Genomic DNA, 55660 nt, shown 5'->3' with positions numbered 1-55660 from the left:
TTCGCGGAGCCTGCTCTGCCAGGTGGCGCGCTCGCGCAGCCGGTAGGCGAGGCCGGCGAGGGCGTCGGCGACGCGGCGGGCGCGCTGGGCGGTCTCCTGGCGCTCGTCGCGCTCCCGGGCCGCCTCGGCGGCGGCCTGGTCGGCCTCGGCGCGGGCGGTACGGGCCTCGGCCAGGGTCTCCTGGGCGGTGTCGGCGGCGGCGCGGCAGCGCCCGGCCTCGGCGGCGAGCTCGGCGAGCCGCCCGGCGGGGCAGCCGGCGCGCCAGGACGAGAGGCGGGCGGCGAGGGTGCGGTCGCCGGTGAGGCGGGCCGCGACGGCGCGGATCTCCTCGTCGCGGGCCAGGGCCCGCTCGCGCAGGGCGTGCCGCTCCTCGTCGGCGGCGCGCTCGTCGTGCATGGCCGGGTTCGGCGGGACGAGGAACACGCCGTCGCCGGCGTCGCCCTCGCCCCGGGGGGCGGGTGCGAGCAGCGCGGCGGCGGTGCCGACGGCCACGGCCGAGCGCGGCAGCAGGGAGGCCGCGCCGAGCACCTCGCGGGCCCGGGCGTGGGAGTCGGTGTCGGTGATGACGACGCCGTCGACGAGCTCGGGGCGGGCGGCCAGGACGGCCGCGTGCCGGGCCGGGTCGACGGACTGGGCGAGGTAGCGCCAGCCGGGCAGGGCGGGGATGCCGTGCTCGCCGAGGTACTCGACGGCGGCCAGCACGTCGGGGCTGGGCGGCAGCAGGCCGCCGTCGCCGAGGGCGCCGAGGATGCGGGAGTCGTCGGCGGCGGCGGTACGCAGGTCGAACAGCTGCCGTTCGGCGGCGGCGACGTTCTCGTCGAGCAGCTCGCGCAGGGCGTCGGCGCTGCGGTCGAGCTCCTCGGCGGTGAGCGCCCCACCGGGGGCGCTGCCGCGCGGGGTGCCCGACTCGCCGGCCGTCCCGCCATCGCCGGGTGCGTCGGCGGCCGGGCCGCCGGAGGCGCTCGCGCCGCGCTGGCCCGGGAGCTGGGCGGAGGCCGTCGGTTCGGGCAGGCCGAGGAGCTCGACGAGGCGGCGGTCGGCGCCGATGGACTCCGCCGCCCGGCGCTCGGCGTCGTACGCGGCCTCCGCCGCCGTGGCGGCGTCGGCGGCCCGCGCGGCGGCGAGCTCGGCGCGGCCCTCGGCCGCGGCGGCCTCCTTCGCCCGCTCGGCGGCCTGCCGGGCGCTCTCGCGGGCGGTCTCGTACGCGGCGACGGCCGGCTTCTCGGCGTCGCTGGCGGCGAGCGCGGCACGGGCCGGGTCGGCGTCGGGGCCGCTGTCGTCGATCCAGCCGGCGCGGACCGCCTCGGCGGTCTCCTGCTCGACCTCGGCGAGGCGCTGGCGCAGGTGGCCCGCTTCGCTGCGGGCCCGCTGGGCCTCGGTGGCAGCGGACGTGGCGTCCCGGTGGGCGGCCTCGCCGGCCTCCTGGAGGGCGGCGGACCGTTCCTCCTGCTCGTCGGCGAGCCGCTCGCCCTGCTCGGCGGCGGTGTTCAGGGCCCGGACGAGCTCGGCGGCGGCCAGCGTGCGGGCGGCCAGCGCCGGGGCGGCGTCCCGCTCGGCCTCGTGGATGGCGGCGGCGACGCGCGCGGAGCGGTCGGCGGCGGCGCGGTGGCGCAGCACGGTCTCGGCGGCCTGCCAGGCGGAGTGCAGCGTACGGGCGTCGTTGAGCTCGCGGCGCTGGGCGGCGGCGGACTTCTCGGCGGCGGCCAGCGCCAGGGAGGCGTGGCGGTAGGCGAGTTCGGCGGCGACCAGGGAGGCTCGGCCGCGCCCGGTCTCGGCGTCGGTGACGGCCTGCGCGGCGGCGGCGACCCGCTCGGCGAGCTCGACGGCGCGGCCGCGCTCCTCCGCGCCGCGCGCGGACAGCCGGCGGGCGAGGAGGCGGGTGCGGCGCTCGGCGCCGGTGTGGACGCCCCGGGCCCGGTCGCGCTGCTCGGCGGCCTCCGCGATCCGGGAGAGGAGGTCGAGGGAGCCGGCAGTGAAGTCCCGTTCGGCGGTCAGCTCGGCGCGGCGGCCCAGCTTGTGGGCGAAGCCGTGCACCAGGTCGGCGAGGCCGTCGGTGTCCCGGGTGTCGGTGACCGCGCGCAGCAGCAGGTCGGTGAAGTCGGAGTCGTTCTTGACGGCGAAGAGGCCGGCGGCCTCGCCCTCGTCGGCGTTCATCTCGCGCTGGTAGCGGAAGAGCTCGGGGTCCAGGCCCAGCTCGCCGAGGTGCTCGTTCCAGCGCTCGTGGATCTCCTCCCACACCACGTCCAGGTTGGGGTACGCCTTGCCCGCCTCGGTGAGGGCGTCGCGGAAGCCCTTCATGGTGCGGCGGCGTCCCCGGGCGCCGGAGGCGCCGTCCGCCTTGGGGCGCATCGCGGTGGACTCGGCGACGGGCAGCGAGTCCAGGCTGAGGCCGGGGCCGGGCCGGAAGGAGTACCAGGCCTCGGCGAACTTGCGGGGGTCGTTGGAGACCTGGCGGCCGCGCCACTCGCTGACCTTGCCGACGACGACGCTCTCGCCGGTGAGGACGTGCTGCCACTCCAGGGCGACGTGGCCGCAGTCGTCGGCGAGGAGGAACTTGCGGAGCACGCCGGAGCTGGCTCCGCCCAGGGTGTTGCGGTGGCCCGGCAGCATCACCGAGAAGATCAGCTTGAGGAGGACGGACTTGCCGCCGCCGTTCTCCAGGAAGAGCACGCCGGCGGGCGCGGGGCGGCGCGGCGGGCCGACGGGCTCGTCCTCGAAGAACTCCGCCTGCGTGGGCGCGGGGTTCGGCACCGGCGCGCCGACCCCGCGCAGGTCCAGCACGGTGTCGGCGTAGCGCGCGCCGGCGGGCCCGATGGAGTAGAGGCGGACCCGGGACAGCTCGTACATGGCGGCGGACTCTCGTTTGCTTGTCTCTGGTTGACGGTTGGGGCGGTTCGGCGGCTACGCGTGGAAGGGCAGGCCCGCGTCGGCGACCAGTTCGAGGTCGTCGGTGTCGTCCGGCGGGAGCAGGGTGGGGGTGCCGTCCCCGACGGGGACGACGCCCAGCTCCAGCAGCTCGGCCATGGCGGCGGTGCCGGCCATGTCGCGGACCTGGAGCTGGTAGCGGGCGGTGGTGCGGAAGGCGCCGCCCGCGTCGTCGCCGGTGCGCTGGAGGAAGCCGGAGTCGACGAGGAAGGCGACGGCCTTGGCGATGATGCCGGTGGTGGAGCCGGCGAGGCGGCGGGCGTCCTTGGTGGCGCCGGTGGCGCTGCGGCGCGCGTAGACCCGCCAGGCGGCCTCCAGGCCGGGGGCGTCGCTGGTGGGGTCGGTGTTCTCGCCCTGCTCGGCGGCCCGCTCCTCCAGCCGGCGGCAGGCCTGGCGGACGAACGCGTCGATGCCGTTGACGGTGACGCGGCCGATGTAGCCGTCGTCGGCGAGGTCCTCGGGGCGCGGGAAGGCCATGGCCGCGACGGCGAGGTGGGCGAGGCCGTGGAGGAAGCGGTCGCCGGAGTCGACGGCGGCCCGGCGGGCGTAGTCGCCCATGCGGACGGCGAAGACGGAGTCCTCGGCGGCGGTGACGGCCATGCCGGCGCGGGTGGAGACCTCCAGCACGACGAGCCCGAGCCCGGCGGCGACGGCGTCGGCGAGGCGCGCGAACGCGGGGTCGTCGCGGTGCCGGCGCAGCAGGTCGGCGTACTCGGCGTCGCGGGCGGGCTGGAGCTTGGGCTGGAGGCCGAAGGCGATGAGGCGGGCGGCGTCGGCGGCGTCGGCGGGCGTCACCTGCGCGGTGGCGCTCGCGACGGGGGGCTCCGGTGTTTCCGGCTGCGCCACGTCGTTGGCGTCGTACTCAGTCACGTTCGCTTGCTCCTGCTGGGGGTCCATGGGGGTGGGGTTCGCTCGCCGCCCGAGAGGCTCACGACGCCTCCGCGCGGTCCGCCGCCATGCCGGCGGCGTCCAGGAGGGCCTTGCCGACGATGAGGTCGGCGCCGCCGAACTCGGGGTCGTCGAGCGGCGTGCCGTCGTCGACGGCGAAGAGCAGGGACTGCTCGCCCTGGCGGTAGGCCGTGCCGACGGAGGGGCTGGCGGCGTGGACGGCCAGCAGGGCGACGAGGTAGGGCAGTTCGGGGTCGCGGCGGCGGGCCTCGGCGAGCAGGCCGGAGAGGCGGCGCGGCGCGTCGGCGGGCAGGTCGAGCAGTTCCAGGGCGCTCGCCAGCTGCTCCTCGCTGAAGCGGCTGTCGTCGGGCGTCTCGACCAGGTCCGGCTCGGGCATCTCCGCGCCCAGGTGCTCGCGCTCGACGGGCGGCGTCAGCAGCATCTCGACGAGGTCGCCGACGCGCACCGAGGCCGGGACGCGCAGGCCCGTGCCCCGGGCGAAGAAGGCGTCGGTGACCCGGCCCGCCCGCTCCAGGGGCAGCGGCAGCACGGGGGCCAGGAGCTGGCCGTAGAGGTCGAGGCCGGCGTGGGCGGCGGGGGTGGCGAAGGCCTGCCGGTCCTGCTCGGCGCGGAAGAGCGGGCCGGCCTCCAGGAGGCGGGACTGGAGCTGGGTGTGCCGGCGGATGCAGTCCTTGACGATGTCGACGAGCTCGGCGGCGCGCCGCTTGTGCTCGGCCGTCTTCGGGTCGACGGCGGCCTCGGCCTCGTCGCGCGCCTTGCGGATGTTGGTGAGGATCGCGTTCTCGTGGCGGTAGCGGTCGGCGACGTGGTCGAGCGCCTCGGCGATCATGTCGGGGACGGCCTGGAGCCAGTCGACGGCGCGGACGTTCCGCCGGGTGGCGTCGAGGGTCTTGCGGAGGGTCTCCGCGTACTGCACGGTGCGGTAGCGGGCCTGCTCGGCGGCGAGCTGGGCGTCGGCGAGCCGGCCCCGGCTGATGAGGACCTCCAGCTTGACCTCGGCGGCGATCTGCGCGCTGGTGACGTCCGTGTCGAGGGCGCCGACCAGGACGTTGACGGCCTCGTCGGTGGTGCGCAGGAAGACCGTGCCGCCGGGGCCGGGGACCTCCTCGATGAGCTTGAAGTCGTAGTCCCGCCTGACGTACGCGCCGTCGGCGCCGAACGTGCCGTAGACGGCGCGGAAGCCCCGGTCGACGCTGCCGACGTTGATGAGGTTCTCCAGGACCCAGCGGGCGACGCGCTCGTGCTCGGCGGCCGGCCGCTCGGGGGCCTGCGCGGCGACGCGCGGCTGGAGCCTGGCCACTATCTGCTCGTGGTCGGCCCCGGTGTCGAAGTCCATGTTGAGCGTGACGAGGTCGATGGCGGCCAGCGCCACCTCCGCCATGGCGTAGACGCCGAACTCCCCCGCGAGGTTGGCCTTGCGCACGTCGAGGTCGTGCAGCGGCGCGGTGCAGGCGAGCGCGCGCAGCCGGCGGGCCAGGCCCTCGTCGGCGGCCGGGCCCGGGGCCGGCCGGGAAGGCCCGTTGAGCTGGGGCGGAACGGCCGCCGGGGCTGCAGAAGTCACGTCGCACAGAGTAGGCGGTCGCACCGACAACGGACGAAACGGCACGGGGGTCGCCCGGCCGCGGGCCCCTAAGTCTAGGGCGGGGCCCGGCCGGGGCGGACGGCGGCCCTCCGGCTGCGTCCGTCAAACCGCTTACCGTCCGTCCGACCGCGTACCGCCCGTCAAGCCGCGTACCGCCCGTCAGACCGCGAAAACGGACATGATGCCTATATTGCAGCCGAGCAGGACGAACGCCGTGGGCAGCTGGGCCTTGATGGGCCCGTACTGGTCCGTCAGCTCCAGGAGGGCGGCCGGGATCAGGTTGTAGTTCGCCGCCATGGGCGTGACCAGCGCGCCGCAGAAGCCCGCGAGCATGCCGACGGCGAGGACGGCGGCGGGGTTCCCGTGCGCCTGCTCCACGAGGACCGGCCAGCCGACGGCGGCCGTCATCACGGGGAAGGCCGCGAAGCCGTTGCCCATGACGGCGGTGAAGAGGAACATGCCGCAGCAGTAGACGACGACCGCGAGGAACACCGAGCCCTCCGGCAGGACGGCCGCGGTGAGGCGGCCCACCTGCTTGCCGACGCCCGCGTCGGCGAAGATGGCGCCCAGCGTGGCGAGCATCTGCGGCAGCAGCATGGCCCAGCCCGCGGACTCCAGCATCGAGCGCCCCGCGTGCAGCGGTACGGACAGCCGCCGCTCCCGCAGCATCACCATGCCGAGGACGAGCGCGACGACGGCGCCGACGCCCAGCCCCAGGACGGTCTCGCTGCCCTTCTGGAGGACCGGCTGCCCGCCGAGGGACAGTCGCTTCAGCCCGACCGCGCACACCAGGGCGACGGCGGGAACGGCGAGGGCGGGCACGAAGAGCGCGTTGCCGTGCCGCCGCGCACCGGCCGCCCGCCGCTCGGGGCCGGCGGTGCGGGGCGTACCGCGGCCGGTGAGGCCGAAGCCGGCCAGGCAGGCCATGACGAGGACGGCGGCGCCCAGCGGTTCGGGCGGGGCGCCGCCGTCGGCCACCCAGGTGCCGTAGCAGAAGCCCGCGCCGAGCAGGCCCCAGAAGGCGGCGGTGCCCAGGCGCCGGGGGTTGGTGCGGTCGGCGAGCATCTGGGCGGACATCGCCAGGAGGACGCCGCCGACGAGCCAGTAGAACCACTCCGCCTTGATCACTTGGTCGCGCCCTCCGGTTCCCTGGGGGATATCGGCGGCTGCGCGAGGGTCCGGTCCAGGCGCAGCAGCCGCCAGCCGTGGACGGCGAGGGCGCACAGCGCGGTGGGCACGGCCCACAGCGCGAGGTCCAGCGGCTCCAGCCGGGTGTGGTAGGTGGTGTTGACGAATCCGGTGATCAGCAGGATCGAGCCGACGGCGAGGAAGACGTCCTCGCCGAAGAAGAGGCCGACGTTGTCCGCGCTCGCGGCGTACGAGCGCACCTTCTCCCGCGCGCCGGCGGACAGCGGCCCGTGGCGGCGCTCGGCCGCGCCCTCCGCCATGGGCGCGGCGAGCGGGCGGACGGTCTGGGCCTGCCCGAACACGCCGTTGAGCCCGAGGGCCGCCGTGAGCTGCCGCAGCAGGAGGTAGAGGGCGAGGAAACGGCCGGCGGTGAGCCCGGCGAAACGGCCCATCAGGTGCCGGGCCCGCTCCTGGAGGCCGTGGCGCTCCAGCAGGCCGATGACGGGGAGGGTGATGACGAAGACGGTCACCGCGCGGCTGGAGGCGAAACCGGTGCCGAAGTCGGCGAGGATCCGCTGCGGCGACAACCCGCCCAGCAGGCCGGTGGCGATGCCGGCCGCGCCGACCACCAGCAGGGGGTTGCGCCTCGTGGCGAAGCCCGCCACGACCACGAGGACGCCCAGGAGTACGAGCATGCGTGGGGGCCTTCCGCATTCTCGGACCTCACTCGACGAGGTGAGGCGACTGCGGAGGACGCTAAGATATTGTTCAACAATCCTCAATAGGTGACGCCGAATCAGCCGGATCGGTCGGCGAACCGGCGCCGCCGATACGGATATCCGTCGAGCCCGTGGGAGAGTCCATGGCACGGACCACCGCTTCCGGCGCCCAGCGCGCCGCCGCGGCGCTGCGCGACCGGATCGCGGACGGCCAACTGCCGCCCGGCACCCAGCTGTCGGAGGAGGCCCTGGGGCGGGAGCTCGGGGTGTCGCGCAACACGCTGCGCGAGGCGTTCCGGCTGCTCGTCCACGACAACCTCGTCGTCCACCTCCTCAATCGCGGGGTGTTCGTCCGGGTCCTGGAGCCCGTCGACGTCGCGGACATCTACCGGATGCGGGCGGCTTTGGAGACCGCCGGCGTCCGGGCCGCCGCCGGTGCGCCGAGCGCCGCGCGGAGGGCCGTCACGGCCGCCGTGGCCGAGGCCGAGCGGGCCGCCGCCGACGGTGACTGGCGGCGGGTCGGCTCGGCGGACCTGCGCTTCCACCGGGCGCTCGCCGCGCTCACCGGCAGCGCGCGCGTGGAGGAGGCGATGGACCGCCTGCTGGCCGAACTACGGCTCGCCTTCCACGAGATGCCCTCGCCCCGGCGCTTCCACGAACCGTTCGTCGCCCGCAACCGCTCGATCGCCCGGCTGCTGGCGGAGGGCGCCCACGAGCGCGCCGAGGCGGAGCTGACCACCTATCTGGACGACGCGCTGGCGATCGTCCTCGACGCGATGAGGGAGACCGACCGATGACGCCGATGGACCTCAACGCCGACCTCGGCGAGGGCTTCGGCCGCTGGCGACTGACCGACGACGACGCCCTGTTGTCGGTCGTCACCAGCGCCAACGTGGCCTGCGGCTTCCACGCGGGCGACCCCTCCACCATGCGGTGGGTGTGCGAGCGCGCCGCCGAACGCGGGGTGCGCGTGGGGGCCCAGGTCTCCTACCGCGACCTCGCGGGCTTCGGCCGCCGCGCCATGGACGTGCCCCCGGACGAACTCGCCGACGAGATCACCTATCAGATCGGCGCGCTGCGCGTCTTCGCCCGGGCCGCCGGGACGGACGTGACGTACGTGAAGCCGCACGGCGCGCTCTACAACCGCGTGGTCACCGACACCGAGCAGGCCGAGGCCGTCGTGCGCGGGGTGCTGCGCGCGGGCGGGGCGCTGCCCGTCCTGGGCCTGCCCGGGTCGCGGCTGCACGAGGCGGCCGGACGCGCCGGACTGCCCGTCGTCGCCGAGGCGTTCGCCGACCGCGCCTACACCGCGCTCGGCACGCTCGTGCCGCGCCGGGACCCGAGGGCCGTGGTCCACGACGCGGACGCGGTCGTCGCCCGGTCCGTCCGTATCGCCCGGGACGCGGACGTCACCGCGCTCACCGGTGAGGACGTCGCCGTCCCGGCGCGTTCGCTGTGCGTCCACGGCGACACCCCGGGGGCGGCACTGCTGGCCCGGCGGGTGCGCGAGGCGCTCGAGACGGCGGGCATAGCGGTGGAGGCGTTCGCGTGAGCGCCTCCGGCGGCTATGGCATACAGCGCGTCCTGCCCGTCGGGCGGCACGCCCTGCTCGTGGAGGTCGCCACCGCCGAGGAGGCCCAGGCCCTCCACGCCGAACTGCTGCGACGCCGCGACGCGGGAACCCTGCCGCCCGTGCGCGAGATCGTGCCGGCGGCCCGGACCGTGCTGCTGGACGGGCTCGCCGACCCGCGCGGCCTCGCCGCCGCGCTGCCCCGCTGGGACATACCGCCCGTGGCCGCCGCCGACGCGCCCCTCGTTGTGCTGCCCGTCCGCTACGACGGAGCCGACCTCGCGGAGGTCGCCGCGCTGTGGGGGATGAGCGAGGACGAGGTGGCGCGCGTTCATTCCGGCATCGAGTTCCGCGTCGCCTTCTGTGGCTTCGCGCCGGGATTCGGCTACCTCACCGGCCTTCCGGAGCGTCTGCACGTACCGCGCCGGGCCACGCCGCGCACCTCCGTGCCCGCCGGCGCGGTCGGGCTGGCCGGCCCGTACACCGGCGTCTACCCGCGCTCCTCCCCCGGCGGCTGGCAGATCATCGGGCGGACGGACGCGGCGCTGTGGGACCCGGACCGGGAGCCCGCGGCGCTGCTCGCGCCGGGGACGCGGGTCCGCTTCGAGGAACGGGGGCGACGGGCGTGAACGCTCTCACCGTCGTGCGGGCCGGGGCGCTCACCACCGTCCAGGACCTGGGCCGGCCCGGCCACGCCCACCTCGGCGTCCCGCGTTCCGGCGCCCTCGACGAGCCCGCCCACCGGCTCGCCAACCGCCTGGTCGGCAACCCCGTCGAGCACGCCACGCTGGAGACGACCCTCAGCGGCTGCGCCGTACGGGCCGACGCGGCCGTGACCGTCGCCGTGACGGGCGCGCCCTGCGCGGTACGCGCGGGTGGGCGGCCGGTGGCGTGGGGCGCGCCGGTGCGGGTGCCGGCGGGGGCGGTCCTGGAGGTGGGCGCCGCCACGGCGGGGCTGCGCTCGTACGTGGCCTTCGCGGGCGGGGTCGCGGTGCCGCCGGTGCTGGGCAGCCGGTCGCGGGACCTGCTGTCGGGGCTGGGCCCGGAGCCGCTCTCCGACGGCGCCCGGCTGCCGCTGGGGGCGCCGTCCGGGGCGCCGGCGGGCGTCGACGCCGTGCCGTGCGGGGCGTTGCCGCTCGGCGAGCTCGTCCTGCCGGTTGTTCCCGGGCCACGGGCGGACTGGTTCGCGCCGGAGGCGGTGGGGGTGCTGGCGGGGCGCGGTTTCCGGGTGTCGTCCGCGAGCAACCGCATCGGGCTGCGGGCGGACGGGCCGGGGCTGCCACGGGTCCGGGGCGGTGAGCTGCCGAGTGAGGGGCTGGTGCGGGGGGCTGTGCAGGTGCCGCCGGACGGGCGGCCGGTCGTCTTCCTGGCCGACCACCCCACGACGGGGGGCTACCCCGTCATCGGCGTCGTCCCCGGCCCGTCCCTCCCGGGCGCGGCCCAGTCCCCACCGGGGACGCCGATCCGGTTCGTGGTGCGGCGGGGGTGACCGGGCGGCCGTGGGGGCGCCCCCGCGCGCCCTCCCGACCGTTCCGCGAGGACCTCGCGGTAGTGGTCGAGGAGCTGGTCGCCGATCGCGGTCCAGGTGCGGGTCAGAACCGTGGCGCGCCCTGCGCGCCCGTAGGCGTCGCGGGTGCCGCGCGCGGCCTCGAGCGTGAGGACCGCGTCGACGAGGGCCTCGGGGTCGCGGGGGCGGACGAGCAGGCCCGTGCGGGCGTGGTCGATGAGGTCGAGGGGGCCGCCCACCGCCGGCGCGATGACCGGGACGCCGCTGGCCTGGGCCTCCTGGATGGTCTGGCAGAACGTCTCCTGGGGGCCGGTGTGGACGAAGACGTCCAGCGAGGCGAAGACCCGGGCGAGTTCGTCGCCGGTGCGGGTGCCGAGGAAGCGCGCCCCGGGCAGCAGGGAACGCAGCCGTGCCGCGTGCGGGCCGTCGCCCGCGATGACGACGCGGACGCCGGGCAGGGCGCAGACGGGGGCCAGTAATTCCACGCGCTTCTCGGGCGCGAGCCGCCCCACGTAGCCGACGATCAGCTCGCCGCCCGGCGCGAGCGCGCGCCGCAGTTCCAGGTCGCGGCGGGCGGGGTGGAAGCGCTCGGAGTCCACGCCGCGCCGCCACAGCCGGATCCGGGGCACCCCGTGCGCCACCAGGTCGCGGACGGCCGCGGCGGAGGGCGCGAGGGTGCGGTCGGCCGCGCCGTGGATGGCGCGCAGCCGGTGCCAGGCGTAGGTCTCGCCCGCGCCGACGTAGGTCCGGGCGTAGCCGGCGAGGTCGGTCTGGTAGACGGCGACGGCCGGGGTCCCGAGGCGCCCGGCGGCGCGCAGGGCGCGGGCGCCGAGGACGAACGGGCTCGCGAGGTGGACGACGTCGGGCCGGTGGGCGCCGATCGCGGCGGCCAGCCGCCGGCCCGGCAGCGCGACGCGGACCTCCGCGTAGCCGGGCAGCGCGACGGACCGTACGCGGACGACCGGGCAGGGGGCGGACGCGCCGGCCCCGGGCTCGGTGCCCCGGGGCGCGGCGGGGGCCACGACCAGCGGTTCGTGGCCGCGCAGCACGAGGTGCCGGGCGGTCTGCCAGGCGCAGTGCGCGACGCCGTTGACGTCGGGCGGAAACGATTCGGTGACGATGACGACACGCATACGGCTGTTGTCGGCGTTCCGCACGCCCGACGGGCCACGTGGATCTTTCCGCCCGGGAAACGTCCCGTGAGCGTCAGGTCGGTCCCTCAGTCCATGCCGCGGACGATGTGGGACTCGGCGGCCTCCGCGCCCTCCGGATCGTCCTCGGCGGGCGGGGGTGCCGCCTTGTCCGGGGCGTCGGGGATCGTGCGGGCGCGCGTGCGCTCCTCGGTTCCTGCGGACTCTTCCACGGTTGGGTCGCCTCCCCCTGCCGTTCGGTTCTGACCCGTAAGCCTTCCCCCTTCCCTCACTCGATACACCGCCCATTTAGGTGAATTAAAGGGTAATTGGGGTAAAATGGCACCAGTCCGAACCCACAGGGAAAGAAGGTGGCTGACGTGACCGCCCCTACGTCGCCCCGGATCGAAACCCACCCCGACATCCTGGCGCTGCGCGCCCACTCCGAGGAGACGACGGCGACTCCCGCCGCCCAGGCCGTCGAGGCCCTCGCGCTCCTCAGCGGCGTGTATCTGGCCGCCTCGCCATGGATCGTGGGCTTCAGCTTCGCCACCAACCTGGCCATCAACAATCTGATCGTGGGCATAGCCTTCGCATGCCTGGTCGGAGGCTTTGGCTCCGCCTATGAACGCACCCACGCCATGAGCTGGGCAGCCGTCGGTCTGGCCGTCTGGACGATCGTCTCCCCATGGGTCGTCGCAGGCCACACCCTCGTCACCGCCTTCATCACCCGCGCCGTCGTCAGCAATGTCGTCATCGGCGTCGTGTGCTGCCTGGTCGCCCTCGCCTGCGCCCGCATGGGCCTCGCCAGGGGCGCTCCCGGCAAGGACACCCTCGGCAGGGGCACCGCGGGAGGCCGCCGCTGACCCCCGCCCTTCCCCCTCGTCCTCGACGCCCCGCCGCCCGCTCGCCCGGACGGCGGGGCCGTCGTCATTCGCCCTGCCGGTCGGGCCCGGTGACGGCGGGCGCGGCGGCGGGCGCGGCCGTCTCTCCGCCGGGGCGCACGCCCTCGCCGCGCTCCCCCGCCTCGCCCATGACGCCCCCACCCGTGACGGCCTCGCCCGAGACGGCCCACCCCGACGGCCCGTCGAGGGCCCGCCTCGCCCGCTTGCGCAGCTCGGTGTTCATGTCTCTGCGAATCCGTCGGATGATCTGATCCATATCTGGCATACGGGGGACGCTAGAACCCGCCCGGCGGCAACATCCCGCAGGCCAGGGCGTATTCACCCGCTCGGATGAATACTCAGGTGATCTTCCGGGGTCGTGGCTACGGCGGGCGGGAACGGGCAATGCTCCCCTCCCCCGATCGGCCCACGGATCCCAAGAGGTGCCAGGCGATGACGACCGTACGCGCAGCCACTCGTGAGCTGTTGCGGTCCCGCGGAGCGACGACGGTGTTCGGCAACCCGGGCTCCACGGAGCTCCCCTTCCTCCAGGACTTCCCCGAGGACTTCCGGTACGTCCTCGGTCTGCAGGAGGCCGTGGTCGTGGGGATGGCCGACGGCCACGCCCAGGCCACCGGGCGCACGGCCCTGGTCAATCTCCGCTCCGCGTCCGGGGTGGGCAACGCCATGGGGGCGATCGTCACGGCGGCCGCCAACCGCACGCCGATGGTGGTGACGGCGGGGCAGCAGGTGCGGGCCATGATGACCATGGAGGCGCTGCTGACCAACGTCGACGCCACCCTCCTGCCGCGCCCCGCCGTGAAGTGGGCCTACGAGCCGCCGCGCCCCCAGGACGTGCCGGCCGCGCTCGCCCGGGCGTTCCACATCGCCGAGAGCGCGCCGCGCGGCCCGGTGTTCCTCTCCCTCCCGATGGACGACTTCGACGTGGAGCTCGACGCGGCCGAGGCCCGGGCCGCCCGGCACGCCGCCGCCCGTCGGGTCGGCGGGGCCGCCCGGGCGGACCGCGCCGAGGTCGAGGCGCTCGCCCGCAAGCTGATGACGGCGGTCGATCCCGTGCTGGTGACGGGTGGCGCGGTGGACGCGGAGGGGGCCTGGGACGCCGTCGTGGCGCTCGCCGAGCGGCGCGGGCTGCCGGTGTGGGCTTCGCCGGTCGAGGGGCGCGTGGGCTTCCCGGAGAGCCACCCGCTCTACCGGGGCGTCCTGCCCCCGGCCATCGGGCCGCTGGCGCAGACCCTCGCCGGGCACGACCTGGTCCTGGTGGCCGGCGCGCCCGTCTTCCGCTACCACCCTTACGTCCCCGGCCCGTTGCTCCCCGAGGGCACCGCGCTGACGCTGCTCACCAGCGACCCCGGCGAGGCCGCCCGGGCACCCGTCGGCGACGCGCTGGTGGCGGGGCTGCGGCCCACCCTTGAGCTGCTGTGCGAGCTGGTGGACAAGCGGGGGGACGACGAGGCCGCGCACCGCGCCGACGACACCCCCGTCGAGATCCCGGAGGCCGACGGGGAGCCGATGTCGGCGTCCATCGCGCTCGCCGCCATCGCCGGCGCGGCCCCCGCCGACACCGTGTGGGTCCATGACTCGCCCTCCACCGTCCAGGCGTTCCGCGACCACGTCCGCGTCGACCGGCCCGGCTCCTTCCTGGCGGCGACGGGCGGCGGGCCGGGCTTCGGCCTGGCGGCCGCCGTCGGGGCGCGGCTCGGCCGCCCCGAGCGGCCGGTGGGGGCGCTGGTGGGCGACGGCTCCGCGCAGTACGCCATCACCGCGCTGTGGACGGCCGCCGCCTACCGGGTGCCCGTCACGTTCGTGGTCCCCGCCAACCGCGAGTACGCGGTCCTGAAGTCGTTCGGCCGCTTCGCGAACGCCCCGGACGTCCCCGGGCTCGATCTGTGCGCGCTGGCGCGCGGCTACGGGGTGCCCGCGCACCGGGCGACGGACCCCGCCCACCTCGCGGAGCTGGTCGGCGCCGCCACGGCCCGCCCGGACGGTCCCGTCCTGATCGAGGCCCCGGTGACCACCGTGCCGCCCGTCCTCTGACACGTCCCGCTCCTGGTGCCGCGCGCGGCGGCGTCCGTCCGCGCGCGGCCGCTCCACCACGTCTTCCACCGGCCCCCCACCGCATGGAGCTGCATCATGCCCGTTTCCGTGACAAGTCCCCCGGAGAGCACCTCGCCGCCCACCGCCCTCACCGAGCCGGGGGAGGTATCGGCGTGACCCGGACGAGCGAGACCTCCGCCACCACGGCCGTCCAGGACCCGGCGGGCACCGCCCTGCCGGTCGCCTCCCGGAGCGAGAACCTGCGGCTGACGCTGGGCTACTTCCTGCCCGACTACCTCCGGGGCGTCTTCCGCCCCCGGCCGCGCGTCGCCCGGCTCGTGGCCCGGCTGGACCACGGCCGGCGCGGCGCGGAGCTGATGCGCGCCCTGCGCCGGCGGCACGGGAAGGGACCGGTCGTGGTGCGCGGCACCTCGGGCCCCACGCTGCTGGTGCTGGACGCCGAGGACGCCCGGCAGGTGCTGGCCGGGCCGGTGGAGATCTACGCGGTGGACACCTGGGAGAAGGTGAGCGGCTTCGCCGCCGTGCAGCCCGAGGCGCTGATCGCCTCGCACGGCCGGCAGCGCACGGCCCGGCGCGCCTTCAACGACGCGGTGCTGGACGCGGGCTGCCCGGCGCACCGGCTCGCGGGACACTTCCTGCGGGTGGTGGGCGAGGAGGCGCGGGCGCTGCTGGGCCCGGAGGCGGAGGCCGGGCTGCCGGCCGACCGGGTGCGCGAGCGCCTCGACCGGGTGGGGCGGCGCTGTTTCCTGGGCGACGCGGCCGCCGACGACCTGGAGTTCTCCCGGCTGCTGGACGAACTGCTGGCCGAGGCCAACTGGATGGGCGCCCGCCGCTGGCGGACGGCGCGCACCCGTCGGCTGCGGCGCCGGATGATGCAGCGGCAGGCCCGCTACCTGTGCGACGCCGATCCGCGCAGCCTCGGCGGGCTGTTCCGGACCGTGCCCCGGGGCCCGGAGACGGCTCCCGAGGGGCAGGTCGCGCACTGGTTCATGGCGCTGGCCCCGTTGCGGGCGGCGGTGGTGCAGACGCTGGCCCTGCTCGCGACCCACCCCGCGCACTACCGGCGGGCCGCCGAGGAGGTGCGGGACGCGGACCGGGCGCACGGCGCCCATACGGTGCCCGGGTATCTGGCGATGCCCTATCTGCGGGCCTGTGTGCTGGAGGCGACGCGGCTGTGGCCGCCGGTGCCGAACCTGACGCGGCGCACCACCGCCGAGACCCGCTGGCGGTCGGCGGTGGCCCCGGGCGGCGTCAACGTGCTGGTGCCCGCCGCGTTCCACGCGCGGGACGCGGAGCGCGTCGACCACGCGCACCGGTTCGCGCCCGAGAAGTGGCTGGACGGCACGGCCGAGCGGGACTGGGCGGTCAGCCCGTTCGGCCGGGGCGAGGCGCGGTGCAGCGGCATGGAGCTGGCGCTGCTGCTGGCCACGGGGTTCGTCGCCGAGTTCCTGCGCGGCGGCGAGCTGGCCGTGGCCGGGGTGCGGCTGGGGCCCAAGCGGCCACTGCCGTACGCCTTCGACGCGACGCGGCTGCGCGTCGGCTACCGCCCCTACCGGACGCCGGAGGGGTCGTGACGGCCGTGGCCGCCGGCCCGGCGCCGACACGACGGGGGGCGTGTACGCCGAACCCGGGCCGCGCGGCTCCGCGTTCGACGACGCGGCGGTGAAGAGACCCCGGGCCGGGGGAGTGCGGGATCCCCCCGGCCCGGAGCGTGTCAGCGGCCGGCGGCCACGGGCTGCCGGCCGGTGCCGTGGTCGCCGCTCTCCAGGGCCTCGGCCGTGGCGTACCAGCGCTCCTCGCGCAGCTCCGCCAGGCCGTGGCCGGCGAGACCGGTGACGTGCTTGAGGATGGTGCGCGCCTGATAGCCCACGGCGACGCACAGTTCGTCGACGGAGGCGCCCTCGGCGCCGCGGGCCAGCAGCCCGTCCCAGGTGCGTGCCTCATGGCGGCCGAGCTCGGGGACCGCCCTCGGCCGCGCCTCCGCGCGCGGCTCGGCGCGTACTTCCGTGCGTGGCTCGGGGCGTGTCTCCGCCCGGTGCTCGGCCCGGTGTTCCGGCCTCGGTCCGGGCCGGGCGGCGGGGCGGGTGAGACCCACCGGGCGCGGCGTGCGGTTGACCCTGCGGTGTCGGCGGCCCTTCTGGCGCTTGCTCATGGCTGAACCACTGCTCCGTCCTGCGTCGTCGATCCTGCGGTGCCGGTGCGTCAACCCGCCGCGACACCACCCGGTTACGTCCCTTCCACTAAGTGTGCGCGACATCACGCACCGTGACCCCGGATGGCGGTGCAGGAGTTGCGTCCCGTCGGTTATGTGAGGCTTGGGGCGTGCGCATCTTGATAGTCGAGGACGAGACGGGTCTCGCGGACACCCTGCGACGGGGGCTGGCCGCCGAGGGGCATTGGGCGGACGTCGTCCACGACGGGCACCGGGGCCTGGAGGCCGCCCTGGCCGGTCCGTACGACGTGATCATCCTGGATGTGATGCTGCCGGGCCTCGACGGCTACGAGGTCTGCGGGCGGCTGCGCCGGCTGGGCGTGTGGACGCCGGTGCTGATGCTGACGGCGAGGGACGGCGAGTACGACGAGGCGGAGGGGCTCGACGCGGGCGCCGACGACTATCTGACCAAGCCGTTCTCCTTCGTGGTGCTGCTCGCCCGGCTGCGGGCGCTGGGCCGCCGCCGGGGCGCGGCCGGCAGCCCCGTGCTGCGGGCCGGGGACCTGGAGCTGGACACGGCCGGGCGGCGCTGCCGCCGGGGCGGGCGGGAGATCGAGCTGACCGCGCGCGAGCTGGCCGTGCTGCGCTGCCTGATGGCCGCCGAGGGACAGGCGGTGGCCAAGCGGGACGTCCTCGACGAGGTGTGGGACTCCCCCGGCGGGACGGACCCCAACATCGTCGAGGTCTACGTCTCGTCGCTCCGCAGGAAGATCGACGCGCCGTTCGGCCGCCGGTCCATCCTGACCGTGCACGGCACCGGCTACCGCATGGCGCCCGACGGTGGCTGAGCCCCGCCCGCCGAGGTCCCCGCGTACCGTGCGCGGCCGCTGCGCGGCGGCGGCCGCGCTGGCGATGGCGCTGCTCCTCGCGGCGGGCGGGGCCTGGCTCTACACGGTCCTGCGCGCCAACCTGCTGGACAACGTGAGCGGCCGCACCGAGCTGGCCGCCCGCGAGGTGGCGGCCCGGGCGGACGCCGGGCCACTGCCCGCGCTGCTGCCCGCGCCCCGGGACGGCGTCGACGTCGTGCTCGTCCTCGACCCGCGCGGCACGGCGATCGCCACGACCCGCCCGTCGGCCGAGCCCCTGGCCCGCCGGTTCGCCGCGCTGCGCCCCGCGCCGGGTGCCGACACCGCCTCCACCGTGACCCGGGCCATGGGCGGCCAGCGCGGCGATCTGGTGGTCGTCCGCGCCACGTCGCCGGGCGCGGAGGAGCGCTACGTCTACGCGCTGACCGTCCTCAGCGACGTCGACGACGCCACCCACACCATCGCCATGGGGCTGCTCGCCGCCGCGCCCCTGCTGATCGCGCTGGCCGCCGGCCTCGGCTGGGCGGTCACCGGGCTGGCGCTGCGGCCGGTGACCCGGATCCGCACCGAGCTGGCGGCGGTGACCGCCAGCGAGCTGGACCGGCGGGTGCCGGAACCGCCGGCGGACGACGAGGTGGCCCGGCTGGCGCGGACCGTCAACGCCACCCTGGACCGGCTGGAGCAGGCGGTCGGCAGACAGCGGCAGTTCGTCGCCGACGCCTCCCACGAGCTGCGCAACCCCGTGGCCGCCGTGCGCTCCCAGCTGGAGGTCGCGCTGAGCGCGCCCGGCGGGCCGACACCGGAGTCGGTACGCGCGGCCCTGGCCGACACCGTGCGGCTCCAGCGCGTCGCGGCGGACCTGCTGCTGCTCGCCCGGTTCGACGCGCGCGTGCCCTCGGGCGCGACGGAACCCGTCGACCTGGCGCTGCTGGCCGCCGAGGAGGCCGCCCGCCGCCCCGCGCCCCGGGTGCCGGTGGCCGTGGACGCCCCCGCGCCGGTACCGCTGCGCGGCCGGGCGGCCCAGCTGGAGCGGCTGCTGGCCAACCTGGTGGACAACGCCCTGCGGCACGCCGCCTCGGAAGTCACCGTGCGGGCGTACGTCACCAAAGGGGAGGCGGGCCGGTGCGCGGTGCTGGAGGTGGCCGACGACGGACCGGGGATCCCGCCCGGGCAGCGGGAGCGGGTCTTCGAGCGGTTCGTGCGGCTGGACGCGGCGCGCGACCGGGAGAGCGGCGGCAGCGGGCTGGGGCTGGCCATCGCCCGGGAGATCGCGCGGGCGCACGGCGGGGACCTCCGGGCGGACTCGCGGGTGGACGGCGGCGCGCTCCTGGTGGCGCGCTTCCCGATGCCGGAGGCGGACGAACCGGCCGGGAAGCGCCGCTCGCGGGAGTTCTGAACGAGCCTTCAGGAATCTCAGGTTTCTTTCAGCACCCGCCGATCACCATGGCCGGTGTGACCGTGGAAACCGTACGAGCCACCGCGTACCGGCGTCGGCGCGCCGAGGCGCTGCTGCTGGGCCTCACCGTGCTCATCAGCTGTTTCGGCTATGTGTACACCGGGCTGGCGGCCACGGGGAGCGTGCCCGGCGGGCTGCCGGGGTTCGCGGGGAGCATGGTCTGCCTGGCGCTCGTGCCGCATCTGGCGGTGCGCCGCTGGGCCCCGTACGCCGATCCCCTGATCCTGCCGCTGGCGGTGCTGCTCTCCGCGTTCGGTCTGGTGCTGCTGTACCGGCTGGACCCGGCCTACCGCGCGCGCTACCACGCCGAGTCCACCGCCTCGGGACAGCTGATGTGGACGGTGATCGGGGTGGGGCTGTGCGTGCTGGTGGTGGCGCTGCTGCGCGACCATCGCCGGCTCCAGCGCTACATCTACCTGACGATGGCCGTGGCGCTGGTGTTGCTGATGGCGCCCGCGTTCTTCCCCGGGGACACCTACGGCGCCAAGCGGTGGATCTTCATCGGGCCGCTGTCCTTCCAGCCCGGCGAGTTCGTCAAGACCATGATCACGGTGTTCTTCGCGGGCTATCTGGTCATCCACCGCGACGCCCTGGCCCTGACCGGCCGCCGGGTGCTGGGCGTACGGCTGCCGCCGGGCCGGCAGCTGGGGCCGATCCTGACGGTGTGGGTGCTGAGCCTGCTGGTACTGGTCCTGGAGCGGGACCTGGGCACTTCGCTGATCTTCTTCGGGCTGTTCGTGGTGATGCTCTACGCGGCCACCGAGCGGACCAGCTGGGTGGTGTGCGGCGTGCTGATGGCCGTCGTGGGCGCGGGGGTGGTCGGTTCGCTGGAGCCCCACGTCAAGGGCCGGGTCGACGCCTGGCTCCACCCCTTCGGGGCGTTCGAGCCGGGCAGTACGTTCTCCCCGCAGGCCGCGCAGGCGCTGTTCGGCTTCGGCAGCGGCGGCGTCACGGGCGCGGGCCTGGGCCGGGGCCACCCGGAGCTGATCGGCTTCGCGGGGCGCAGCGACTTCATCCTCACGACGGTCGGGGAGGACCTGGGGATGGCCGGCACGATGTTCGTCCTCGTCCTCTACGCCCTGCTGGCGCAGCGGGGCCTGAGCACGGCGCTGCGCTCGGCCGACCCGTTCGGCAAGCTGCTGTCGGTGGGCCTGGCGGCGGCGCTGGCGCTACAGGTGTTCGTGGTGGCGGGCGGGGTGATGGGGCTGATCCCGCTGACCGGCAAGGCGCTGCCGTTCCTGGCGAAGAGCGGTTCGTCGCTGGTGGCGAACTGGCTGATGGTGGCGCTGCTGATCAGGATCAGCGACAACGCCGGCAAGGAAGCGAAGCCGGATTCCTGACCTGCGCCGGGGGCGGCCGCGGCGCACGATGAAGGCATGCTGCTGATCGACGTGGCGCGGGCGTCGGAGGAGATCGCGGCGACCCGTTCCCGGTCGGCGAAGACCGCCGTGCTGGCCGGGGTGTTCCGGGCCGCCGGCCCGGACGAGGCGCCGGTGGTGATCCCGTATCTGGCGGGGCGGCTGCCGCAGCGCAGGACCGGGGTCGGCTGGAGCACGCTGCGCGACCTGCCCGCCCCGGCCGCCGTGCCCTCGCTGACCGTGGGGGACGTGGACCGGGCGCTGACGGCGATCGCCGCCGTCGCGGGCAAGGGCGCGCGGACCGAGCGCAAGCGGCTGCTGGACGGGCTGCTGGGGGCGGCGACGGAACGGGAGCAGCACTTCCTGCTGCGGCTGATCGGCGGCGAACTGCGGCAGGGCGCGCTGGACGCGCTGGCCGTGGAGGGGCTCGCGGCCGCGGCGGGGGCGGCGCCCGAGGAGGTGCGGCGGGCGGTGATGCTCGGCGGCTCGCTGGGCGCGGTGGCCCGGGCGCTGCTGGCCGGGGGCCCGGCGGCGCTGGCGGAGTTCCGGCTGGAGGTGGGGCGGCCGGTGCTGCCGATGCTGGCGCGGAGCGCGAAGAACGTCGACGAGGCGCTGGACCGGCTGGGGCCGTGCGCGGTGGAGGAGAAGCTCGACGGGGTCCGGGTGCAGGTGCACCGCGACGGCGAGGACGTACGCGTCTTCACCCGCACGCTGGACGAGATCACCGGGCGGCTGCCGGAACTGGTGGGGGCCGCGCTGGAATTGCCGGTGTCGTCGGTGGTCCTGGACGGCGAGGCCGTCGCCCTGGACGCGACGGGCCGCCCCCACGCGTTCCAGGACGTCGCGAGCCGGATCGGGACGCGGACGGCCGGCGCGGGGTCGGCGCTTCCGTTGTCGGCGGTCTTCTTCGACGTGCTGGCCGTCGAGGGCAGAGAACTGCTGTCACTGCCGACGGCCGAACGTCACGCCGTGCTGGCGCAGGCGGTGCCCGAGCCCTTGCGGGTGCGGCGGCTGGTGGTGGCGGACCCCTCGGACGCGGCCACCCGGACCGCGGCCCGGGACTTCGCGGAGGAGACCCTGCGGCGCGGCCACGAGGGCGTGATGCTCAAGTCCCTGGACGCCGGGTACGTGGCGGGCCGCCGGGGCGCGGCATGGCTGAAGGTGAAGCCGGTGCACACGCTGGACCTGGTGGTCCTCGCGGCCGAGTGGGGACACGGGCGGCGCCGGGGCTTCCTGTCCAACCTCCACCTCGGCGCCCGCCGCCCGGACGGCTCGTTCGCCATGCTGGGCAAGACGTTCAAGGGGCTGACGGACGAGATGCTGGCCTGGCAGACGGACCGGCTGCGGTCCCTGGCGGTGAGCGACGACGGGTTCGCGGTGTGGGTACGGCCGGAGTTGGTGGTGGAGATCGCGTTCGACGGGTTGCAGCGGTCTCCGCGATATCCGGAGGGCGTGGCGTTGAGATTCGCGCGGGTCGTGCGGTATCGGGAGGACAAGGGGGCGGAGGAGGCGGACACGGTGGAGACGGTGCTGGGGTTCCTCCCCTGACCCGCGACCCATCGGCGACCCTCGACCCATCGGCCGCGCCGCCCAAGGGTGCTGAGGGACCGTCACCCCGCCCCCGCACCCTCGGCCGGCGCGCCCGGTCAGTTGCCCTGGAGAAGGTCCAGCATGTCCTGGCGGGCGAACATGGCCGCCGTGTCGACGGCCGAGGGCATGCCCGCGGCCGGGTCCGCGCCGTGGGCGACGAGGAGGCGGACGACCTCCGTCTCGCCCTTGAAGACCGCGCCCGCCAGCGGGGTCTGGCCCCGGTCGTTGGGGCGGTCCACGTCGGCGCCGCGCTCCAGGAGGGCGGTGACCGTGGCGGGGTGGCCGTGATACGCGGCGAGCATCACCAGCGAGTCGCCCCGGTCATTGGTGAGATTCACCGGAACTCCAGCATCCACATATGCGGCCAGGGTATCGGTGTCGCCGTGCCGCGCCAGGTCGAAGACCTTGGCCGCCAGCTGGAGCACCTCCGGGTCGTGCGCGGGCTCTTCGGATGCGGGTGTCGGCTCGGTCATATTTCGTCATCCTCCGTACGGGTGTATCCCCAGTTGCTTAAAAAATACTTTCTGTGAAGCTGGAGGAACTTGTGGTGACCGCCCCCAGTTCCCAGGAGATTCCCATGATCCTCTCCATCTCGGGCGTCGTACTGCTCGGTGTCGTCGTATTCCTGTTCTTCCGCAAGGACAACCTCAAGCCCTCGCACGGACTCGTCTGCGCGCTGTTCGGCTTCTACCTCGCGGGAACGGGCATCGCGCCGAGCATCAAGGCGGGCGGCGCGAGCCTGGCCAGCCTGCTGGGCGGCATCAAGTTCTAGGAGTCCGAGGAGAACGACGTGGGCCGGCGTGCACTCCCCCGCATCCCGACCGGGCCCGCCACGCCCTCGCCGGGCCGGGAGCTGGCGCGCGGCCTCGCCGACAACGCCCGGGACACCCTCTACCCGCTGCTCGTCGTCGCCCGCGGGCTGCGGTCGCTGGCCACCACGGGGCGCCACGGCTGGGGGCGCATGCCACGGGAGCGCCGCGGTCCCACCCTGCTGCTCGTGGCCTCGTGCCTGGCCATCGTGGCGCTCGTCCCCTACGGGCCGACCCTGGGCACGGCGGCCCTGCTGGCGGCGGGTGCCTGGGCGGGGCGCGACCGGGGCGGGGCGCGGGGGGCGGCGGCGGAGCCGGGCGAGGCGGAGAGCGGCCGGCTCCAGGCGCTCTACGAGGCGCTCGTGCCCTACTTCTCCGCCCCGCAGGACCCCAGGCCGCTCTACGCGCCCGGCGGCGACTGGCGGCAGGCGTTCGAGGAGTACGCGTTCGACGGCCTGGGCCGGCTGACCAGCCTCCGGCTGCGCTATCCCGGCTACTTCACCGACGGTGAGGAGGGCGCCCGGGCCAGGATCGAGCAGTTGCTGCACGTCAAGGCGGGCCGGGGCCCGGAATACCGCTTCGACTGGGACGAGGCCGCCAACCGCCTCGTCCTGGGCGTCCTGCCCGTGCTGCCCACCGACGTCTGGGCCCAGCGCTTCGTGACCGCACCCGGCGAGACCGTGCTGGGCTTCACCGACCCGTCCGCCGTGCTGCGGACCGTGCCCGTGACGGCCGGCGAGGAGACGTACGACGCGCCGCCCGTCGTCTGGCGCACCGGCCCGCGCTCCACCGAGCCGCACCTGCTGACCCTCGGCCAGCCGTCGGCGGGGGTCACGACGCTGCTGCGCTCGGTCGTCCTGCAGGCGCTGCTCCACGGCGACGTGGTGGTCGTGGACGGCGGGGGCGCGGGCGAGTACGCCTGCCTGGAGGGGCGGGAGGGGGTACTGGCCGTCGAGTCCTCGCTGCCGGGCGCGCTCGCCGTCCTGGAGTGGGCCTCCCACGAGACGGAGCGGCGGCTGCTCGCCGCGGGGCGCGCCCGGCGGGAGGGGCGGGCCCTGCCCGCCGATGTGCGGCGCCCGCTGTGGATCGTCGTGGACCGGCCCGGGGCGCTGAGCCATCTCGCCGCGCGCGACGGGCGGCCCGATCCGCAGGATCTGCTCGCCGTTCCGCTGCGGCACGGGCGGACGGCGCAGGTCACCGTCGCGGTGGGGGAACAGCTGGAGGGCGTGGGGCGGCTCGCCGAGGCGGTCCTCGCCCACACCCGGGCCCGGGCGGTCCTGGGCGCGGTCGCCCCCGAACAGGTGACGGCCATCCTCGGCGCGCCCTCGCACACCACACCGGCCGACCACGTGCCGCCGGGGCGCGGCTACGCGCGCGTCGGCACGGGCCCGGTGCACCGGCTCCAGGTGCCGGCGACGCCGGACCCCTACGACGAGGAGACGGCCGACGCGCAGCGGCGGGCGGTGCTCGCGCTGCTGCCGCGACCGGCCGCGCCGTCACCCACGGGGTGAGCTCTCCCGTCCGTCACGCCACGAACGTGCGCGGCATCTCCACCGCCGCCGTCGCGCCGCTCGCCACCAGGCGGGCGGCTTCGGCGAGGCGGGTGGCGGCCTCTTCGGCGACGGCGCCGTTCACGGTGAAGGGCAGCCGGACGTAGCCCTCGAACGCTCCGTCGACGCCGAAGCGGGGGCCGGAGGGCACCCGGACGCCCAGGCGCTCGCCCGCCTCGGCGATGCGGGAGCCGGAGAGGCCGCCGGTGCGGACCCACAGGGTGAGGCCGCCGCGGGGGACGGTGAACTCCCAGTCGGGGAGGTGGCGTCGGACCGCCGCGACGAGCGCGTCGCGGTTCTCCCGCGTCTGGACGCGCTTGATGTCGATGGACTCGCCCCAGCCCCCGCTGTTGAGCAGCCAGGTGACGGCGAGCTGGTCGAGGACGGGCGTGCAGAGGTCGGCGTAGGCGCGGGCGGCGACCAGGGTGCGGATCACCTCGGGCGCGGCCCGCACCCAGCCGATGCGCAGGCCGCCCCAGAAGGACTTGCTGGCCGAGCCGACGGTGATGACGGCGTTGCCCGCGGGGTCGAAGGCGCAGACGGGACGCGGCAGTTCGAGGTCCGGGTCGAGCGCGAGCTCGGACATGGTCTCGTCGGCGACCAGCAGGGTGCCGGCGGCCCGGCACGCCTCGACCAGCTCCCGGCGCTGCTCCTCGGGGGCGAGGGCGCCGGTGGGGTTCTGGAAGTCGGCGATGACGTAGGCCATGCGGGGCGCGGCGTCGCGCAGGACCTGGCGCCAGGCGGCCAGGTCCCAGCCGGCGAGGCCGCCGGCCATCGCCACGGGGACGAGCCGGACGCCGGCCTCGCGCATGAGCTGGAGGACGTTGGCGTACGAGGGGGACTCGACGGCGACCCGCTCGCCGCGCCCCGCCATCAGCCGGCAGATCGCGGCGACGGCGCCCATCGCACCGGTGGTGACCATGATCTGCTCGGGCATGGTGGGGATGCCGCGGGCCGTGTAGCGGTCGGCGAGGGCCTGGCGGAGGGCCGGCAGGCCGGCCGGGTAGTCGCCGTGGGTGTGGGCGTAGGGCGGCAGCTCCTCCAGGGCGCCCTGGACGGCGCGGGTGAGCCAGGGCTCGGGGGCGGTGAGGGCGGCGCAGCCGAGGTCGATGACGGAGCCGGCGGCCTCGGGCGGCAGCGGGTCCAGGCCCCTGGTGGGCAGCGGGTTCCCGGCGGGCACCGCGGTCCAGCTGCCGGCGCCGCGCCGGGACTCCAGGAAGCCCTCGGCGCGCAGGGCCTCGTAGGCGGCGGCGACGGTGGTTCGGCTGACGGAGAGGGCGGTGGCCAGTTCGCGCTCGGCGGGCAGCCGCGCGGCCACGGGGACGTGGCCCTCCAGGACGAGGAGCCGGACGCGGTCGGCCAGGGACCGGTAGGCGGGGGTGCGCCGGCCGCCGAGCGGTGTCACGGTGTCGCGGGCGTGGGGCGAGCCGAGGAGGCGGGCCAGCTGCGGCGCCCCCACCGAAGAGGTCCACTGGGTCATCTGGTGCAGTCCACCTTTCCGGGATTGGCTATGGATCAATGTTCGATCCAGTCCACAGACTGTCACGTCAAGGCCACTCGCACCACCACAGGGGGGTACCTCTTGTCCGCGCCCGTTTCCGCGCCGTCCCGGAGTCCGGGGCTGGCCCGCCGTCTCGTCCAGCTGTACTGCGGGCTCGTGCTGTACGGGGTGAGCTGCGCGCTGCAGCTGCGCGCCGGGCTGGGGCTGGCCCCCTGGGACGTCCTCAACCAGGGCGTGGCGCGGCACACGGGCCTGTCGATCGGCACGGTGGTGATCGCCATCGGCGCCCTGGTGCTGCTGCTGTGGATCCCGCTGCGGCAGCGCCCGGGGCTGGGCACGGTCTCCAATGTGCTGATGATCGGCCTGGTGATGGACGCCACGCTGAGCGTGACGCCCACCCCTCATTCCCTGTGGATACGGATTCCGCTGCTGCTGTTCTCGGTGGCGCTGTGCGCGGTGGCCACGGGCCTGTACATCACGCCGCGCTTCGGCGCGGGCCCTCGCGACGGGCTGATGACGGGGCTGCACCGCAGGACGGGCCGGTCGGTGCGGCTGGTGCGGACCCTGATCGAGGTGGCCGTGCTCGCGACCGGCTTCGCGCTGGGCGGTTCGGTGGGCGTCGGCACGGTGCTCTTCGCGGTGGGGATCGGGCCCATGGCCCAGTTCTTCCTGCGCTTCTTCGCCCCCGCGGAACGGCGGCCGACGGTACCCGTGGCGCGCTCCGCGGCGGTACCGGAGACCCCGAATCCGGCCAGGTCCACCCAGGACGCACCGGACCCGGTTTAGGCGCGAAACCGGCGGGCCGGTAGTGTACGCCTTCGACCCGCCGGACGGACCGTTACTGCGCGCTCAAGTAGCAACAGCACAGGGTGACATCTATTGCCAGATGTGACAAAACGGGCGCTGGTGGGTACAACAAGGGGCGGCACGACGGGCGACGCATGTCCCTCAACGGGGAATCTTCACCGCCGACCGGACGTTGACCGGATGACGACGACAGCGACACCTGTCCTGTGGGCGACAAGCCCGGGAGGCACGAATTCATGAGTGAGCGAGCTCTCCGCGGCACGCGACTTGTGGTGACCAGCTACGAGACCGACCGCGGCATCGATCTGGCCCCGCGCCAGGCGGTGGAGTACGCATGCCCGAACGGCCATCGATTTGAGATGCCGTTCTCGGTAGAGGCGGAGATTCCGCCGGAGTGGGAGTGCAAGGCGTGCGGCGCCGTGGCACTCCTGGTGGACGGCGACGGTCCCGAGGAGAAGAAGGGCAAGCCTGCGCGCACGCACTGGGACATGCTCATGGAGCGGCGCACCCGCGAGGAGCTGGAGGAGGTACTGGCCGAGAGGCTGGCCGTCCTGCGCTCCGGCGCCATGAACATCGCCGTGCATCCTCGGGACACGCGCAAGTCCGCCTGACGGCGGTCTCCGCGCGTTTCCATCGCACGACCGATTGCACGACCAAGGGCCCGGGCCACTGCGAAAGCAGTGGCCCGGGCCCTTTCATGCCCTTAGGCGGCCGAAGTCCGGTGCGGCGATACGGCTGCGGGCCGTCCGTGGCTGGTCGCGCCCACGCGGCGGAGCCGCATGATGTTGCGGTCCCGCGCCCCTTCGGGGCGCCCACTCAGCGGAGCGCTAGCGCGGCAGCTGGGGGTCGTCCGGGCGGGGGGCCGGCGGCCGGTCCTCGCGGACGACCTCGCCCTGGACGACCTTGCCGTCGGGCTGCCGCATCCTGGCCCGCTGGGCCTGCTGGAAGGCGTCCCCGAGCGTGCCGGGCGCCGCCTGCGCCGCGTAGCCGGTGAGCTTCCGCTCGGCGGTCCTGCGGATCAGCGCCCTCGTCGGCGGGAAGAGACAGAGCAGCCCGGCCACGTCGGAGATCAGCCCCGGCACCATGAGCAGCAGCCCGCCCAGCATCGTCAGGCCGTTCCCGCCGCCCTCGCCGTTCTGCGAGGACTGCGAGGACTGCTGGGCCGTCGGGGCCGCGCCCTGCTGGAACGAGCCGCTGAGCCGCTGCCAGGCCCGCCGCCCGGCCCGCTTGATCACATACGCGCCGGCGATCACTCCCCCGGCCAGCAGGGCGAACACGGTGAGCCCGCCCGCCGCGCCCGCCACCAGCACCAGCAGCCAGATCTCCAGCACCGCCCACACGGCCACCCCGAGGGGAACGAGCCTGCGGGCCCGGCCGCGCCCCGGCGGCCGGCTGTTCAACGTCTGCTGCTGCTCCTGCTGCGCTCCGAACGTCATGCCTCAAGTGTGCCCGGACGGCGGACGAACGGCCGGAGCGCGTTTATGGATCCCTTACCGGGCCCGGCGGGACGGGCCGTCAGCGCTCCTTGCCGAGGGCCTTGGAGGTCGCCTTGGCGACCCGGGAGCCCACGCCCCAGGACGTGACCCGCCACAGCGCCTCCGCGACGATGTCGCGGCTCATCTTGCTGTCGCCCAGCTCGCGCTCGACGAAGGTGATGGGGACCTCCACCACGTGGAAGCCCGCCTTGACCGCGCGCCAGGCGAGGTCGACCTGGAAGCAGTAGCCCTGGGAGGCCACCTCCTCCATGCCCAGCCCCTCCAGGGTCTCCCGGCGGAAGGCCCGGTAGCCGCCGGTGACGTCGCGGATCGGCACGTCGAGCATGAGCCGGGAGTAGGTGGAGCCGCCCCGGGAGAGGAACTCGCGGGACTTCGGCCAGTTCACGACCCGGCCGCCGGGCACCCAGCGCGAGCCCAGCACCAGGTCGGCGCCCTTGAGCGCGGTGAGCAGCCGGGGGAGCTCCTCGGGCTGGTGGGAGCCGTCGGCGTCCATCTCCACGAGCACGCCGTAGCCGTTCTCCAGACCCCAGCGGAAGCCCGCGAGGTAGGCGGCGCCAAGCCCCTCCTTGCCCTGCCGGTGGAGCACCTTGACGTGCTCGTCCTCGGCGGCCAGCTCGTCGGCGAGCTTGCCGGTCCCGTCGGGGCTGTTGTCGTCCGCGACGAGGACGTGCGCCTCCGGCACGGCCTGGCGCACCCGGGCGACGATGGGCTTGATGTTCTCCGCCTCGTTGTAGGTCGGGATGATCACCAAGGTCGTGCCGAGCGGACCGAATCTCCGCTGACCACCGTCGTTCACTTCTGGCACTACTGGCCCTTCCGGTTCGAGGTCTCGTCCGCCCGTGCCCGACGGGAGGTCAGGACCGCCGCCGCGCAGGACAGAAGACCCACCATAGCGAGCGCCCATTCCGGGCCCGCACCGACGCGGTCGGCGACGGTCGTGGCGTCACGCAGGGGGATGCTCGCGGAGATCACATCACGGGTGAACTCCTCGCTCCGCCGGAGCACCCGCCCGTCGGGGGCGACGACCGCGCTGATGCCGCTCGTGGCGGCCGTCACCACGGCCCGGCCGTGCTCGACGGCCCGCAGCCGGCTCATGGCCAGCTGCTGCTCGGGCTGGCCGGTGCGGCCGTAGGTGGCGTTGTTGGTCTGGACGACCAGGGCGCGGGCGCCGGCGGCCACCGTGTCGTGGACGATCTCGTCGTAGGCGACCTCGAAGCAGATGACATCGCCGAGCCGGGCCGGGCCGACCTGCAGCACCCCGGTGCGGTCGCCCGGGTAGAAGTCGCGGGGGACGCGCTGGAGCCGGGTGATGACCTTGCTCAGCTGGGCCCGGAAGGGCACGTACTCGCCGAAGGGCACCGGGTGCTGCTTGGAGTAGGAGGCGCCGGGGCCGGTCACCGGGTCCCAGACGATGCCCTTGTTGTCGATGTAGCCGCTCTTGCCGGGGTGGTCGACGAGGGCGCCCACCAGGACGGGCACGCCCACGGCCCGCACGGCCTCCTGGATGCGGTCGTAGGCCTCGGCGTACTGGAAGGGGTCGAGGTCGGAGGAGTTCTCCGGCCAGATCACCAGGTCGGGCTTGGGGGCCTTGCCGGCCTTGATGTCCCGGGCCAGCTGGAGCGTGGCGTCGACGTGGTTGTTGAGCACCATCAGCGGGCGGCCGAGGAAGTCCATGCCGGGCTTCTCGACGTTGCCCTGGACGATCGCGATGTTCACGGTGTCGTCCGCCTTCGTGGGCACGGGCACCGCGTACCCCGCGAGCGCGACCACCGCGGCCGTCCCCAGCGCCCCGGCGGCGGGCAGCACGGCCCGTGCGCCCGGCAGGCCGCCCCGCAGCCGCCACGCGGCGAGCAGCGCGTACGCCAGCAGCCCGCCGGCCAGGGCCACCGCGAAGCTCACCAGCGGCGCCCCGCCCAGCGCGGCGAGCGGGGTGAAGGGGGAGCCGGTGTTGGCGAAGGCCAGCCGGCCCCAGGGGAAGCCGCCGAACGGCACCCGGTCCCGCGCCCACTCCTCGGCGATCCACAGGCACGCCCCCCACAGCGGCCACCCGGGCAGCCGGGAGGTCAGCGCGAGCCCGGCGCCGAGCACGGCCAGGAAGGCCGCCTGGAGGACCGACAGGCCCAGCACGGCGTCGTAGCCGACCACGTGCAGCCAGCGCAGCAGGAAGAAGAAGAACGGCAGCCCGAACGCGAAGCCCGTCCAGGCGCCCTGGCGGGCGGTGCGCCCCCGGGTCAGCACGGCGAGCGCGGCCACCGCGACCACCGACAGCGGCCACAGGCCGTACGGGGGGAAGGCGGCGGTGAGAGCGACGCCCGCGACGGCCGCGAGGGCGGTGCGCCGCGCCTCGCGGCGGGCGAGCCGGGCCAGACGGACGGCCCGGCCGGGGCGCGGCACGGGGGCCGGGGGCGGCGGGGCCAGGGTGGCTTCCGGTGTGGTTTCGGGACCCGAGGGCACGGTCGCTTCTTCCTGGAGCTGGCAGGGGTGTCAGCTGACGACCGTACCTCGGTCGGGGGCCCTCGCGGCCCCGAGGGGCGGGGGCACCGCCCCCGCGCACGGGTCGGAATGGGGGCCCGGTGTCCTTCGGGCCGACTTTCGGAACCGCCGGCTGCGGTCGGCCGAGAGCCGTTGTCTACTGAACGTCCGGGCCCCACCCGGGTCGCACCTGCCGGCCCGGCCGAACCGTCCCTCGCCCCCGTGCGCTGAGCCTGGCTCCCAGTGGCGGGGCGCCTTCCCGGCGCACCGCCCCATGGCCCAGCGGCGTTCGACGACTGCGTGGAGGTTCCCCGGTCGGACGTCCTTGGTGGACAGCGGAGAACCTACCGGCCGCCGCCCGCACTGTGTCAACACCCTCGCGACCTGCGTGTGTCGCCCAAATCAGCAGGTCAGTACGGCAGATGGCGCCCTGCGGGGGCGGCCCCGGGGACGTCGTTCGGCGGTACGTGGATCTTGGCGCGTCACCCGTTCGGGCGCGCGTGAACCGTCCGCCCGCCCACGACCGTCCGCAGGCACACCGGCAGCGGGGCGCCCGGGGTGAGGTCGGGCAGGCCGGGGGTGCCGGAGCGGGGATCCGTGGACCAGTTCGCCACCCGGCTGTCGGGCACCTGGACCACGAGGTCGCCGGCCTCCCAGACCGCGTAGTCCGCGGGCGCGCCCGGCACCAGGACACCCGCGTCGTCCCGGCCGATCGCCCGCCAGCCGCCGCGCGTGTGCGCGGTGAAGGCGGCCCGCACCGAGACGCGGTGGGACGGCGTGCGGTGGAAGGCGGCGGCCCGGACCGTGCCCCAGGGGTCGAGGGGGGTGACGGGGCTGTCGGAGCCCAGCGCGAGCGGGATCCCGGCGCGCAGCATGGCCGCGTACGGGTTGAGCGTCCGGGCCCGCTCGGGGCCCAGGCGCTCGGCGTACATGCCCTCCTCCCCGCCCCAGGCCGCGTCGAAGGCGGGCTGGACGGAGGCGGTGAGGGCGAGCTCGGCGAAGCCCGCGATCAGCTCGGGGGTGAGCATCTCGGCGTGCTCGACCCGGTGCCGGGCGGCACGGACGCGCTCCAGGCCCACCTTCTCGGCGGCCGCGCGCACGCCCTCGACGACGGCGGTGAGCGCGGCGTCGCCGATGGCGTGGAAACCGGCCTGGATCCCGGCCTCGGTGCAGGCCGCCACGTGGGCGGCGACGGCGGCGGCGTCCAGGTTGGCGCTGCCCGTGCCGCCGGGGCCGTCGGCGTACGGCTCGTGGAGGCAGGCCGTGTGCGAGCCGAGCGAGCCGTCCACGAACAGGTCGCCGGCGGCGCCGAGTGCGCCCAGCGCGCGGATCCGGCCGGCCTCCTCGGGGGTGGTGATCCGCTCGGCCCAGTAGCCGGTGACCCGGGGGCCGGGCTCCTCGGCGGCCAGCCGCAGCAGCCCGGTGAAGTCGTCCTCGGAGGAGATCAGCGGCCCGGCGCACTCGTGGACCGAGCCGATGCCCAGGGCGGCCGCGCGGGCGAGCGCGGCGCGCTGCGCCTCGGCGCGCTGGACGGGACCGACGGTGGCGTGCGCGACGGCGCGCACGGCGTGATGGGCGTCGCCCGTCAGCGGCGCGTCGGGCGCGAAGCCGGACAGCTCGCGGACACCGGGGACGAGGTCGAGGAGGGCGGTGGTGACGACGGCGGAGTGGACGTCGGCGCGCGTGAGGTACAGCGGCCGGTCGCCGGTGGCCTCGTCGAGCTCCCGGCGGGACGGGGGGCGGCGCCCGGGCCAGGCGCTGGCGTCCCAGCCGTGCCCGAGCAGCACCCGGTCGGCGGGGCGCGCGGCGGCGTACGCCCGCACCCGGTCCAGGGCGGCGGCGAGCGTGGGCACGCCGGTGAGGTCGAGGCCGGTGAGCGCGAGGCCGGTGGCGGTGGTGTGGACGTGGGCGTCGGTGAACGCGGGGGTGACGAGCGCGCCGCGCAGGTCGACGACCTCGTCGACGCCGTCGGCGAAGGAGTCGGCGGCGCCCTCGGAGCCGACCCAGGCGACGCTGTCCCCTTCGACGACCATGGCGGTCGCGAACGGATCCGCCGGACTGTAGACGGTGCCGTTGCGCAACAGGACGGAATGCGGCTTGCCGGGGCGCTCACTCATGACGCTTAGTCTCTCCCCTGACCCGCCCCTTCCCGTAACCGGGGCTCCGCCCCGGACCCCGGTCCGGGGGCGCCGGACGGGCTGCTGCGCGGTACAGGCTCACCCCACCCGCGGCGGCCGCGCCTCGTACGGCGTGGACAACACGATCGTCGTCCGCGTCGAGACCCCCGCCAGCGAGCGGATCCGCGCCAGCAGGTGCTCGAGCTCCAGCGGCGTGGCGACCCGCACCTTGAGGATGTAGTTCTCGTCGCCCGCCACGCTGTGGCACGCCTCGATCTCGGGGATCTCGGCGAGCCGGTCCGCGATGTCGTCGGGCGCGCTGGGATCGAAGGGCTTCACCGAGATGAAGGCGGTCAGGGGCAGCCCGACGGCCTCGGGGTCGACGACCGCCGCGTAGCCGCGGATGACGCCCCGTTGTTCGAGCCGGCGCACGCGCTGGTGCACCGCCGAGGTGGACAGGCCAGTGGCCTTGCCCAGGTCGGTGTAGCTCATCCGCCCGTCCTTGACGAGCAGCTCCACGATCTCTTTGTCCAACTCCTCCACGCGGGTCAACCTACTGGTTCATGGCGCGCCGGGCACAGTCGACGGCGCCACAGGCGCACGGAGCGTGTGACCAATGCCACAGACACGCACCCGTGTCCTCCCACGCGCGGCGATTACCCGCCTTGTCGTACGGGAAGTGCTTGCTGTGGCCGCGGCCGAGGTGCCCGGCCGGTCCATCCGAGGGGGAAAACACACCATGCCCAGCCTGGAACGCCTGGAAACCGACGGCGACGGCGGTCTGTACGAGGAGACCTACGAGATGTTCCGGGTGATGTGCCCGGACTGCGCGCGGCCCATCGCACTCCTCGCCGACGAGGACGTGCTTCCGGAGCACGCGCTGTGCCCGTCCCCGTGGGATCCGTTCGGGCTGACGGTCTGCCCGGGCTCGGGGCGCGGCGCGGAGGAGGCCCGTCCGGCCGACGAGTCGCAGGGCGCCCAGGACCTGGACGCGGCGCTGCTGTTGACGCTGCCGGAGAGCCTGGACTGGCGGACGCAGCCGTTCTCGCACATCGGGGGGCCGGGCTCGCGCCCGCTGCGGGTGCCGGAGCAGGGCGGCCGCCGCTCCTGACGGCGGATCGGCGCCGGGGCGGGCTGCTACGGTCGGAGCCTCGCGCGCCACGCGCGCGGGGCCCTACGACCCTTCAGGAGTCCGCGTGCCGCTGCCGATACCCCTCCACTGCCCGCGTTGCGGTGCCGCCGCCCAGGACTTCTCGGGCTGCGCGGCATGCCGGGAGGAGGGGATCGGCGCCAATCCGGTGCCGCCGCTCGCGGATCTGTCCGGGCTGTCCCTGGAGACGTACCCGGGCGGGCCGTGGGGCTGGCCCTCGGCGCTGTCCGCGCCCGTCGGCGACCCCGTCACGCTCGGGGAGGGCGGCACGCCGCTGGTGTCCCTGCCTGAGGGCGGGCCGGACGGGCTGTGGGTGAAGTACGAGGGCGCCAACCCGACCGGTTCACACAAGGACCGGGCGATGGCCGTGGGCGTCGCGGCGGCGCTGGCCGCCGGCGCGGACACGGTCGCGGCGGCCTCCTCGGGCAACGCGGGCGCGGCCGTCGCCGCGTACGCCGCCCGGGCGGGCCTGCGCTGCGTGGTGTTCACCACGGGCGAGGTCCCCGGGCCGCTGCGGGCGCAGATCGACGCGCTGGGCGCGGTGCGGGTCGTCCGGGACGGCACGGCCGCGCGGAACGCCGCGATGCGCGAGGCCGTCGAGCGGTTCGGCTGGTATCCGCTGACCAGTTACACCACTCCCGCCCCGGGCGGCAACGCCTACGCCAACGAGGGCTACAAGTCCGTCGCGTACGAGCTCGCCCGGGACGTCCCCGGTCTCCGCGAGGGCGCGGGGACCGTGGTGGTGCCCACCTGCCGGGCCGATCTGCTGTCCGGGATCGCCCGCGGCTTCCGGGAGCTGCGGGCCGCCGGGCTGGTGGCCGGCGCGCCCCGGCTGGTCGCGGCCGAACCGGCCGGCGCCGCCCCGTACACCGCGGCCCTGGCGCTCGCCGGACGGGCGGAGCAGGAGCGGGTGTCGGTGGACCCGTCGCCCTCCCCCGCGTTCTCGCTCGGCGAGAGCCGTCCGGTGTGGCAGGGGCTGGACGCGCTGTGGGGCGCGGACGGGACGGCGCTCGCCGTACCCACGGAGGAGTTCATGGCCGAGCACCGGACGCTGGGCGCGCGCGGGCTGTTCCTGGAGCCGTCGTCGGCGGTGGGCGTCGCGGCGGCCCGCCGCGTGCTGCGTCATGCCGCCGCGGGCGGCGGGCCGGTGGTCGTGATCGGCACGGCGACCGGGCTCAAGGACACGGCGAGTGTCGGCGGGCCGGCGGTCGAGGAGCGTGTGCCGGAACTTGCCGAGCTGCTCGGCTGAGCCGCTGAGCGCCGCGCGGTCGGCTGCGGGCCGGTTGTGGCCGGTCGCACAGTTCCCCGCGCCCCTTCGGGGCTCGCCCGTCAGTGCGACTCCGGCCCGGCAAGATGACGGGCCACCACCATCCGCTGGATCTGGTTCGTGCCCTCCACGATCTGCAGCGCCTTCGCCTCGCGCATGTACCGCTCCGCGGGGAAGTCCGCCGTGTAGCCGTAGCCGCCCATGAGCTGCACGGCGTCGGTGGTGACCCGCATCGCCGTGTCCGAGCAGAAGAGCTTGGCCATGGCGGCCTGCTTGGCGAAGGGCCGGCCCGTGTCGCGGAGGCGGGCGGCGGCGAGGTAGAGCGCGCGGCCCGCCTCGATCTGGGTGGCCATGTCGGCGAGCATGAACCGCAGGCCCTGGAAGTCGGCGACCGGGTGGCCGAACTGCCGTCGTTCCTTGGTGAAGGACAGCGCCTGGTCGAGGGCGGCCTGGGCGACGCCGACGGCGCAGGCGGCGATGCCGAGCCGCCCGGAGTCGAGGGCGGACAGGGCGATGGCGAAGCCCTGGCCCTCGTCGCCGAGGCGACGGGCGTCGGCGACCTCGACCCCGTCGAAGTGCAGCTGGGCGGTGGGTGAGCCCTTCATGCCCATCTTGCGCTCGGGGGGCGCCGCCGTCAGGCCCGGGGCGTCACCGGGCACCAGGAACGCGGTGATGCCGTGGGGGCCCTCGCCACCCGTGCGGGCCAGGACGGTGTAGAAGTCGGCGATGCCGCCGTGGGTGGTCCAGGCCTTGGTGCCCTCGATGGTCCAGGTGTCGCCGACACGGGTGGCGCGGGTGCGCAGGGCGGCGGCGTCGGAGCCGGCGGCCGGTTCGGAGAGGCAGTAGGCGCCCAGGAGTCCCCCGCCGAGCATGGCGGGCAGGTGGGTCCGCCGCTGCTCCTTGGTGCCGTAGCCGGCCAGGGCGTGGCAGGCGAGGGTGTGGACGCTGACGCCGAGGCCCACGGTGAGGCGGGCGGCGGCGAGCTCCTCCAGCACCTGGAGGTAGACCTCGTAGGGCTGGTCGCCGCCGCCGAACTCCTCGGCGTACGGCAGGGCGAGCAGGCCCGAGGCGGAGAGCAGTCCGAAGACCTCGCGCGGGAAGTGCCCGGCGTCCTCCTCCTCGGCGGCGGTGGGCGCGATCTCCCGCTGCGTCAGGTCCCGCACGAGCGAGATCAGGTCGCGGGACTCCTCGGTGGGCAGCTGACGCTCCACCGGCTGCGGTCCGTGATCGGTCATGGCGGCGGCTCCTCCCTGTCGGGCGCTGCGGCGAGAGCCGCCCGAGGGTGGGGGCGACGCTGCCGTGGGTGCCCAGCCGATGGTCCGGCGCCGGGTCCCGAGCTCGCGTGACCTGCGGCTGTGGCGGTTGGAGTATGCCCCTTCGCGGGCGCGACGTCACCGGTCGGCCAATCTTGCACAACTTGCCGGGAGCTTTGGTACGAACCATTGACCGTATTGGTCTAGTCCTCCTACGGTTTCCCCACTGTTCAACGCGTCCATGCCAAGAGCACGTTCCTCCCCCACCGAGGAGACCTCATGCCCAGACCGCACGGAATGCCCGGACCGCTCCGCGAGCGCGCCCGCACCTGGCTCACGGCGGTGGCCGCCGGGGCCGCCCTGCTCGCGGGCGGCCTCACCGCGAGCCCGGCCACGGCCGACGACACCACGGACACCTCCGCCGGCCGGCGCGTGGTCGGCTACTTCACCGACTGGGGCGTCTACGAACGCAATTACCATGTGAAGAACATCGAGACCTCCGGCTCCGCCGCGAAGCTCACCCACATCAACTACGCCTTCGGCAATGTCACCGGCGGCAAGTGCGCCATCGGCGACGCCTACGCCGACTACGACCGGTTCTACGACGCCGCCGGCAGCGTCGACGGCAAGGCCGACACCTGGGACGACGGCGCCCTGCGCGGCAACTTCAACCAGTTGCGCAAGCTCAAGAAGCTCCACCCGAACCTCAAGGTGGTCTGGTCCTTCGGCGGCTGGACCTGGTCCGGCGGCTTCGGCGAGGCGGCGAAGAACCCCGCCGCGTTCGCCGAGTCCTGTTACGGGCTGGTCAAGGACCCGCGCTGGGCCGATGTCTTCGACGGCATCGACATCGACTGGGAGTACCCCAACGCCTGCGGGCTGACCTGCGACACCAGCGGCCGCACCGCCTTCCGCGACGTCATGGCGGCGCTGCGCGCCAGGTTCGGGAGCAAGAGCCTGGTGACGGCGGCCATCACCGCCGACGCCTCCGCCGGCGGCAAGATCGACGCCGTCGACTACGCGGGCGCCGCCCGTTACGTCGACTGGTACAACCCCATGACCTACGACTACTTCGGCGCCTGGGAGGCCAAGGGCCCCACCGCCCCCCACTCGCCCCTGACGTCCTACAACGGCATCCCGAAGACCGGGTTCGACACGGACGCCACCCTCACCAAGCTCCAGTCGCTCGGCATCCCGTCGTCCAAGCTGCTGCTGGGCATCGGCTTCTACGGGCGCGGCTGGACCGGCGTCACCCAGTCCGCCCCCGGCGGCACGGCCACCGGGCCCGCGAAGGGCACCTATGAAGCCGGCTTCGAGGACTACCGGGTGCTCAAGAACACCTGCCCGGCCACCGGCACGGTCGGCGGCACCGCCTACGCCAAGTGCGGCAACGACTGGTGGAGCTACGACACCCCGTCGACCATCGCCGGGAAGATGGCGTACAAGAACCGGCAGAACCTGGGCGGCACGTTCTTCTGGGAGCTCAGCGGCGACACGGCCGACGGTGAGCTGATCAAGTCCATCAACTGAACCCCCGTCAACTGACCCCACCGAGAAGACGCCTCCCGTCCGGCAGTCCCGGACGGGAGGCGCTCGTCGTTCCTCACTCCGCCGGGAAGAGCCCCGGCTCGATCTCCGGCGGCGCCAGCGGCCGGGTGGCCAGCGAGGTGTCGGCCTTGGCGCGCTCGGCTGTCTCCCGGCACGTCAGGAACTCCACGTCGCCGTGCGACATGCCGTACTCGATCAGGGAGCGCAGCGCCTCCGCCCGGCCCGGACGACCGGTGAGGAAGGGGTGGTTGGTGAGCATGAACAGCGAGTTGTAGCGCCGCATCGCGTCCAGCTCGTACTTCCACATCGACAGCACCTTCTGCGGGTCCTCGATGAGGGACCCGATCTGCGGAGCCGGCAGGAACGCGTACTGCTCCCAGTCGTCCAGCGACCAGTGCGGGGGCAGTTCCACCACGTCGCCCCGCTCGGTGGGCACGTGGTAGGGGCGGTCGTCGTTCATCATCGACGAGTCGTAGGCCAGCCCGTACTCCGCGACCAGCGAGGCCGTCTGCCAGCTCGCCTCCCACAGCCCGGCCCGGTGGCCGTACACGGGCACGTCCTGCTTCTGGAAGACCTCCAGGGCGCGCTCGAAGTCGTTCCGTTCCTCGGCGAACGTCATCGACGTCGCCGGTACGTGGCTGTAGGAGTGGTGCGCCACCTCGTGGCCCGCCTCCACCACCTGCGCCACCAGATTCGGGCGGCGCTCGGCCACCCAGCCCGGGAAGAAGAACGTGGCGGGCACGCCGAGTTCGCGGAGAATTCCCAGGATGCGCGGCACGCCGACATCGGGGCCGAATGCCTGGTGGGTCATCGTCATCGCGTGCCGCGCGTACTTCTCGCCCATGGAGAGCACACCGGTCTCGGCGTCCACATCGAATGTGAGCGCCACCGCCGCGGCCTTTCCGGGGCCAAGCCAGGATGCAGTCATGAAAGGGACCCTAAACAGGGCGGGGGCCCTTCACAATGGACACTCGCACATGATCACGGCCCCTTCCGTGTAGATCTGTACAACTGCCCCCACCGGTACCCTGATGAGCGGCCTCGACCTGCGCCGATACGGTCCCAACGGAGCCCCTCACCACTCGGACGGGTAGCCGGGCGGCACTACCCGAAGAGGTAGTGGAAGCGGCTTCACCGCACCTCGTACAGTCATGGACGTCCCCGAGAAAAGCCCTCACGGAATGGCAGTGACAGTGATGGCATTACCCCCGACATCCCGGGTGCGGGCACAGCCCGAAGAATGCCCGGAGCGGGAATTCCGCGCGGCGGCCGGTAAATTCGCGTCCGGTGTCACGGTGGTCGCGACGAGAAATGGCGGCGAAGTGTTCGCCAAGACCGTCTCGGCATTCGGGTCGCTCTCCCTGGAGCCGCAGATGGTGTCCGTGTCCATCGGGCGGATGAGCCCGCTGGTGACGGCGGTCCTGGCCACCGAGGTCTTCGCGGTCAGCGTGCTCCGCGACGACCAGCAGCGCGTCTCCCGCCACTTCGCCACCCGAGGCAACGGCAGGGCCATCGGCTCCTTCCCGTCCGTGGCCACCGAATCGTTCGTCACCGGCGCCCCGGTCATCAGCGGATCCCTCAGCTATTTCGACTGCCGGCTGGAGAGCGTGGTGGGCGGCGGCGATCACGCCCTGCTGATCGGCCGGGTGGTCGCCACCGGCAGCGTCCCCGGCCGCCCGCTGGTCTACTTCGACGGCGGCTACCGGGAGATCGACGCGCCCGGCGCCACGACGGGCGTGCCCGCATGAGCCCGCTCACCGCCGCCTTCGACGACCGTGCCCGGCGCGTCCCGGAAGCCCCCGCCCTGATCTGGCGCGGCACGGCCGTCCCGTACGGCGAACTGGGCGCGCTCGCGGGCGTCTTCCAGGAGCGGCTGCGCCACCTGGGCGGCGACCGCGCGGCACCCGTGTGCGTACCCGCCCGCAGAACGCCGGAGACCCTGGCCCTGCTCGTGGCCGCGCTGCGCGACGGCCGCCCCGTGCTGCTGCCCTCCGCCGAGCTCGGCGCCGACACCCTGCGCGAGCTGACCGCCGGCGCGGGCATCGACCGCGTGCTGACCGCCGAACCCGCCTACGACGGGCCCGGCGGGCTCGGCGTCGAGACGGTCGTGCCCCGGGCGGACGCCCCGGCCGTCCCCGAGGGGACGGGCCTGCTGCTCACCACGTCCGGCTCCACCGGGACGCCCAAGGTGGTGCCCCTGCCGCTCGACGCCGTCGGCCGCTTCACCGCCTGGGCGGCGGAGCACTTCGGCCTCGGGCCGGACACGGCGGTGCTCAACTACGCGCCCCTCAACTTCGACCTGTGCCTCCTGGAGGTCTGGGCGACCCTGGCCGCCGGCGGCCGCGTGGTGCTCGTCGACCCGGACCGGGCCACCGATGGCGCGCACCTGCGCGAGCTGATCTCCGCCCATGACGTCCACCTCGTGCAGGGCGTGCCGCTGCTCTACCGGCTGCTCGCCGAGGGCGCGGACCCCGCGGAGCCGCTCAAGTCCGTGCGGCACGTCGTCCTCACCGGTGACGCGGTGCCGCCGCGGCTGCTCGCCCGGCTGCCGGGGCTCTTCCCGGACGCCTCCTTCGCCAATGTCTACGGCTGCACCGAGACCAACGACAGCCTGATCCTCGACGCCGGGCCGCTGCTGCCCGGCGATGTGGAGACGGCGGGCCCGCTGCCGCTCGGCAGACCGCTGCCGGGCGTCCGCGCCCTGGTCCTCGGGGAGGACGGGCAGCCGCTGGAGGGGCCCGGCACCGGCGAACTGCTGGTGCACACCCCCTTCCAGGCGCACGGCTACCTGGACCCCGCGCGCGGCGCCGACCGGTTCGTCCGCCGCGCCGACGCGGACGGGCCCCGGGTCTGGTTCCGCAGCGGGGACCTCGTCCGGCGGACCGCCGACGGCACCCTCCACCTGGTCGGGCGCACCGACTTCCAGGTCAAGGTGCGCGGCGTGCGGATCTCGCTGGAGGAGGTCGAGCAGACGCTGCTGGCCCACCCCGAGGTGGCGGACGCCGTGGTCGTCACCGTGCCCGACGAGGCGGCCGGCAAACGGCTCCAGGCCCTCGTGCGCCGCGTCCCCGGCTCCGCCCTCCACGTCCTCGCCCTGCGCGAGCACTGTGCCCGGCGGCTGGCCAGAACCGCGATACCCAGCGACATCCGCGTCGTCGACGCGTCCCTGCCGAAGGGCCCCACCGGAAAGAACGACCGCGCCGCCGTCGGCGACGTACGGCGGCTGAAGGGATAACAGGGCATGAACCGCCCCGCGGAAATCAAGCGCTTCCTGATCTCGGAGTTCCTGCCGGACCTGAGCGCCGATCAGCTCGATCCCGACTACGACCTGCTGGCGACGGGCGTGATCGACAGCCTTCAGGTGGTCCGGGTCGTCAACTGGGTCACCACCCGTTACGGCGTCCCGCTCGACCAGGTCGAGATCACCCCCGGCGACTTCCGTTCCGTGAACGCCATCGACGCGTTCGTCACCGCTTTCGAAGAGACGAGGAGCCACCATGTTCACGCGTGAGAAGGACAAGGTCCAGACCGTCGAGTGGGGGAACGGGCGCAGCAGCAGGCTGCTGACCGAGTCCGACGGCATGGGATTCACCGTGGCCGACACGCTCGTTCGCGCCGGCACCAAGTCCCGGCTGCAGTACCGCCGGCACCTGGAGGCCTGCTACTGCATCAGCGGCCGGGGCGAGGTGGTCAGCGCCGACGGCTCGAAGAGCCTGGCCATCGAGCCCGGCGTGCTCTACGCCCTCGACGAGCACGACGCCCACTTCCTCATCGCCGATCCCGACACCGATCTCCACCTGATCAGCGTCTTCAACCCGCCGCTGCGGGGCGACGAGGTGCACAGCCTCGACGAGAGCGGCTTCTCCCACTACTAGAGCGCCCGTGGACGGGAGGCCGGGCACTTCTCCCCTCCGGCCTCCCCGTCCGGACCACACCGAGAAGGTCGATACCTGATGCACTGGTCGGAAGATCAGCGAGAACTGCGGGCCGCGATCACGGCCCTGGGCGAACGGCTCGGCGAGGGGCACCTGGAGCGCGACCGCACGGGCGAGTTCTCGCACGACAACTGGAAGCTGCTGCGCGAGTCGGACCTGTTCCGGCTGCCCTTCGAGGAGCGCTGGGGCGGCCTGGGGCAGTCCCTCACCACCACCCTGTACGTCCTGGAGGGCCTCGGTCAGGCGTGCCGCGACGCGGGCCTGAGCTTCTCGGCGACCACGCACATGGTGAGCACCGGTGTGCCGATCCAGCGCTTCGGCTCGCCCGCGCTCAAGGAGCGGTTCCTGCCGGCGGTGTGCGCGGGTGAGGTGATCGGCGCCCACGCGATCTCCGAGCCGGAGGCCGGCTCGGACATGCTCTCCCTGCGCACCACGGGCCGGGTCGAGGACGGCCACCTCGTCCTCAACGGCGGCAAGGCGTTCGTCACCAACGGCCCCATAGCCGATGTGTTCGTCGTGTACGTCTCGACGGGCGAGCGCGGCAGCCCCTTCGGGATCACGGCCGTCATCGTCGAACGCGACCGCCCCGGCCTGACCGTGGGCGGTCCGATGGCGAAGATGGGCCTGCGCACCTCCCCGCTCTCCGAGCTGTTCTTCGACGACTGCCGGGTGCCCCTGGAGAACGTCATCGGCCGCGTCGGCACGGGCTTCGTCGTCTTCGACCACGTGATGAAGTGGGAGGTCCTGTGCTCCTTCGTCGTGAACGTCGGCGAGATGCGGGCCCGCCTGGAGCGCGTGGTCGAATACGCCCGCACCCGTGAGCAGTTCGGCAGGCCGATCGGCTCCCACCAGGCCGTGGCCCACCGGATCGCGCGCATGCGCGTCGCCACCGACACCGCCCGGACCGCCCTGTACGAGGCGGCGCGGAAGGTCGAGGCGGGCGAGGACGCCACGGTGGAGGTCGCCACCGCCAAGCTCCTGGCCAGCGAGGGCAATCTGGCCTCCGCCGTCGCGGCCGTGCAGACCTTCGGCGGCTACGGCTACATGGCCGAGTACGGCCTGGAGCAGGACCTGCGCAACGCCGTCGCCGGAACGATCTACTCGGGCACCACCGACATCCAGTACTCCCGCATCGCCACCACGATGGGTCTTTGAGGACGATGAGCACACCAGACTTCGCGGAACTTCTGCGTCCCACCGAATTCCTCGACCACGACTCCCCGGAGGTCCGCGACTTCGTCGCGCGGTCCGGGGCCCTTGAGGAGACCACCGCGGCCGGGAAGGCCGTCCGGCTCTACTACGCCGTGCGCGACGGCGTCGACTACGAGGTCTACGGCACCAGCCTGGAGCGCGCCGCGCTGCGGGCGAGCTCGGTGGCCCGCGCCGGAAAGGGCTTCTGCCTCCACAAGTCCGTGCTCTACGCGGCGGCGGTCCGCTCGGTCGGCGTCCCCAGCCGGCTGGTCTACGCGGACGTGCGCAACCACCTGGCCTCGGAGCGGCTGCGGCGCATGGTGGGCGGCGAGGTCTTCCACCACGGCCTGGTCTCCGTCCACCTCGACGGCCGCTGGCTGCGCGTCACCCCGGTCTTCAACGGCCTGCTGTGCCGCCTGTACGGGATGACGCCGCTGGAGTTCGACGGCACCGCCGACAGCGTGTACCACCCCTACGACGCCGGGGGCGCGCGGCAGATGGAGTTCCTCACGGACTACGGCGACCACGCCGACGTGCCGTACGAGCGGCTGATGGCGCGGATGCGCGCCAAGCACCCCGGCATGTTCGCCGAGGGGGCCGCCGGGGCCGCGATCTCCGGCAGCGGCTCGCTCGCCGACGAGGCGCCCGTCCCCGCACCGTAAACCGCCCCGAAAACCACCCGGAAACACCCGGAAACCACCCGGAAGTCACCACTCCATGGCCTGGATCTACCTTCTCATCGCCATCGCGTTCGAGATCGTCTTCGCTCTCGGCGCGAACGCCTCCAAGGGCTTCACCCGCCTGTGGATCTCGCTGATCACCCTGGTCGGCATCGTCGGCGGCATCTACTTCATCAGCCTCGCCCTGCGCACGCTGGACGTGAGCGTCGGCTACACGATCTGGACGAGCGTGGGCGCCCTGGGCACGGTCGTCCTCGGTGCCGTGATCTTCAAGGAGAAGATCACGCCCGCCAAGCTGCTGTGCTTCGCCGCCATCATCGGCGGCGTGGTCGGCCTCAAGTCAATGGGGGCGGCGTGATGGGCGAGCGACGCACCGAGAGCGCGAAGGCGTGGACGCTCCTGCTGATCGCGGCCGCCTTCGAGATCGTCTTCGCCCTGAGCTCCGCCGCCAACGAGGGCTTCACGCGCCTGGTGCCGTCCCTGGTCACCGCGGTGGCGGGCGGCGGCGGGGTGTATCTGCTGAGCCTCGCGCTCAAGACGCTCGACGTCGGCATCGGCTACACCGTCTGGACCGGCATCGGCTCGGTGGGCGCGGTGGTCTTCGGGGCCCTGCTGTTCGGCGAGAGCATCACCGTCGGCAAGGTCGTGTGCCTCGTGGCGATCATCGGCGGCGTACTGGGCCTCCATATGACGACGGAGAGCACCCCCGAGGCGGACCAGGCGGCGGACGACACGGCCGACCGGCCGGAATCCGTGGAACCGGAAAGGACAGCGAAGCAATGAAGCACAGCACGCGGTCGATCGCCGTCGTGGGGGCGGGCCAGGCGGGCCTGCAGCTCGCCCTCGGCCTGCGCCGCTCCGGCCATCACGTCACCCTCGTCTCCAACAGGACCGCGCGGCAGGTCCTCGACGGCCGGGTGATGTCCACGCAGATCATGTTCGCCGACGCCCTGGAGACCGAGCGCCGCCTGGGCCTGGACCACTGGCGCGGCGAGGCCCCCGCCATCGAGGGCCTGTCCTTCACCGTGGCCCCCGGCGCCGTCAAGGCCATCGACTTCGAGGCCCGGCTCGCGGCCCCGGGCCAGTCGGTCGACCAGCGCGTCAAGGTCGCCGCCTGGCTGGAGGAGTTCACGGCCGCCGGAGGCGAGCTGCGGATCGCCGAGGCGGGCGTGGCCGAGCTGGAGGAGCTGGCCGCGAGCCACGACCTCGTGCTCGTCGCCGCCGGCAAGGGCGAGATAGCCGGGATCTTCGAACGCGACGCGGAACGCTCGCCGTTCACCGCCCCGCAGCGCGTCGCCGCCGTCTCCTACGTCCACGGCCTGCGCCCCCGCGACTCCTTCGTCGCCTGCTCGGCCACCCTCATGCCGGGCGTCGGCGAGTACTTCATCGTCCCGGCGCTGACGAAGAGCGGCCCCTGCGACTGCCTGTTCCTCAACGGCGTGCCCGGCGGCCCCCTGGACGCCTTCGCGGACGTCCGCTCCCCCGAGGAGCACCTGGACGTCACCAAGAAGCTGCTCGCCGAGTTCCTGCCGTGGGAGGCCGAGCGGGCCGCCGACGCGGTGCTCACCGACCCGGGCGGCGTGCTCGCCGGGCGGCTGACGCCGACCGTGCGCAAGCCGGTCGCCACCCTGCCCTCGGGCCGGCGGGTCCTGGGCGTCGCCGACGTCCTCGTCGTCAACGACCCGCTGACCGGCCAGGGCTCCAACAGCGCCGCCAAGTGCGCCGACGTCTACCTGCGGGAGATCCTCGCGCGCGGGGACGAGCCCTTCGACGCCGAGTGGATGACGGCCACGTTCGAGCGGTTCTGGGAGTACGCGCGGCACGTCACGCGCTGGACCAACGGTCTGCTGCCCCCGGCGCCCGCCCATGTGGTGGACCTGCTCGACGCCGCCCAGCGGCAGCCCGGGCTGGCGAGCCGGATCGCGGAGGGCTTCAACGACCCGACGGGTCTGGACCCCTGGTGGCACGAGCCCGAGGCGGCCCGCCGGGAGATCCTCCCGGAACCGGCCGTCCGGTGACGGGGCGGGGAGAGGCATCATGACGGACCTGCCCGGTCTGTCCTTCCGGGCCGCCCTCGCGGCGGCCCGGAAGGAGGACCCGCACGCCCACCACACCTACGACCAGCCGCTCACCCGGCACGAGATCGCCGCGCACTACGCCGCGCGGCACGCGGGCATCCCCGCCACGTCCTCCTCGCGCACCGAGGACATCGCGCTGTACACCCGCGTCACCGACGCGACCGCCGGAATGCCCGTGGTGCTGGGGGCGTTCGGCGACGCGGAGCGCCTGCGGCGCTGGCTGCCCGGCCTGCCCCGGCGCGTCGACGAGGGCACCGTCGCCCGGCTGCTCGCCGCCTGCGAGGAGCCCAAACGCCTGGAGAGCTCGCCCTTCCCGCACGTGCGGCGCGGCGAGGACGTCGACCTCTGGGCGCTGCCCGCGCTGTGGGCCACCGAGCGCGACGCCGGCCCGTACCTGACCACCGGACTGCTGTACGCCCACGATCCGCGCACCGGCCGCGAGGCCACGGCCGTCCACCGGATGCTCGTCCGGGACCGGAACCAGCTGGTGATCTGGATGCTGCCCAGCCGCCGGCTGCTGGCCATGTACCACGAGGCGGTGGAGCGGGGCGAGCGCCTGCCGGTGTCGGTGAACCTCGGCGCGCCGCCCGCCGTGATGGTGGCGTCGGCGGTGGGCAGCGACTTCCTGCCCGCCGGCACGAGCAAGACGGCCCTGGCGGGCGCGCTGGCCGGCGGGCCGGTGACGCTGGCCCCGGCGGTCAGCCAGCCGGTGCCGGTGTTCGCCGAGTCGGAGGTCGTCCTGGAGGGGTACTTCGACGGGACGACCGCGCCGGAGGCCCTGCCGGGCCGGGCGACGGGGCATTCGCTGCCGGAGGTGCTGGGCTACGACGGCAGCGCGGCGGAGTCCCTTCCGGCGATCACGGTCACGGCGGTGACGTCGCGCGATGCGCCGGTGTTCCCGGCGGTGATCGGGCCGGGCCGGGAGCAGTCGCTGATCCTGGGGCTGGCGGGCGCGGTGGCGCTGGGGCTGTCGGGGGCGGGGGGCGGGCTGCTGCGCGACGCCCACTACTCCCCCGCCGGCGGCGGGATGTTCCTGCTGGTGCTCCAGGTGCGCAAGTCGAGCCCGGCGGACGACGAGCGGGTGCGGGCGATGGCGAAGGACGTCCTGGACCGGCACCGGTTCGCCAAGGTGGTCGTCCTGGTCGACGAGGACGTGGCGCCGGACTCGGCCGAGGACGTGCTGTGGGCCGTCACCACGCGCGCGGACCTGTCCGCCGACGCCCTGCACTTCACGGGCTTCCCCCGGGTCGGGCTCGACCCCTCGCAGGGCGAGGCGTGGGCCGCCGCGCGCGGCCGGGAGGCGACCGGGAGCCGTACGGTCGTCGACGCCACCGTGCCCTTCGCCCTGCGGGAGCGGCACGCCCGCAGCTTCCCCGGTGCCGCGCATGGCTGAGGCGCGAGCACGCCGACTGGTCGTGGGGATCACGGGGGCCACCGGTTCGGTGATCGGGATCCGGCTGCTGGAGGCCCTGCGGTCGCTGGACGTCGAGACCCATCTGGTGTTCACCAAGTGGGGGCGGGCGACGCTGGAGATGGAGACCGACTGGAAGGCGGCGGAGGTGGCGGCGCTGGCCGACCACGTCCACGGGCCGGGCGACCAGGCGGCGGTCATCTCCAGCGGCTCCTATCCCACGGACGGGATGGTCATCGCGCCGTGCAGCATGAAGACCCTGGCCGCGGTGCGGGCGGGGTTCGGCGACGGGCTGGTGCACCGGGCCGCCGACGTCACGCTCAAGGAGCGGCGGCGGCTGGTGCTGGTGCCGCGCGAACTGCCGTTGTCCGAGATCCACTTGGAGAACATGCTGGCGCTCACGCGGATGGGCGCGGTGATCGCGCCTCCGGTGCCGGCCTTCTACAACCGGCCGCGGAGCGTGTCCGACATCGTCACGCACATCGTGGCCAGGACGCTGGACCAGTTCGGCCTCGAGCTCCCGGCGGCCCGGCGCTGGTACGGGCCCGGGCCCGCCCGCCGGGAGGGCGCACGGGCCGGCGTGGTGACCGGCTGAGCGGCCGCACCGCCCCCTGGCAGGGGGCGGTGCGGCCGTCGGCGTCCAGGCCGTCTTTCCTCCAGGCCGTCTTTCTCTAGGCAGGCGGGGCCAGGGCGGGAGCGGGGCCGGGGGCCTTGCCGGTGCCGCCGCGCACGACGCGGGTCAGGTCGACGCGGGAGGCGACGCCCAGTTTCCGGAAGACCTTCCGCAGGTGGTAGTTGACGGTGTGCGGGGACAGCCCGAGCCGACGGGCGATCTGCCGGTTGGTGAGCCCTTCGTGCACCAGGCCCGCGATGACGGCCTCCTGGTCGCTCAGGTGCTCCCCGTAGGGCGCGGCCCCCGGCCCGTCCGCTCCTGTCGCCCCCGTCGTCCCGGTCTCGGCCGGAAGGGCGGGGGCGGACCGCGGTGGCCCGGACGCCTGGCCGCGCAAGGCGTCGCGAACGGTTTCGGGCATCCAGCCGGTAATGAGCCGGTGCAACAACTCGTCGCGGAACGTGAGCCGTCCGGCACTGTTCTCCAGAACCCCGGCCGCGACCACTTCGTCCAGGGTCGGCAACAACGCCGTCGGCGCCTCGTTCAGAACTCGGGCGACCTTTTCGAAGGAAACCTCATTTCCCAGCGCCGCCGCGACCCTGACCATCTGGCGGAATTCCGGTGAATATCCCATGAGGGAACTCTCGACGCGTTCCACCAGCCGTCGCGGCAACCGGTCGGCCACCAGCCGGGCCCGGTATCCGTCCACGGCGATGCTGCCCTCCTCCAGCATTCCCTGGGCGAGTTCCAGCAGCCGGCGCGGATGCCCGCCGGCCCGGCCCAGGACGCGGGCCAGCCCGGCGTCGGGCGGTGCGCCGAGGGCGTCGGCGGCCAGGGCCATCGCCGCGCCGGGGGGCAGGGTGCCCAGCTTGACCCGTTCGGTGCCGGCGGTGGGGCTGAGCAGCACTCCTTCCAGGGGCGGGGCCCCGGCGGACGCGCGCCGGGCGAGGATCCACACCCGCGCCGGGCCGTCCGGCCCGCCCTCGCGGGCGATGAGGGCCCGCACGTCCTCGTGGTCGAGGTGGTGGGCGTTGTCGACCGCCACGGCATAGGGGCGGTGGGGGTCTTCGGGGTCCCGCCGCGACGGTCCCCCGGCCTGGCTCGCGCCGTCGGTGTATTTGGCGCAAACCGACAGCCCGAAACCTTCGGCAATGCGCATGGACTCGCGCAGCAGCCGGGATTTCCCGCAGCCCGGCGGTCCTTCGATGGTGATCAATGTGCAGCGCCCGGCCATGACATGCCCGATGAGCGAGGTCAGCCGATCGACTTCGGCTTCCCGTCCGCGCAGCGGAGCATCGGGCACGGCTCCCAGCATCTGATTCCCTCCTTCCGCCCGCGCCGGTCACGCACGCGTCAAGACGGCCGCCGCCGTTCCGATACGCCGATGCCGGCACCGCGACGATTCAGTGTGCAATCAGTTTGCTCGGAGGACGATCTCCCCGGCCGGGGCGGGCTCGATATCAAGCCGATCGCTTTCCGGCAGGTTTCAGGACCCTGCGCCGTTACCCGGCGTCGGCGGCGGGCGGCGGGAGTTCCCGGTCCCGGACGTCGGCGACGGCGACCGCCGCCAGCGCCGCGAGGACGACGGCGACCAGCACGAATCCGGTGTCGTAGCCCGCGTACTGGGCGACGAGGCCGACGCAGAAGCCGCCGAGGCCGAGGCCCGCGTCGAAGGCGAGGTTCCACTGCGCGCTGCCGACGCTGGAGTCGCCGGCGCGCTGGAGGGCCAGGACCAGCGTCGCGTTCTGCAGGGCGCCGAAACCGGTGCCGAAGACCACCATGAGCACCAGCAGCGCGCCGGTGTGCCGGGTGGCGACGCCGCCGAGCACGCCGGCGGCGGCGAGCAGCGTCGCGGGCGGCAGCAGGACGCGGTGGCCGTGGCGGTCGCCGAGGCGGCCCGACGCCCAGCGGCTGGCGGCGGCGGACAGCTGGAGGCAGAGCAGCGCCAGCGGGGTGAGCCAGACGGGGTCGCGCGGCGCGGCGGGCGGCAGGAAGGTCACGACGGTGCCGGACGCCATGGTGCCCGCCGTCAGCAGCACGAGCGGGCGCAGGATCGCCGGGCGGGCGAGGCCCGCGACGACCCGGGCGCGGCCGGGCGGCGCCGGGCGGGGCGCGGCGACGGCCAGGGCGGCGGCCAGGCCGCAGGCGGGTGCCAGGGCCGCGACGGTGAACAGCGGCCCGTAGCCGTACCGGTGGGCCAGCAGCACCCCCAGCGGCGTGCCGACGGCCCCGCCGAGCCCGGTGGCCAGCCCGTACCAGCCGGTGGCCGTGCCGCGGCGGCCGGGCGGCGCCAGCTCGGCGACGGCGGCGCTGCCGGCCACCACGAACATCCCGAATCCGGCGCCGCGCAGCACGGCGCAGACCAGGGTGACCGGGAGGCCGTCGGTGGCGAGCGGCACGGCGGCCGGGGCGCCGAGGAGGGCCATGGCGGCCAGCAGCACGGTCCGGTGGCCGACGGCCGCGATGACGCGGGGCATCGCGGGCTGCACGGCGACGGTGGCGCCCATCAGCAGCGCGGTGACCATTCCGCCGGCGGCCCGCCGGCCACTGGTGTCGGCGGCGAACTCGGGCACGGTCGCCAGCAGCAGGTAGAAGCCCGTGAAGCCGCTGAAGGTGCACAGCAGCACCGCCGTCATGGACCGGCTGAACAGCTGTGACGGCGCGTCACGGGCGAGGAGCGCGGGGGGTTGTTTCACGACAAAGATCTCAGCCGCCCGAAGGCCCCGCGAACAGTGGAGGGATCTCCATGGATGTGGCATTCGACTGTGGGATCGTCCAGTTGGCGCGGCGGGGCGCGGCCGGGGCGGTGCGGGCCGGTGGCCTGATTCCGGCCGCCGCCCGCCGGGGACGGTGGACAGGGCCCCGGCCTCCTGTGTTGTGTCCGGCGGGTGACCGCTCCCTCGAACCCCCCGCACCGACAGCCGCCCCCGGCGGAGCAGGACCCGCACGCGACGACGCTGCGCGTCCGTGACCTGCTCGGCGTTCCCGGGCTCGGCCTGGAGGCCGTGCCGGGCACCGGGGACACCGGCCGCGCGGTCCGCTGGGCCCATGTGACCGAGCTGCCCGACCCCGGCCCCTACGCCGGGCCGGACGAGCTGGTGCTCACCAACGGGCTCTGGCTGGACCGGCAGGACTGCGCCGCGTACGTGCGGCGCCTGGCCGGATCGGGCGCCGCCGGGCTGGTCTTCGGGCTGCGGACGGACATGCCCGCCGTGCCGGACGAGCTCGTCGCGGCCTGCCGGGAGGCCGGGCTGCCGCTGCTGCGGCTGCCCGTCGAGGTGCCGTTCACCGCCGTCACCCGGGCCGTGGCGAGCGCCCAGGCCGAGCAGCGGCAACGGCATCTGCTGGACGCCCTGCGGCACAGCAACGCGCTGACCCGCGCGGTCTCCGCGGGCGACGGGCTGCGGGGGGTGCTGGCGGTGCTCGCCGGGCCCGCCCGGACGCCGGTCGCGCTGGTGGACGGGCTCGGTACCGTCCTGGACTCCGTGGGCCGGCCGCCGGCGGAGCAGGACGTGCGGGCGGTCGCGGACCGGCTGGGGGCGGACGGCGAGGAGTACGCCGAGTACCCGCTGCGGCTGGCCTCGGGCGCCGACGCCACGGTGATCCCGGTGCGCGGCGTCGCGGGTTTCGACCTCGCCGTCGTCTACGGCCGTCCGGTGGCGGAGCTGGGCGCGGCGGAGCGCCTGGTGCTGGAGCAGGGGGTCCGCTTCCTGACGGTGGAGCTGGCGCACCGGCAGGCGCTGCGCGCGATCGAGATGCGCTTCGCCGGGGAGATCCTCGACATGGTGCAGAGCGGGCCGCACCGCTCCGGTGAACTGGTGGCGCGGCTGCGGTCGTTCGGCGTCAATCCGGACAGCGCGCTGGCCGTGTTCTCCGTCATCGTCCCCGACTCCCCCGGCCGCGCCGCGTGGCCGCTGCCCGACACGGCGGCCGTCACCGACCACTTCGTGACCCGGGGCCTGGCGTCCGTGGCGGCGAGCAGCGGGCAGGACGTCGTGGCGATCGTCAGCCTGCCCGCCGCCGGCACGGACCCGGCCCGGCTGGCGGAGGGGCTGGCGACGGCGCTGGGGCCCGCGTCCACCGCGCCCGGGCCGCGCATCGGCGTGGGCCGGGTCGCCGCCGGGCACCAGGAGCTGCGGCGCGGGCTGCTCCAGGCGCGGGAGGCCTCCCGGGTGGCGCGGTCGCGGCGGCGGGGCCCGCGCGTGGTGTCGTTCGCGGACGTGGGCTCCTACCGGCTCGTTCTGGCCCTGGTGGACCCGCAGACCCGCCGGGACTTCGCGGACGCGGTGCTGGGGCCGGCGATCGCGTACGACGCGACGCACAACAGCGAACTGCTGCGCAGCCTGGACGCGTTCCTGGCATCGGGCATGAAGTGGGGGCGGGCGGCGGACTCGTTGCACATCCACGTCAACACGCTGCGCAACCGGCTGGCGAAGCTGGAGTCCCTCACGGGCCGGGACGTGGGGTGCGCGGAGGACCTGGCGGATCTGTTCCTGGCGCTGCGGGTGCGCGACGAGGAGCGCTGACCCGCCGGCCGCCGGGGCTACGCTGGGCCGCGTCGATCATCGTTCAGCCCGCCCCAGCGCCGAGGAGCCGCCGTCATGACCGTCCCGCTCGACCTGGACTTCTTCCGCCGCTTCCTCGACCGCGCCACCCGGGTCGTCGTCGCCGAGGCCCGGCATCTGACCGACCTCGACGCCGCCATCGGCGACGCCGACCACGGGGTGAACCTCAAGCGCGGTTTCACCTCGGCGGCCGAGGCCGTCGCCGCCCAGCCGCCCGCCACGCCGGGCGCCCTGCTGACCGCCGTCGGCGCGCACCTGACGAACACCGTCGGCGGCGCGGCCGGGCCGCTGTACGGGACGGTGCTGCGCCGGATGGGCAAGGTGCTGGGCGAGGACGCGGTCGTCGCGCCCGAGACGCTGGGCCGGGCGCTGGCGGCGGCGGTGGCGAGCGTCCGGCGGCTCGGCGACTCCGCGCCCGGCGACAAGACGATGGTCGACGCGCTCCAGCCCGCCGCCGACGCCTACGCCGAGGCCCTGGGGAGCGGCGAGGTGACGAGCGCGCTGGAGGCGGCCGCGCGGGCCGCCCGCGAGGGGGCGGAGGCGACGGTGCCGATGCGCGCGCGGCGCGGGCGGGCCAGCTATCTGGGCGAGCGCAGCGTCGGCCACCAGGACCCGGGCGCCACGTCCTCCGCGCTGCTGGTCACCGCGCTGTTCGAGGCCACCGACCCGGAGCTGTGCGCCGTTCCCCCGGCAGGGGAAGCGCCTCAGGAGAATGCCCCCGTGAGCGAACGGCCCGCCGGGCGGGTCGGCGTGGTGCTGGTCTCGCACAGCAAGGCCGTGGCCGAGTCGACGGCCACCCTGGCCAAGGCCCTGTTCGGCGCGGGCGACCCGGCGCCGGTGGCCCCGGCGGGCGGGCTGCCGGACGGCGGGGTGGGCACCAGCGCGGAGCTGGTGCGCCGGGCGGTCGCGCGGGTGGACGAGGGCGCGGGCGTGGTCGTGCTGTGCGACATGGGCAGCGCGGTCCTCACCGTCAAGGAGCTCCTGGACGCCGGGGAGCTCGGGGACACGCGCATCGCGGACGCCCCGTTCGTCGAGGGGGCGGTGGCCGCCGTGGTGACGGCCTCGGCGGGCGGCGACCTCGCGGCGGTCCTGGCCGCGACGGACGACGCGCGGACGTACCGCAAGCTCTGACGGGCGGGCCGGAACAGGGGGCGACACGAGGGGCCGACACGGCGGCGGGCGACGGGCTTTCACGGCGAAAGTCTGGAAATGTCTATGTGTCCCGCTCCCCCATCCGCGCGGAGGTACGAGCCGCGGTGTCGCGCCGACTGCTGCCGTTCGCACTGGTCCTGGCCTATCTCGTGGCCGTCGTGGTCGTCGACCTCAGGACGCCTGCCTATCTGCGGCTCGACGTCTACGCGGCGCTGGCCCCGGTGACGGCCGCCGCCGTCTGCACCTACCGGCAGACGGTGTTCGTCGGGCTCGTCGACTTCTTCCTGATGGTGGCGCACCACGGGGTGCTGACCGCCGAGTCCTCGCCCGTCAACCGCGTCGGGTCGGTGCTGGGCAACATCCTCATCGTGGGCGCCGCCATCACGGTCGCCCGGCTGCGGCGCGACGGCGACGCCCTGCTGGAGCGGGTCCGGGCCACCGGCGAGGCCGCCCAGCGGGCCCTGCTGCGACCGCTGCCGCTGCGTACCCACAGCGTGGTCGTCGACGGCTTCTACGTCTCCTCGCAGCGGGACGCGCTGGTCGGCGGCGACATCTACGAGGTCGTCGACACCCCGTACGGCACCCGGGTCCTCATCGGGGACGTGCGGGGCAAGGGGCTCGGCACGCTGGGGGCCGGGGCGGCGGTGCTGACGGCGTTCCGGGAGGCGGCCTACCACCGGCGGGACCTGGACAGCGGGGTCGCGGCGATGGAGCAGGGCCTGACCCGCTACCACCGCTCGGCCGAGTACCAGGCGCGCACGGCGGACGCCCACGCGGCCGAGGAGTTCGTCACGGCGCTGGTCATGGGCACCGAGGAGGACCCCGCCGCGCGGGACGGGTCGCCCGGCGAGGTGCCGGTGGTGTTCGTCGACTGCGGGCACCCGTCGCCCTTCCTGATCGGCGCCGACGGCGGGGTGCGCGAGCTGCGCGCGACGGAGCCCGGGCTGCCGCTGGGCCTCGGCGAGCTGGTGGACGCGCCCCGGTCCCGGCAGCGGGTCACGCTGCCCCCGGACTGCCGGGTGCTGGCCTGCACCGACGGGGTGACGGAGGCGCGCGACCGGGACGGCGGCTTCTACCCGCTGGCCGAGCGGCTGGACGCGTGGGCCGCCCTGCCCACCCCCGAGCTGCTGGAGCGGCTGCGCGCGGACCTCGCCGCGCACACGGGCGGCAGGCTCCAGGACGACGTGGCGGTGCTGGTGGTGGAGCGGGCGCCGGGGTCCGGCACGGGCTCCGGCGGACGACGGTGAGCGGGAGCTCAGCGGCGGAGGAGCTCGAACGCGACGCCCGGCCGGCCGCCGAACCGCTCGGCGACCGCCTCCATGGTGCCCGTCAGGAACGTCCGGCAGTACGTCTCCGGCTCCTCCTCGGTGAGCGCCGCGATATAGGTGCGGTGACAGAGCAGGGACCGCACGGCCCGTTCGAAGCCGGCGCCCGCGTCGACGGCGTGGGTGGGGTGCGGGGAGCCGGCGACGGCCACGTACCGCACGCCGTTCCAGGGCGGCAGGTCGTCCTCGACCAGGTCGGGGAAGATCCAGCGGTTGCCCGCGTCGGCGACGGCGTCCAGCGCGGCCCTGCCGACGGCCCGGTGGTCGGGGGTGTTCCAGTACCCGCCGCCCGGCCAGGTGTCGTGGTGGTTGAGGGTCAGCACCAGCTCGGGGCGGTGGCGGCGGATCGCGGCGGCGAACTCGCGGCGCAGCGGCAGCCCGTATTCGATGACGCCGTCGATGTGGCCGAGGAACTCCACGCTCGTCACGCCGACGGCCGCCGCGCTCGCCCGCTGTTCCGCCTCGCGCAGGGGCGCGGCCTCGTTCGGCGAGAGGGCGTCGATGCCCGCCTCCCCGAAGGAGGCCAGCAGGTAGGCGCACGAGCGGCCGTCGTCGGTCCAGGCGGCGACGGCGGCCGAGGCGCCGTACTCCAGGTCGTCGGGGTGGGCGACGATCGCCAGGGCGCGGGTCCAGTCGGTGGGCATCTCGGCGAGGGGGGCGCTGGGGACGCTCATGACGGCAGCGTAGGCCGGTGGCGCCGTTCCTCTTCACTCTTCCTCGCGACACGCGGGAACCAGGTGGACGCGCGGTCCGACTATCTGGTCCGGGTCCGCTGCAATGGCCCCGGAACGTCGAGCTTGTGGAGAGTTACTGATGCGCCCTCGTGCGTGGTGCGGTGTGCTGGCCGCTGTGGCCCTGTCGGCGACGGCCTGTGGTGGCGGTGGCGGTGAGGCG

At 74.8% G+C, this 55660-nt stretch carries 53 protein-coding genes and 1 pseudogene (1 of these 54 cut by a window edge); 33 read left to right on the top strand and 21 right to left on the bottom strand.

All coding sequences use genetic code 11. From position 1 onward, the window contains the following. The 5 genes from ACX9I7_RS24445 to ACX9I7_RS24425 form a co-directional block, all read right to left on the bottom strand. Positions 1-2847, bottom strand: the 5' portion of a protein-coding gene (locus tag ACX9I7_RS24445; RefSeq protein ID WP_459388504.1) for a hypothetical protein. It extends 1851 nt beyond the left edge of the window; only the first 2847 of its 4698 coding nucleotides appear in the window; it begins with the start codon at positions 2845-2847; its stop codon lies beyond the left edge, outside the window. Positions 2848-2901: 54 nt separating this feature from the next. Beyond that, complete coding sequence (locus ACX9I7_RS24440; protein WP_459388503.1) at positions 2902-3795, bottom strand: hypothetical protein; 894 nt, start codon at positions 3793-3795, stop codon at positions 2902-2904. 58 nt (positions 3796-3853) lie between these two features. Beyond that, on the bottom strand, positions 3854-5395 hold the full coding sequence (locus ACX9I7_RS24435; RefSeq protein WP_189454189.1) for a hypothetical protein: 1542 nt from the start codon (positions 5393-5395) through the stop codon (positions 3854-3856). A gap of 180 nt (positions 5396-5575) precedes the next feature. After that, positions 5576-6544: a DUF979 domain-containing protein gene (locus tag ACX9I7_RS24430; protein ID WP_387576155.1), complete on the bottom strand. Its 969-nt coding sequence runs from the start codon at positions 6542-6544 to the stop codon at positions 5576-5578. Next, on the bottom strand, positions 6541-7239 hold the full coding sequence (locus ACX9I7_RS24425) for a DUF969 domain-containing protein (protein WP_459388502.1): 699 nt from the start codon (positions 7237-7239) through the stop codon (positions 6541-6543). The genes ACX9I7_RS24430 and ACX9I7_RS24425 overlap by 4 nt, the downstream gene beginning before the upstream one ends. 167 nt (positions 7240-7406) lie before the next feature. On the opposite strand from ACX9I7_RS24425, the gene ACX9I7_RS24420 reads away from it, so the two are divergent. Genes ACX9I7_RS24420 through ACX9I7_RS24405 form a run of 4 tightly spaced genes read left to right on the top strand, consistent with a single transcriptional unit; the run spans position 7407 to position 10322 of the window. Further along, the gene (locus ACX9I7_RS24420; protein WP_459388501.1) at positions 7407-8060 is read left to right on the top strand and encodes a GntR family transcriptional regulator; all 654 of its coding nucleotides are present in this window, start codon (positions 7407-7409) and stop codon (positions 8058-8060) included. Then, positions 8057-8815 carry a LamB/YcsF family protein gene (locus ACX9I7_RS24415; protein ID WP_387576161.1) on the top strand — a complete coding sequence of 253 codons (759 nt, stop codon included), beginning with the start codon at positions 8057-8059 and terminating at the stop codon, positions 8813-8815. Before ACX9I7_RS24420 ends, ACX9I7_RS24415 begins: the two co-directional genes overlap by 4 nt. Beyond that, positions 8812-9462 (top strand): 5-oxoprolinase subunit PxpB, encoded by a 651-nt coding sequence (gene pxpB / locus ACX9I7_RS24410; protein WP_459388500.1) that lies wholly within the window; start codon positions 8812-8814, stop codon positions 9460-9462. Before ACX9I7_RS24415 ends, pxpB begins: the two co-directional genes overlap by 4 nt. Then, a complete protein-coding gene (locus ACX9I7_RS24405) occupies positions 9459-10322 on the top strand; it encodes a 5-oxoprolinase subunit C family protein (protein ID WP_459388499.1) in 864 nt (287 codons plus the stop codon). The genes pxpB and ACX9I7_RS24405 overlap by 4 nt, the downstream gene beginning before the upstream one ends. On the opposite strand, the gene ACX9I7_RS24400 is transcribed toward ACX9I7_RS24405, so the two are convergent. Further along, positions 10226-11473, bottom strand: coding sequence for a glycosyltransferase family 4 protein (locus tag ACX9I7_RS24400; RefSeq protein WP_387576167.1), 1248 nt, complete (start codon positions 11471-11473; stop codon positions 10226-10228). The genes ACX9I7_RS24405 and ACX9I7_RS24400 overlap by 97 nt on opposite strands. Positions 11474-11559: 86 nt before the next feature. Next, the gene (locus ACX9I7_RS24395) at positions 11560-11703 is read right to left on the bottom strand and encodes a hypothetical protein (protein WP_358622748.1); all 144 of its coding nucleotides are present in this window, start codon (positions 11701-11703) and stop codon (positions 11560-11562) included. Positions 11704-11850: 147 nt separating this feature from the next. Between ACX9I7_RS24395 and ACX9I7_RS24390 the strand changes: the two genes are divergently transcribed. Further along, positions 11851-12336: an SPW repeat protein gene (locus tag ACX9I7_RS24390; protein WP_459388498.1), complete on the top strand. Its 486-nt coding sequence runs from the start codon at positions 11851-11853 to the stop codon at positions 12334-12336. Between the two features lie 64 nt (positions 12337-12400). Here the strand turns inward: ACX9I7_RS24390 and ACX9I7_RS24385 are convergent, their stop codons facing one another. Next, positions 12401-12598 carry a hypothetical protein gene (locus ACX9I7_RS24385; protein ID WP_387576171.1) on the bottom strand — a complete coding sequence of 66 codons (198 nt, stop codon included), beginning with the start codon at positions 12596-12598 and terminating at the stop codon, positions 12401-12403. A gap of 209 nt (positions 12599-12807) precedes the next feature. Between ACX9I7_RS24385 and mdlC the strand changes: the two genes are divergently transcribed. Both mdlC and ACX9I7_RS24375 read left to right on the top strand, forming a co-directional pair. Continuing rightward, positions 12808-14409, top strand: a complete 1602-nt coding sequence (mdlC, locus tag ACX9I7_RS24380) for a benzoylformate decarboxylase (protein ID WP_459388497.1) — start codon at positions 12808-12810, stop codon at positions 14407-14409. 173 nt (positions 14410-14582) lie between these two features. Beyond that, the gene (locus tag ACX9I7_RS24375) at positions 14583-16004 is read left to right on the top strand and encodes a cytochrome P450 (RefSeq protein WP_459388496.1); all 1422 of its coding nucleotides are present in this window, start codon (positions 14583-14585) and stop codon (positions 16002-16004) included. Between the two features lie 140 nt (positions 16005-16144). Here the strand turns inward: ACX9I7_RS24375 and ACX9I7_RS24370 are convergent, their stop codons facing one another. Further along, on the bottom strand, positions 16145-16582 hold the full coding sequence (locus ACX9I7_RS24370; protein ID WP_459388495.1) for a helix-turn-helix domain-containing protein: 438 nt from the start codon (positions 16580-16582) through the stop codon (positions 16145-16147). 170 nt (positions 16583-16752) lie between these two features. Between ACX9I7_RS24370 and ACX9I7_RS24365 the strand changes: the two genes are divergently transcribed. Genes ACX9I7_RS24365 through ACX9I7_RS24350 form a run of 4 tightly spaced genes read left to right on the top strand, consistent with a single transcriptional unit; the run spans position 16753 to position 21810 of the window. Beyond that, positions 16753-17430 carry a response regulator transcription factor gene (locus ACX9I7_RS24365; protein ID WP_189454163.1) on the top strand — a complete coding sequence of 226 codons (678 nt, stop codon included), beginning with the start codon at positions 16753-16755 and terminating at the stop codon, positions 17428-17430. Beyond that, entirely contained in the window at positions 17423-18844 is a 1422-nt protein-coding gene (locus ACX9I7_RS24360; RefSeq protein ID WP_459388494.1) for a sensor histidine kinase, read from the top strand. The genes ACX9I7_RS24365 and ACX9I7_RS24360 overlap by 8 nt, the downstream gene beginning before the upstream one ends. A gap of 47 nt (positions 18845-18891) precedes the next feature. After that, positions 18892-20244 carry an FtsW/RodA/SpoVE family cell cycle protein gene (locus ACX9I7_RS24355; RefSeq protein WP_459388493.1) on the top strand — a complete coding sequence of 451 codons (1353 nt, stop codon included), beginning with the start codon at positions 18892-18894 and terminating at the stop codon, positions 20242-20244. A 36-nt stretch (positions 20245-20280) separates the two neighbouring features. Continuing rightward, positions 20281-21810 (top strand): ATP-dependent DNA ligase, encoded by a 1530-nt coding sequence (locus ACX9I7_RS24350; RefSeq protein ID WP_459388492.1) that lies wholly within the window; start codon positions 20281-20283, stop codon positions 21808-21810. Positions 21811-21908: 98 nt separating this feature from the next. Here ACX9I7_RS24350 and ACX9I7_RS24345 read toward each other — a convergent pair whose 3' ends face one another. Further along, complete coding sequence (locus tag ACX9I7_RS24345) at positions 21909-22325, bottom strand: ankyrin repeat domain-containing protein (protein WP_387576185.1); 417 nt, start codon at positions 22323-22325, stop codon at positions 21909-21911. Between the two features lie 104 nt (positions 22326-22429). On the opposite strand from ACX9I7_RS24345, the gene ACX9I7_RS24340 reads away from it, so the two are divergent. Both ACX9I7_RS24340 and ACX9I7_RS24335 read left to right on the top strand, forming a co-directional pair. Continuing rightward, on the top strand, positions 22430-22624 hold the full coding sequence (locus ACX9I7_RS24340) for a hypothetical protein (RefSeq protein WP_126913219.1): 195 nt from the start codon (positions 22430-22432) through the stop codon (positions 22622-22624). Positions 22625-22642: 18 nt separating this feature from the next. After that, positions 22643-24172, top strand: a complete 1530-nt coding sequence (locus ACX9I7_RS24335; RefSeq protein ID WP_459388491.1) for a hypothetical protein — start codon at positions 22643-22645, stop codon at positions 24170-24172. A 13-nt stretch (positions 24173-24185) separates the two neighbouring features. Here the strand turns inward: ACX9I7_RS24335 and ACX9I7_RS24330 are convergent, their stop codons facing one another. Beyond that, positions 24186-25691 carry an SCO1417 family PLP biosynthesis transcription factor gene (locus tag ACX9I7_RS24330; RefSeq protein ID WP_358622714.1) on the bottom strand — a complete coding sequence of 502 codons (1506 nt, stop codon included), beginning with the start codon at positions 25689-25691 and terminating at the stop codon, positions 24186-24188. A gap of 30 nt (positions 25692-25721) precedes the next feature. On the opposite strand from ACX9I7_RS24330, the gene yczE reads away from it, so the two are divergent. After that, complete coding sequence (gene yczE / locus ACX9I7_RS24325) at positions 25722-26498, top strand: membrane protein YczE (RefSeq protein ID WP_387576189.1); 777 nt, start codon at positions 25722-25724, stop codon at positions 26496-26498. Positions 26499-26755: 257 nt separating this feature from the next. Beyond that, positions 26756-27130 carry an RNA polymerase-binding protein RbpA gene (locus ACX9I7_RS24320; protein ID WP_004948858.1) on the top strand — a complete coding sequence of 125 codons (375 nt, stop codon included), beginning with the start codon at positions 26756-26758 and terminating at the stop codon, positions 27128-27130. A 216-nt stretch (positions 27131-27346) separates the two neighbouring features. Here the strand turns inward: ACX9I7_RS24320 and fxsA are convergent, their stop codons facing one another. The 5 genes from fxsA to ACX9I7_RS24295 form a co-directional block, all read right to left on the bottom strand. Beyond that, positions 27347-27955, bottom strand: coding sequence for an FxsA family membrane protein (gene fxsA / locus ACX9I7_RS24315; protein ID WP_459388490.1), 609 nt, complete (start codon positions 27953-27955; stop codon positions 27347-27349). A gap of 79 nt (positions 27956-28034) precedes the next feature. Further along, positions 28035-28811 carry a polyprenol monophosphomannose synthase gene (locus ACX9I7_RS24310; RefSeq protein WP_189454274.1) on the bottom strand — a complete coding sequence of 259 codons (777 nt, stop codon included), beginning with the start codon at positions 28809-28811 and terminating at the stop codon, positions 28035-28037. Positions 28812-28819: 8 nt separating this feature from the next. Then, positions 28820-30469, bottom strand: coding sequence for an apolipoprotein N-acyltransferase (gene lnt / locus ACX9I7_RS24305; protein WP_387576193.1), 1650 nt, complete (start codon positions 30467-30469; stop codon positions 28820-28822). A gap of 500 nt (positions 30470-30969) precedes the next feature. Further along, a complete protein-coding gene (locus ACX9I7_RS24300) occupies positions 30970-32604 on the bottom strand; it encodes an amidohydrolase (protein WP_459388489.1) in 1635 nt (544 codons plus the stop codon). 99 nt (positions 32605-32703) lie between these two features. Next, positions 32704-33147, bottom strand: a complete 444-nt coding sequence (locus ACX9I7_RS24295; RefSeq protein ID WP_004948875.1) for an Lrp/AsnC family transcriptional regulator — start codon at positions 33145-33147, stop codon at positions 32704-32706. 196 nt (positions 33148-33343) lie between these two features. On the opposite strand from ACX9I7_RS24295, the gene ACX9I7_RS24290 reads away from it, so the two are divergent. Together ACX9I7_RS24290 and ACX9I7_RS24285 are read left to right on the top strand one after the other, a co-directional pair. After that, positions 33344-33715 carry a hypothetical protein gene (locus ACX9I7_RS24290; protein ID WP_387576197.1) on the top strand — a complete coding sequence of 124 codons (372 nt, stop codon included), beginning with the start codon at positions 33344-33346 and terminating at the stop codon, positions 33713-33715. An 85-nt stretch (positions 33716-33800) separates the two neighbouring features. Then, a complete protein-coding gene (locus tag ACX9I7_RS24285; RefSeq protein ID WP_459388488.1) occupies positions 33801-35003 on the top strand; it encodes a threonine synthase in 1203 nt (400 codons plus the stop codon). A gap of 80 nt (positions 35004-35083) precedes the next feature. Here ACX9I7_RS24285 and ACX9I7_RS24280 read toward each other — a convergent pair whose 3' ends face one another. Further along, entirely contained in the window at positions 35084-36256 is a 1173-nt protein-coding gene (locus tag ACX9I7_RS24280) for an acyl-CoA dehydrogenase family protein (RefSeq protein WP_459388487.1), read from the bottom strand. A gap of 297 nt (positions 36257-36553) precedes the next feature. On the opposite strand from ACX9I7_RS24280, the gene ACX9I7_RS24275 reads away from it, so the two are divergent. Next, complete coding sequence (locus ACX9I7_RS24275; RefSeq protein ID WP_387576202.1) at positions 36554-37801, top strand: glycoside hydrolase family 18 protein; 1248 nt, start codon at positions 36554-36556, stop codon at positions 37799-37801. A 73-nt stretch (positions 37802-37874) separates the two neighbouring features. Here ACX9I7_RS24275 and ACX9I7_RS24270 read toward each other — a convergent pair whose 3' ends face one another. Next, a complete protein-coding gene (locus ACX9I7_RS24270; RefSeq protein WP_387576204.1) occupies positions 37875-38747 on the bottom strand; it encodes a polysaccharide deacetylase family protein in 873 nt (290 codons plus the stop codon). A 223-nt stretch (positions 38748-38970) separates the two neighbouring features. On the opposite strand from ACX9I7_RS24270, the gene ACX9I7_RS24265 reads away from it, so the two are divergent. The 11 genes from ACX9I7_RS24265 (at position 38971) to ACX9I7_RS24215 (ending at position 47709) form a co-directional block, all read left to right on the top strand. After that, positions 38971-39567, top strand: coding sequence for a flavin reductase family protein (locus tag ACX9I7_RS24265; RefSeq protein ID WP_459388486.1), 597 nt, complete (start codon positions 38971-38973; stop codon positions 39565-39567). Beyond that, positions 39564-41054 carry an AMP-binding protein gene (locus tag ACX9I7_RS24260; RefSeq protein ID WP_459388485.1) on the top strand — a complete coding sequence of 497 codons (1491 nt, stop codon included), beginning with the start codon at positions 39564-39566 and terminating at the stop codon, positions 41052-41054. The genes ACX9I7_RS24265 and ACX9I7_RS24260 overlap by 4 nt, the downstream gene beginning before the upstream one ends. 6 nt (positions 41055-41060) lie before the next feature. Further along, positions 41061-41330, top strand: a complete 270-nt coding sequence (locus tag ACX9I7_RS24255) for a phosphopantetheine-binding protein (RefSeq protein ID WP_189454133.1) — start codon at positions 41061-41063, stop codon at positions 41328-41330. After that, positions 41317-41694 (top strand): ectoine synthase, encoded by a 378-nt coding sequence (locus tag ACX9I7_RS24250; RefSeq protein ID WP_358218276.1) that lies wholly within the window; start codon positions 41317-41319, stop codon positions 41692-41694. Before ACX9I7_RS24255 ends, ACX9I7_RS24250 begins: the two co-directional genes overlap by 14 nt. A gap of 75 nt (positions 41695-41769) precedes the next feature. Then, positions 41770-42909 (top strand): acyl-CoA dehydrogenase family protein, encoded by a 1140-nt coding sequence (locus ACX9I7_RS24245; RefSeq protein ID WP_459388510.1) that lies wholly within the window; start codon positions 41770-41772, stop codon positions 42907-42909. Between the two features lie 5 nt (positions 42910-42914). Next, complete coding sequence (locus ACX9I7_RS24240; RefSeq protein ID WP_387576209.1) at positions 42915-43607, top strand: transglutaminase-like domain-containing protein; 693 nt, start codon at positions 42915-42917, stop codon at positions 43605-43607. A gap of 55 nt (positions 43608-43662) precedes the next feature. Continuing rightward, positions 43663-43983, top strand: coding sequence for a DMT family transporter (locus ACX9I7_RS24235; protein WP_126913236.1), 321 nt, complete (start codon positions 43663-43665; stop codon positions 43981-43983). Then, positions 43983-44408 carry a DMT family transporter gene (locus tag ACX9I7_RS24230; protein ID WP_387576212.1) on the top strand — a complete coding sequence of 142 codons (426 nt, stop codon included), beginning with the start codon at positions 43983-43985 and terminating at the stop codon, positions 44406-44408. Before ACX9I7_RS24235 ends, ACX9I7_RS24230 begins: the two co-directional genes overlap by 1 nt. Further along, entirely contained in the window at positions 44405-45643 is a 1239-nt protein-coding gene (locus tag ACX9I7_RS24225) for a styrene monooxygenase/indole monooxygenase family protein (protein WP_459388484.1), read from the top strand. The genes ACX9I7_RS24230 and ACX9I7_RS24225 overlap by 4 nt, the downstream gene beginning before the upstream one ends. 19 nt (positions 45644-45662) lie before the next feature. Continuing rightward, the gene (locus ACX9I7_RS24220) at positions 45663-47096 is read left to right on the top strand and encodes a UbiD family decarboxylase domain-containing protein (protein ID WP_459388483.1); all 1434 of its coding nucleotides are present in this window, start codon (positions 45663-45665) and stop codon (positions 47094-47096) included. Continuing rightward, positions 47089-47709: a UbiX family flavin prenyltransferase gene (locus tag ACX9I7_RS24215; protein WP_358622675.1), complete on the top strand. Its 621-nt coding sequence runs from the start codon at positions 47089-47091 to the stop codon at positions 47707-47709. The genes ACX9I7_RS24220 and ACX9I7_RS24215 overlap by 8 nt, the downstream gene beginning before the upstream one ends. A 76-nt stretch (positions 47710-47785) precedes the next feature. On the opposite strand, the gene ACX9I7_RS24210 is transcribed toward ACX9I7_RS24215, so the two are convergent. Continuing rightward, the gene (locus ACX9I7_RS24210; RefSeq protein ID WP_459388482.1) at positions 47786-49039 is read right to left on the bottom strand and encodes a helix-turn-helix transcriptional regulator; all 1254 of its coding nucleotides are present in this window, start codon (positions 49037-49039) and stop codon (positions 47786-47788) included. 187 nt (positions 49040-49226) lie between these two features. Further along, positions 49227-50420, bottom strand: coding sequence for an MFS transporter (locus tag ACX9I7_RS24205; protein WP_459388481.1), 1194 nt, complete (start codon positions 50418-50420; stop codon positions 49227-49229). Between the two features lie 192 nt (positions 50421-50612). Here ACX9I7_RS24205 and ACX9I7_RS24200 point away from each other — a divergent pair, with 192 nt between their 5' ends. The 4 genes and pseudogenes from ACX9I7_RS24200 to ACX9I7_RS24185 all read left to right on the top strand — a co-directional run bounded on the left by ACX9I7_RS24200 (position 50613) and on the right by ACX9I7_RS24185 (position 54688). After that, positions 50613-52250, top strand: coding sequence for a PucR family transcriptional regulator (locus ACX9I7_RS24200; protein WP_459388480.1), 1638 nt, complete (start codon positions 50613-50615; stop codon positions 52248-52250). A 75-nt stretch (positions 52251-52325) separates the two neighbouring features. Beyond that, a pseudogene (dhaL, locus tag ACX9I7_RS24195) lies at positions 52326-52949 on the top strand (dihydroxyacetone kinase subunit DhaL); the annotation flags it as partial. A gap of 60 nt (positions 52950-53009) precedes the next feature. Then, positions 53010-53420, top strand: coding sequence for a dihydroxyacetone kinase phosphoryl donor subunit DhaM (gene dhaM, locus ACX9I7_RS24190; RefSeq protein WP_459388509.1), 411 nt, complete (start codon positions 53010-53012; stop codon positions 53418-53420). An 86-nt stretch (positions 53421-53506) separates the two neighbouring features. Continuing rightward, the gene (locus ACX9I7_RS24185; protein ID WP_459388479.1) at positions 53507-54688 is read left to right on the top strand and encodes a PP2C family protein-serine/threonine phosphatase; all 1182 of its coding nucleotides are present in this window, start codon (positions 53507-53509) and stop codon (positions 54686-54688) included. Between the two features lie 8 nt (positions 54689-54696). On the opposite strand, the gene ACX9I7_RS24180 is transcribed toward ACX9I7_RS24185, so the two are convergent. Further along, positions 54697-55440 carry a PIG-L deacetylase family protein gene (locus ACX9I7_RS24180; RefSeq protein ID WP_386725911.1) on the bottom strand — a complete coding sequence of 248 codons (744 nt, stop codon included), beginning with the start codon at positions 55438-55440 and terminating at the stop codon, positions 54697-54699. Positions 55441-55660 lie beyond the last annotated feature (220 nt).

The sequence above is a fragment of the Streptomyces sp. L500 genome (genome assembly GCF_054551825.1).
The sequence above is the reverse complement of the archived record's forward strand: the minus strand, read 5'-3'. Positions and strand labels throughout refer to the sequence as shown.

Excerpts from the sequence above, each read along its gene's own strand:
- ACX9I7_RS24400 (WP_387576167.1), bottom strand. The coding sequence starts at position 11,473 with ATGCGTGTCGTCATCGTCACCGAATCGTTTCCGCCCGACGTCAACGGC.
- ACX9I7_RS24330 (WP_358622714.1), bottom strand. The coding sequence starts at position 25,691 with ATGACCCAGTGGACCTCTTCGGTGGGGGCGCCGCAGCTGGCCCGCCTC.
- ACX9I7_RS24340 (WP_126913219.1), top strand. The coding sequence starts at position 22,430 with ATGATCCTCTCCATCTCGGGCGTCGTACTGCTCGGTGTCGTCGTATTC.
- ACX9I7_RS24370 (WP_459388495.1), bottom strand. The coding sequence starts at position 16,582 with ATGAGCAAGCGCCAGAAGGGCCGCCGACACCGCAGGGTCAACCGCACG.
- ACX9I7_RS24385 (WP_387576171.1), bottom strand. The coding sequence starts at position 12,598 with ATGAACACCGAGCTGCGCAAGCGGGCGAGGCGGGCCCTCGACGGGCCG.
- ACX9I7_RS24280 (WP_459388487.1), bottom strand. The coding sequence starts at position 36,256 with ATGACCGATCACGGACCGCAGCCGGTGGAGCGTCAGCTGCCCACCGAG.
- ACX9I7_RS24355 (WP_459388493.1), top strand. The coding sequence starts at position 18,892 with ATGGCCGGTGTGACCGTGGAAACCGTACGAGCCACCGCGTACCGGCGT.
- ACX9I7_RS24420 (WP_459388501.1), top strand. The coding sequence starts at position 7,407 with ATGGCACGGACCACCGCTTCCGGCGCCCAGCGCGCCGCCGCGGCGCTG.
- ACX9I7_RS24345 (WP_387576185.1), bottom strand. The coding sequence starts at position 22,325 with ATGACCGAGCCGACACCCGCATCCGAAGAGCCCGCGCACGACCCGGAG.
- yczE (WP_387576189.1), top strand. The coding sequence starts at position 25,722 with ATGGATCAATGTTCGATCCAGTCCACAGACTGTCACGTCAAGGCCACT.
- ACX9I7_RS24320 (WP_004948858.1), top strand. The coding sequence starts at position 26,756 with ATGAGTGAGCGAGCTCTCCGCGGCACGCGACTTGTGGTGACCAGCTAC.
- ACX9I7_RS24180 (WP_386725911.1), bottom strand. The coding sequence starts at position 55,440 with ATGAGCGTCCCCAGCGCCCCCCTCGCCGAGATGCCCACCGACTGGACC.
- ACX9I7_RS24425 (WP_459388502.1), bottom strand. The coding sequence starts at position 7,239 with ATGCTCGTACTCCTGGGCGTCCTCGTGGTCGTGGCGGGCTTCGCCACG.
- ACX9I7_RS24270 (WP_387576204.1), bottom strand. The coding sequence starts at position 38,747 with ATGACTGCATCCTGGCTTGGCCCCGGAAAGGCCGCGGCGGTGGCGCTC.
- ACX9I7_RS24350 (WP_459388492.1), top strand. The coding sequence starts at position 20,281 with ATGCTGCTGATCGACGTGGCGCGGGCGTCGGAGGAGATCGCGGCGACC.
- ACX9I7_RS24230 (WP_387576212.1), top strand. The coding sequence starts at position 43,983 with ATGGGCGAGCGACGCACCGAGAGCGCGAAGGCGTGGACGCTCCTGCTG.
- mdlC (WP_459388497.1), top strand. The coding sequence starts at position 12,808 with ATGACGACCGTACGCGCAGCCACTCGTGAGCTGTTGCGGTCCCGCGGA.
- ACX9I7_RS24210 (WP_459388482.1), bottom strand. The coding sequence starts at position 49,039 with ATGCTGGGAGCCGTGCCCGATGCTCCGCTGCGCGGACGGGAAGCCGAA.
- ACX9I7_RS24415 (WP_387576161.1), top strand. The coding sequence starts at position 8,057 with ATGACGCCGATGGACCTCAACGCCGACCTCGGCGAGGGCTTCGGCCGC.
- ACX9I7_RS24275 (WP_387576202.1), top strand. The coding sequence starts at position 36,554 with ATGCCCAGACCGCACGGAATGCCCGGACCGCTCCGCGAGCGCGCCCGC.
- ACX9I7_RS24255 (WP_189454133.1), top strand. The coding sequence starts at position 41,061 with ATGAACCGCCCCGCGGAAATCAAGCGCTTCCTGATCTCGGAGTTCCTG.
- ACX9I7_RS24240 (WP_387576209.1), top strand. The coding sequence starts at position 42,915 with ATGAGCACACCAGACTTCGCGGAACTTCTGCGTCCCACCGAATTCCTC.
- ACX9I7_RS24225 (WP_459388484.1), top strand. The coding sequence starts at position 44,405 with ATGAAGCACAGCACGCGGTCGATCGCCGTCGTGGGGGCGGGCCAGGCG.
- ACX9I7_RS24260 (WP_459388485.1), top strand. The coding sequence starts at position 39,564 with ATGAGCCCGCTCACCGCCGCCTTCGACGACCGTGCCCGGCGCGTCCCG.
- ACX9I7_RS24215 (WP_358622675.1), top strand. The coding sequence starts at position 47,089 with ATGGCTGAGGCGCGAGCACGCCGACTGGTCGTGGGGATCACGGGGGCC.
- ACX9I7_RS24290 (WP_387576197.1), top strand. The coding sequence starts at position 33,344 with ATGCCCAGCCTGGAACGCCTGGAAACCGACGGCGACGGCGGTCTGTAC.
- ACX9I7_RS24250 (WP_358218276.1), top strand. The coding sequence starts at position 41,317 with ATGTTCACGCGTGAGAAGGACAAGGTCCAGACCGTCGAGTGGGGGAAC.
- ACX9I7_RS24300 (WP_459388489.1), bottom strand. The coding sequence starts at position 32,604 with ATGAGTGAGCGCCCCGGCAAGCCGCATTCCGTCCTGTTGCGCAACGGC.
- fxsA (WP_459388490.1), bottom strand. The coding sequence starts at position 27,955 with ATGACGTTCGGAGCGCAGCAGGAGCAGCAGCAGACGTTGAACAGCCGG.
- ACX9I7_RS24220 (WP_459388483.1), top strand. The coding sequence starts at position 45,663 with ATGACGGACCTGCCCGGTCTGTCCTTCCGGGCCGCCCTCGCGGCGGCC.
- ACX9I7_RS24235 (WP_126913236.1), top strand. The coding sequence starts at position 43,663 with ATGGCCTGGATCTACCTTCTCATCGCCATCGCGTTCGAGATCGTCTTC.
- ACX9I7_RS24265 (WP_459388486.1), top strand. The coding sequence starts at position 38,971 with ATGGACGTCCCCGAGAAAAGCCCTCACGGAATGGCAGTGACAGTGATG.